Here is a 57671-nt window from a genome sequence, read left to right as displayed (position 1 = left end):
CGTCAATCATCATCAGCAATTCCATCAGGTTGTCTGAGGGTGCAAATGTTGACTGAACAAGAAAAACATAATCCCCGCGGATTGATTCGTTGAAAACGGGCTGAAATTCACCATCGCTGAATTTCTGGATGGAACATTTCCCGATTTTCTTGCCAAAAGCTTTGGCAATATTTTCGGCCAGGTAGTTAGAACCCGTACCGGAAAAGATTTTAACAGAAGGCTGCATACTGCTTTTTGCGAAATGAAGTGCAAATTTAGCTAAAGCCTTCGGTTATTACAGCGTTTTTTTACGGTTTATTGTCACATTGTTTGCTATGTAATCTGAATATTAATTTTTCTATCGATTTTATTTTCAGAAAATTTTGAAAGTACAGGAAATGTTTGCACCTTTACATCATGAAACTGGATCAAGCCAAACAGGAGTTTATACAAAGCTGGGGAATACTCGGATCACAGTGGGGGATTAACCGTACCATGGCTCAAATCCATGCGTTATTACTGGTTGCGCCCGATGCGCTGAGCGCGGATGACGTAATGGAACAATTGCAGATCAGTCGTGGTAATGCTAATATGAATATCCGGGAGCTGATCAGCTGGCAATTGGTCCAGAAAATATTAAAACCTGGTGAGCGCAAAGAATTTTTCGTAGCAGAAAAAGATATCTGGATGGTGGCTATGCGGATTATTGCACAACGCAAAAAACGTGAGTTCGATCCTTTGCTGGAAACAGTAACTTCTTTACAGGAAATAGAAGGTGACGGAAAAAATCAGGCAGATATCAAAGCATTTACCGAAACCATGAAAAACATTGAGCGGTTTGCAAAGAAGGGAGATAAAGCATTGAATGGATTATTGACTGCAAATGAAAACTGGTTTACCGGCACGCTGCTGTCGCTTTTTAAGTAAAAAACAACTCGAACATACAACCGGAGCAATCCGGTTTTTATTGGCAAATGCTCTTTCATTATTTTTTGAAAATACAAAATGTTCAATTGTTGTTGATTTGAGGAAACGAATAAATGGAAAGTTGTAAAGGGTCCTATTAATTCACAGGAATAATGACAAAGAAAATAGCAATGGTTTTAAAAGTTGTAGACGTACTGATACAAGCGGGTTTGATAGGGATGCTGAATATCGTTGGTTATGGTGCGGACGGTCTTTTTGTATTATTTGGGATAATGCTTTTGTGGCAGTTGGTGAGCAGTATTCTTCATTTGTTCATCAGACCGAATTGGAAGATGAAGGCAGGACGGAGATTTTGGATTGTCGCATTCGCTGTGTTATTTCTTATGGGGCTCGGTTACATAGTGCTGGCATTTATTCTTGCTCCGATACTCATCATCATATACCTCGCAATCAGCATTAGTGAATTAAAAGAGATCTGGAACCTGCAACACATTGACCACGTTCACTCAGTTGACGATATTAAACACACGATCAAGTAAGCACATTGGCTACACTTAAACATATTAATCACATTCAATAATGAAACCAGCATTGATCTTGAAGACCGCAGACATTCTGATACCGGCGATTTTGATCGTTTGTTTCAAAACCAAAGGCGTTTTCGCAGAAGTTTTTTTGAACGCTTGCTTTATTGCGCTTTTGTGGCAGTTGATCAGCAGCATTATTCACTTTTTTATCAAAGCAGATTGGAAGAGGAAAACCTTACGGAAATTCTGGATCGTTTTATTATTCGGCAGTACCGTATTCGCCGCAGTCATGTGGGTAACATTTGTTTTGGCATTTGTTAGCATACTCGTCGCACTTTTTTGCGCACCCATTTTAGTTATTCTATATCTGGCAATCACTATCGGTGAATTAAGAGAGATCGGTTCAGTTGATAGCTGAAAGTTTTCACATTAATCACATTCCGACACAGTACTCACATTACTCATTATCACATTCTCAAATTATTCATTAAAATGAAAGACGTAATTATAGAATACAAAGAACAACATTCCCTTCGCGAACGCATGTTGTTGTGGCTGTTGGGCCGCGTAGTGCCTGTTCATGCCCGTTTCTACGAAAAACGCGCACCCTGGGGATTCACCCGCGCTGATCTGCAAACCTATGCACCTGGAACGCTTGGACATGAGCTGGGTAATTTTCTCGAAGCAGAAAGCCTGGAGCCGATTGACCGTATTGAGCGACATGATGCCTTTCATATCTTATTAGGTTTCTCTACCAAACTTCATGACGAAGCAGCGATGCAATTTTTCCTGCTTGGGAATAAAAAAATTTCTCCGTTCACCTTAGGAACAGCAGCCTTTTGCATCGCTACCATGCCAGATTACTGGAAATATTTCAGTAAGCAGTATAAACGTGGTAAAACTGCCAATAGCGTTGCGCATTGGGATTTTAAAGAATTACTGCACGAAGATTTCAACGATATCAAACGATATATTTTTCATGAACAAGTTCAGGATAAAGCCCTGCTGACCAAGCTTCGCAATTTTGAACACTAATCTTCCATTATGAAATGGTTGCTTCCTTTTAAACGAATTGATTTTTGGGCGCAGGTACTAGCGGTGATTGTTCCGGCAATATTGGCTTTGATTCATGGTACGCCTGGCTTGATGACGCTTGCGCTGCTTGTTGTTTTAAAAGTGCAGATCGTTAGCTACATCGTAAATGGCCTGATCGTAAATAAGCGTTATTTGTCTGATGAACGGAAAAGCATTGGCCGCTGGTTTCTGTATATCATTATTCCCTGCGCCATCGCCGTGTTTTTCTTCATGATTATTTTCTGGATGACACTTTTCGTTGTAGTGCCGGTGTTGTTCTTTCTGGCATTCTATGTAGAGCTCTGGTATTTCGTGATCACTATTCGTGAAATTACGAACATCAAACGTCTCATCAAACGCGAGGAATTTCGTTGAGAAAGCATTCTGATTAACAGCATTTGGCATTCACCACATTTCCCACATTAATCACATTATCCAATGTTTACCGCAAAGAAAATTATAATAGCTGGAGGTTCAGGTTTTATCGGGCAAGCCATGGCTCAAAGATGGGTAGCAGACAATGAAATCATCATTCTGTCCAGACAGTTGCCTGGGGAAAATAATGCCTATGGCACAAAAGTAGTTGGAGACAAAATTCGTACGGTAAAATGGGATGGAATAAATATGGGTGAATGGGCAAAATACCTGAACGGCGCCGATGTATTGATTAATCTCACCGGCAAATCTGTGAATTGCCGATACAATGAAGCCAACAAAGCGGAAATTTTCAGAAGTCGTCTGGATGCAACAAAGGTATTGGGCCGTGCAGTAAACAGTGTGGAAAATCCCCCCAAACTATGGATTAATGCCGCGTCTGCTACTATTTATCGCCACGCAGAAGATCGCCCGCAGGATGAATATACCGGTGAAATTGAAAATGATTTTTCTGTGCAGGTCTGTAAACAATGGGAACAAACTTTTTATGATCAGCATACACCGCAAACCCGCAAAATTGCCCTACGAACCGCTATCACTTTGGGAAACGGAGGCGTCATGATTCCTTATTTTAATCTTGCAAAATTTGGTCTTGGCGGAAGGCAGGGCAGTGGCCGGCAAATGTATAGCTGGGTGCACATAGCGGACGTTTGTCGCGCGGTGGAATATATCTGCGAAAATGAAGCCATGGAAGGTACTTACAACGTTTCAGCCCCTAACCCTGTAACAAATCATGTGTTCATGAAAACCTTGCGAAGCACCTGCGGTCATCTCTTTGGACTACCGGCATTTGAATGGATGCTGCAGATCGGTACCCGGCTCATCGGCACGGAAGCTGAACTGATCCTGAAAAGCCGTTGGGTGCTTCCCACAAGGTTAACGGAAGCTGGTTTTGTTTTTGAATTCCCTGAACTGGGAATGGCGTTGAAGGACATAGTGCGGCAGGTGCCACGTCGCAGGTATCATTTATTCTGATGATGATATTTCCGTGAAATTTCGGGCAGACGTTTCATCATGGCATTCTTTTTATTAATTTACCGTAAATCTGAAAACAAAAAGATCATTTATGAAACGCAACGCTACTGCCGTTTGGAACGGTTCTGGTAAAGAAGGTTCTGGTAACCTGACCACTCAAAGCACTGTGCTCAATAAAACACAATATTCTTACAGCAGCCGTTTTGAAAACGGTGTGGGTACGAATCCGGAAGAACTGATGGCGGCTGCACACGCAGGTTGTTTCACTATGAAACTGACTTTCGTACTCAACGCTGCAGGTTTTACGCCTGATGAAATCACCACTAACTGTGAAATTTCTTTGGATAATGGTGTGATCACTGAAAGTGCACTGACTGTAAAAGCGAAAGTTCCGGGTCTCACTGACGAACAATTGCAGACCGCTGCTGCTGATGCTAAAGAAAATTGCCCGGTGTCAAAAGCTTACGGCGCTATCGGCAGCATCACGATGAAGGCGGAACTGGTTTAGTGGTGAATGGTCAATGGTGAATGGTCAAACGTGAATGGTCAATTTTGTGACCGTTTTACTTGCGTTTGTCACAAGGCTTCGTGAAATGCAGGACTAAGCCAACAAGGATATTTAAACGCAAAAGAAACAGCCGATCAGATTCTGATCGGCTGTTTCTTTTTATAATCTTTATTTGTCAGGCTGAGCGGAGTCGAAGCCTTTATTTCGCGGGGTGTCTCCTTCGTCGACATGACAAACGCTAGTACATTTTTTAGCATGGTTTGCTTTCTTTGTCGCAAGGACATGTGGGAAAATCATTACGCTATTGACGTTTGACTTTTCACGTTTGACAAGCATTCACCATCGTCCATTCACTATTCACCACTGGCAAGAATGTCTGCAATATGCACCGTCTTCATCGGAATATTATTCTTCTCGATGTAGCCCTGGATATGCATCAGGCAAGAAACATCCGTAGAAATCATGTATTCAGCACCGGCGTCTAATGCACTTTGTACTTTAGTTTGCGCCATGCCAATAGATATTGGTTCATACTTCACAGCGAACGTACCTCCAAAGCCGCAGCAGGTTTCACATTCTTTCATTTCCACCACTTCCAGTCCTTTTACGTTATCCAGTAATTTTCTCGGACCCGCTTTAATGCCGCATTCGCGCAGCGCACCGCAGGCATCGTGGTAGGTGGCTTTTCCTGGAAACACCGCGCCCACATCTTCTACTTTTAGTACGTCAGTCAGAAATTCTGTGAACTCGTACATATAGCCGCGTACTTTATTACTAAGGTTATGTTCGGCAGAATTGGCAAACATTTTTTCGAAGTAATTACGTACATATCCCGTGCAGGAACCACTTGGTCCTACGATATAAAAGTCTTTATCGAAATCATTGAGGAATTTAGTAGCAACCGCTTTGGCATCATCCCAGTACCCGGCGTTGAATGCAGGCTGGCCGCAACAGGTTTGCTTCGGATTGTAGTGCACATTACAGCCCAGTTTCTCCAAAACACGAACCATATTCATGCCTGTTTCAGGATAAAGCTGATCAACAAAACACGGTATAAAAAGCTGTACGTTATGCATGTTTTTCTCTTTTGTAATTTTAAAATGGCTGAAGGCTTAAAGCTGAAAGTGCAAAGCTTGCTCGTGTTTATCAGTCTGAGTGTTAAGCTCTTTTGTCATGCTGAGTAGCTCATGGTGACAATTGCCATATCTCAAATCGGTTGTTATGCTGAGCGGAGTCGAAGCATACTCAAAGCGTTTGCTGCTTTAATCTTTTGGCGTTAAGCTTTAAGTTTACGAGTATTCGCAATCATTTTCAGCGCTGTAATAGCAGCCTCTTCACCTTTGTGCCCATGTGGACCGCCGAGGCGTTCCCAGGCTTGTTCTTCGGTATCCAAAGTAAGCACACCAAAGATCACGGGAACGGGCAATGTCAGGTTGAGTTGCGTAATACCTTCCGTTACTGCTTTACAAACATATTCAAAATGTGGAGTACCACCGCGGATCACTGCGCCAAAAGCGATAATTGCCTCGGGTGCATTTTCTTTACCGGCATAGTGTTCCCACAGTTGCTTGCAGGCAAATGGAATTTCAAAACTACCGGGAACGGCAATCTCCGCTACGATTTCAGCGCCGGTCTCGTCTGTGATTTTTTTGCAGCCGTTCATTTGTGCCGCTACAATTTTATCGTTCCATTCTGTATAAACAACGGCTACGCGAGCGTTTCCGAGTTCTTTTAAAGCTGAAATATCCAGCAGTGATGTACTATGTTGTGATTGTGCCATAACAAGCGTCAAAAATAGATTTTAATGGTGAATGGTCAATGGCCCATTTTGTCAAAAGTCAAATGTCAAAATTCAAAAACAAAAACTTCAGTTGATAGTTGCTCGTGTTGCGTAAATAATAATATAGTGCGGTCATGTCGATGGCAGCGGATATCCTGCGAAATAATGGGCCAATCGCAAATCAAAAATCTTCAATCAGCAATAAAAAAACCATCGCGTTTCTGCGATGGTTTTTTTATTGCGTGCAAATAATATTAGTTCAGCACACCCAGACGAGCAAGGTTTTTGTCCATATCGCGAGCCTGCATGCTTTGAGGGAATTCATCACGAACGCGGATATAAGCTTTTTTAGCTTCTTCCGGCTGGTTGCTCATTTCATAAGCAATGCCGAGGCGTTGCAGATAAAGTGGTGTTACAGCGAAATCGTCTTTGTCGCCGGTTGCTTTCTGATAAGATTCAATACCTTTTTTAGTATTGCCTGTTTCCATGTAAGCATCACCCAGTGCGCCCCAAGCCATGTAAGCTACAATCGTGTTTTTACCGTTGAAGTCTTCCAGTTCTTTGATGGCGTTTTTCGCATCACCCATTTTCAGATAACATACACCAGCATAGTAGTGCGCCAGGTTACCAGACTTTGTACCGCTGTATTTTTTTGTCACTTTCAGGAAACCGCCGTGTTGACCGTCGCCATTGAGTGCTTTATTTACAGAGTCAGCTTCAAAATAGCGTTGCGCAAAAGACATTGCGTTTGCTGCTTTTTCTTCTTGTGGTTCCTTGTAGAGCTTATTGTAAGCAAAGAAACCTACTACCGCAATCACCACAACTGCAATCGCCGTGTTGATGCGTTTTTTGTTCATTTCGTATTTGAGCTGAAGGTTGTCTAAGGCTTTGCTTCCTTCATCAACGATTGCTGGTTCTGCACCTGGTTTTGTACGAGCAGTGTTCGCCATTTTACTTTACTTATTTATGATTTTGGATTTATGTTTTGCAGAGAAACGGGCTTTTTTAGCCACCGCTCAACTACAGGCCACAAAAAAATTAGTCGACAATATAAGGATAATTTTGATCTACGTATATGTCTTTATAAACTTCGCTCACATCTGGCCAAGGGCTTTCTTCTGCGAATTTTACACTTTCTTCTACTTCCTGACGTATTTTTTCGTTGATCGCTTCAATTTCAGCTTCTGTAGCCCATTGATTGTCAGTGATCGTTTTCAGTACATGGTTGATCGGATCTTGTTCTTTATATTCTTCTACTTCTTCTTTTGTGCGGTATTTCGCAGGATCACTCATAGAGTGGCCTTTGTAGCGGTAAGTTTTGATTTCGAGGAAAGTTGGTCCGCCTTTTTCACGGGCACGACGCGCAGCGCGGTCAATCGCTTTGTGTACTTCTTCGCAGCTCATACCGTCTACAGAGTCACCTGGCATGTCATACGCGTCTGCAAGACGGTAGATATCCAGTACTTTAGATGTACGTTCTACTGATGTACCCATCGCATAGTGGTTGTTTTCGCAGATGAAAACTACCGGCAACTGCCACAATACCGCCATGTTGAACGTTTCATGGAGCATACCCTGACGAGCAGCGCCATCACCGAAGAAACAGAACGTTACGTTGCTGGTATCCTGGTATTGTTCCGCAAACGCAATACCGGCACCCAGACCAATCTGGCCACCTACGATACCATGTCCGCCGAAGAAGCGTTTTTCCTTAGAGAAAAAGTGCATACTACCACCTTTTCCTTTGGTACAACCGGTTGCTTTACCATACAGTTCGGCCATACATTCCTTTGCAGGAATGCCTTTTGCGATAGCCAGACCGTGATCACGGTAAGCAGTAATGATATTGTCGTTGTCGTTGATAGCAGTCATCAGACCTGCTGCCACGGCTTCCTGGCCGATATAAAGGTGACAAAAGCCACGGATTTTCTGCATGCCGTAAAGCTGTCCTGCTTTTTCTTCAAAGCGACGCAATAAGAGCATCAGTTCGTACCAGTATAGATATGTTTCTTTTCCGAATGGAGTCTGCACGGTTTTTCTAAATTTGCAGCGAATTTATAAAAAGTTTTGTTCCCCCAGTATCTGCTTGACAACCATTCGTAAAATATCTGTAATCCAGTACCGGAATTATAGCACCGGGAATTTCGAGTTTTCACAGCCAGTGACTTGTATTACAGGTCCAAATGGTAGTGGAAAAACGAATCTGCTTGATGCTGTGTATTATTTATGCTATACCAAAAGTTATTTTACCGCTTATCAGCAAAATGTGGTGCAAACTGGTTTGGACGGTTTCCGGGTGGAGGGTGTTTTTGAAAAGGACGGAAAAACCGAAACAGTGAGTTGTAAATGGAAACAAGGGAAAAAAGAATTGATATGTGACGGCGTGGAATACGACCGTGTTGCGGAATACATTGGAAAATATGCAGCTGTGATGATTGCTCCGGATGATCTGGAGTTGATCAACAATGGGGGAGAGGAACGCCGGAAATGGGTGGACAGCATTCTCGGGCAAACGGATAAAGTGTATCTGGAGAGTCTGATGCAATACCAGCGCGTGTTGCAGCAGCGCAATGCCTGGCTGAAACAACAATTCCAGAATCCATCGACGGACAGTATCGCTTTAGATTTTTACAATGATCAATTGGCCATGCACGGCGAATACATTCACCAGAAAAGGAAATTATTTTTGGTTGAATTCCTGCCTTTGCTCGATGCGTATTATCACCAGCTTTGCGGCGGCAGGGAAGAGATCAAAATGATTTATGAATCAGATCTTTTACAGAAACCAATGTTGCAATGGTTGAAAGAAAGCCTGCAAAATGATCTTCGCCTGCAGCGCACTACGCGTGGTATTCATAAAGATGATTGGGCTTATGTGCTTGAAAATGCGTTGATCCGTCAATTCGGCTCACAAGGACAGAAAAAAAGCTATCTTTTTGCCTTGAAACTGGCACAATACGCTTACCTGAGTAAAGTCCTCGGACATTTACCAATTCTTTTGCTGGACGATATTTTTGAAAAACTGGATCAGAACCGTATTGAGGCTTTACTCCGGATTATCCGCGGCGAGGGTTTCGGGCAGGTTCTGCTGACAGATACACATCCGGAAAGGGTGAGGGCCGCTTTCGGTGCCGAAGCTGCGATTCATTTTGTCCAGCTATGATTTTATGGAATTAAATTAAAACTTGCATCCTGTCTGATGTATCAACAATTGAATATGAAATCCTACATAAGCATTTTTATCCTCGCTACGAGTCTGTTTGCTATTTCTGCCTCTTGTAAAACAAAAAAAGCGGCTCAAAAAACGACAGTAAAAAAAACAGAACAGGCACAATCGGTTCCTCCGACCGCTGCTGCTGCACGCAAAGACATCAAAAACAATCAGGTAAAATATTATTCCTTCGGAATTGCCGCACCAAAACCTCAGTTTGTTGCAGCGATGCAGTCTAGCTACAAAATCAGTGTGATTTCACTGGGCTGTCCGGTAAATGACGGAATAATGGGCTATAATTCGGTTGTGGACAGTTTTATGAAAGCGAAATACCACAAAAGCGTGGGGGATGTGCAGAAGGAGAGTATGTACTAAGCATTCTCATCCTTGAAGGAGCGTCTTTGCGAGGAACCTTCAAAAGGAAGAGAACTTCCGGTATGTCGAGGGGAACTTTGCGCCTTTGCGTCTTTGCGGGAAACCTAAATAAAACAGGTTTTTGACTTTTTATTTGTGAGTTTTGACTTCATGCCGGCATCAGAAATCGGCGATTTCCCCCGTTTATTAAAAGTTTCTAATTCAATAGAATAGCGAAAAGCGATCAATAGAATACATATTATGTAAAATATTAACTTTATTGCACGGGTTTCATTTTCTTTGAGTTATGACGTACTTTTTTTGAAAAAATAGCATGAAAATTTTGGTAGATTGTAAAAGTGGGTTACCTTTGCAGTCCAAATTTTAATTTACATTAACGGTAAGCAATGCCTACAATACAACAATTAGTTCGTAAAGGTCGTCAGCAAGTCCGCGCCAAGTCAAAGTCTCGTGCTTTGGATGCTTGTCCGCAACGTCGTGGTGTATGTACACGTGTGTACACAACAACACCAAAAAAACCAAACTCTGCCCTTCGTAAGGTAGCCAAAGTGCGTCTCACAAACAAGGTAGAAGTTATCGCTTATATTCCGGGTGAAGGTCACAACCTGCAGGAGCACAGTATCGTACTGATCCGCGGTGGTCGTGTTAAGGATCTTCCGGGTGTACGTTACCACATTGTGCGCGGTGCACTGGATACTGCGGGTGTAAAAGACCGCAAACAGAGCCGCTCTAAATACGGTACTAAGAAAGAAAAAGCTAAGAAAAAATAATTTTTAATTAAGTAATTAAAGCCAATCATTTAAAATGAGAAAGGCACAAGCTAAGAAACTTCCATTAGCACCAGATCCGAAATTTAACGATAAAAATGTTACCCGTTTTGTGAACTGCCTGATGTGGGGTGGTAATAAAACAGTGGTTCTGAGCGCATTTTACGATGCAATCGATAAAGTGAGCCAAATCACTAGCGAGGAAGGTTATGAAGTGTGGAAACGCGCACTTTCTAACGTAACTCCTGCGGTTGAAGTTCGTAGCCGTCGTATCGGTGGTGCTACATTCCAGATCCCGACTGAAGTTCGTCCGGATCGTAAAATCTCCCTCAGCATGAAATGGTTGATCCGTTACAGCCGCGAGCGCAACGGTAAAACAATTGCTGACAAGCTGGCTAACGAAATCGTAGCAGCAGCTAAGGGTGAAGGTGGTGCTTTCAAAAAGAAAGAAGATACTCACCGTATGGCAGAAGCCAACAAAGCATTCTCACACTTCAAAGTGTAAGTATCTGCTTCACAATATTTCAAAAGCCTTCCCGATATATCGGGAAGGCTTTTGTTGTTATCGCATAATATTCGGGTTTTCGAGAAGTTATGCAGCTACACTACTGCAAGGAAATGATAATCAAACAACCTCAAGTTGTGTGGATGTTGTTCGTTAAACGAGCATCGTCGCTTGATTTATTTGTAGTACTTTAATCAACTTTCGAATCCTTACTTTTTTGCTTGCCCAAAAAAGTAAGCAAAAAAAGGCAGTCGGAGCCCGATGACTCCAGGCCTCCGACGGTAGCTCGATTGAGCGAACTGCTACTGTGCTGCCAGTCTAAGGGCCTTGATTTTTTTAATTAATTTCGAACGTATCATTGAGAACTGTATGGTAAAACCACCGGCCAACGCCGTTACTACGGAAACTGATTTAGGTACTTACTGGTTTGATGAATCAGGTATTTTGATTTCAATCTCCAAACCTCCTAAACGTACAGTGGCAAACTGTAATGCTAACTTCGAAGCGATCCGCCAATTCTCCGGAGGTAAGAAAGTCCCGTTGATGGTTTATATCTGCAAATCGCCGGTGCCCGATAAAGAAACGCGTAAGTTGGTGGCCGAAGGCCTGCCTGGCGTCTACACAGCGATGGCCATGATCTCTAAATCGGGCCTGGGAACGGTAATCATGAATTTTCTTTTCAAGCTGAATCCGCCGAGTATTCCGATGAAAACATTTGCCAATGAAGCAGATGCCAGGAAATGGCTGCGTCAATATCTTTAGGTATCTATGGCATTGAAACATCTGGAAGAACTAGGCGAGCAGCTGATCATACGGAAATGGGCCGTTGAAGAATTGCCAGGCGATAATGATTTTTATATTTCGGCTATCTGGAAGATCGGACATGCGAATTATCCAGGCATAACGTTGGAGCTCGTTTTCGACGGAATGGGCGATGATTTGACGACTTTGCCTATTGAAGAATGTTATGGTTGCTATGTAGAAGGGCACAGCGATCAAACACTTTATTTTTTCGACAATGAGCGGCTTTGGAAAAGTAATCTGGCGCAATTTTTGGATGCATTGGACCAAATTGCGAAAGCGGCTACCGGAGCGTAAGCACGCCTATATTTTGCGTAGAATCATTATGTTTATAACAGTCTTTTGTGAATTAGGCCGATCTGCGTAAAAAGGGCTTCCCCTATCTTTAATATCTGAATAGTAATTTTTCACCTTTAACCGCTACAACCCATGAAAAAACTCCTTCTGGGCATTTCCTTTCTTTTTGTTTCTAATCAATGCACGGCGCAGGTTACTTATGGAAAAAATCCCGCGCATTCTGTTCTGAATTTTAACGGCAATACAATAACCTTTTCCGACAAAGACCCGGTAATGGTTGCCGGGAATAAAATGTATGCTAATGCAATACCTGCGCAGGTAAATGGAGAAAAAGTATATAAATCTACTTTTTTTGAATCGACATCACGGCCGGTAATGAAAGGCTATCAGGATATGACGGCCTATCTTTTTAAGCAGATGGCCTCAGATTTCTCTTCTTTGCCCGATGGTCTTTATAGTATTCATACGGCCAACCTTACTATTGATAAAAAAGGTAAACTTATTTATTTCGATTATACCCCATTGTATAAGCTGAGTGATGATGTGCAGATGGAGTCTAATGCATCGCAAATGGCGCCAATGCAGGTAAAGGTTTCGATAGCTTCGCCTCAAAGCACAGGTGATTTTGAAATTCCGCCGGCATTAAAAAAGAAAATAGAGCAAAAACTATATAACTGTCTGTTGAAATGTCCTTTATTTTCAGCCGCAACACTGCCTTCCGGAGCGAAAGTATATTGCTATCTGGGAGAGGATAAATACAATTTCAGGAGGCTGGTCAAAGTTGCCAATCATAGGGCGAAACTGGTTGATGCTTCAATGAAAGATTAATATCTGAGAATGCGTGCAGATACAGTGCAAGCATTGATTTTATCTTGCATGAAAATTACAGCAAAACCTTATCAGTCAACGCTTTCAGGCGTAATGCACAAAGGTGGAAAAAGAATTTTTCACTAACACCGCTAAGCTGTTTTTTCCAGTATATTTGGTAAAATTTTTCTTAGATATTTTATAATAAGTATTAATCATGGCAGCAGTAGAAGACAAACTGAAAGTATTAAAGCTCGCGCTCGACAAGATAGAAAAGGACTACGGTAAGGGATCGGTAATGATGTTGGGCGATAAGCAGCAAGACACAATGGACGTCATCAGTACGGGCTCGCTCGGTCTGGACGTTGCACTCGGCGTTGGCGGTTTTCCGCGCGGCCGTATTATTGAAATCTACGGTCCTGAATCTTCTGGTAAAACAACCATCGCTATTCATACAATTGCAGAAGCTCAGAAAAAAGGCGGCATTTGTGCGATCATTGATGCGGAACATGCTTTTGATTCTGGCTATGCACGTAAACTGGGTGTAGACGTAGATAATCTGATTATTTCTCAGCCTGATTATGGTGAACAAGCATTGGAAATTGCAGATCGTCTGATCTCTTCTGGTGCGGTAGATGTAGTGGTAATTGACTCTGTAGCCGCACTGGTTCCGAAAGGTGAACTGGAAGGTGAAATGGGTGACAGCAAAATGGGTCTGCAAGCTCGTTTGATGAGCCAGGCACTGCGTAAACTCACTGCGACCATCGCACGTACGGGTTGTTGCTGTATCTTCATCAACCAGCTTCGTGAGAAGATCGGTGTGATGTTTGGTAACCCTGAAACAACTACCGGTGGTAACGCGCTTAAATTCTACGCTTCTGTTCGTCTCGATATCCGTCGTATCAGCCAGATTAAAGATGGTGATGTTGCGAGCGGTAACCGTACTCGTGTGAAAGTGGTGAAAAACAAAGTGGCACCGCCTTTCCGCCAGGTAGAGTTTGATATCATCTTCGGTGAAGGTATCAGCAAAGTAGGTGAAGTTATTGATATGGGCGTGGAACTGGGGATCCTCCAGAAAAGTGGTTCATGGTTCAGTTACGGGGATGGTAAAATTGGCCAGGGCCGTGATGCGGTGAAACAATTCCTGTTCGATAATCCGGAAGTGATGGAAGAAATCGAAGGAAGAATCCGCGAAGCTTTACAACAGAAAGACTAGCTTAATTGACAATGGACAGTTGACAATGGACAGTTGACAATGGACAGTTGACAATTGACAGTTCTTATGTTGATTGATCATGTTCGGAAATATTTTATTAGAGACGTTCTCTTGTGGGAACGTCTTTTTTTGTGCGCCAATGTTGCGTAGAGACGTTCGTGCAACGTCAGCATATAACCGGAGAAATGCTTAATAGTAGCACCGTGGATGCGGTGTGCGACGCAACTCAGGCTGAACCGGAGTCATAGGCGCTGGTGACAAAAGAATTTTATACCAATTGAACTTCAAAAACGAGATTAAAAATTTTCCGCTCAATCAAATTTAAAGAAGTGTTTTCTGTCACTTTTGCCTTGAAGCAAAAGTAACCCAAAGTTCAAGGCTTAAGGAAACCACGGCTAATCCCTACACTTCGTTCAGGACGACGAAGGCATTTCGCTGTTGCGAGGAAGAATGACGTGGCAATCTAAAAGCTTACTATGCTGCTTTATACCCCTTCCTGGCCAATCTATAACTGATCTGTGCTGCTCCGTTCACCATCTGTGGGATTGGGTACTTGCGCAGTATATGCAAGGTCTGTATGAGTGCTATGTTTCTTTATTTATTAAATATTATTTATATTTAATATACAGAGCGTCTTAGACCCATGAAATTCTTTTCCATAAATCGCAGGCAGGCGGTTGCCTTTACTACATTGCTGGTAGTGCTTGCTGTCGGCATGGGTTATTTCTTTTTTTACCTGCCGGCCAATGAAAGTCATATTCAGAAGCAGAATTTTCGGGTGCTGCAGAATGTAGACAAGAACATTCATGAAAAAATAGATAATAGCGTAGCGCTGATCAATAATTTGCTGACGGCGTATTATAGCAAAGATGTAAATCGCGAGGAGCTTCAAAAATATATTGACAATTATCCCGACGATAATTTTAAGCTCGCACTACATGATCAACGCCAGATACGAGACAGTCTGAACCCGTTCCGCCAGCGCGCTGACAGTAATTACACCATTAAAGTTGATGATGATAATCAGCAATTCAGTTTGTTCTTTATCAGGAAAGACAGTACGGTGGCCACCGGACATAAAGTGATCAGCATGCGGTTCCGGTTTGATCAGTTTATAAAAATGTTGTTGCCTGAAAATGTTTTTGACGAGTATGTAGTATTTGGCAACAAGCGCGTCGTGTATGAAACATTTCCTTCCGGGCTCGCGAAATTTGAAAAAGATTCTATTCTAAATCTGAAAAACGGCATTGGTGGTTCCGGTGTAAAAAATGTAACGATTGGTGGCGTTTCTTATAAACTTTTTTTGCAGCCGGTATATTTTGATGCCAATAATCAATGGGTGATCGGCGGGTTAATGTCTAACAGTCGATATCAACAAGAACGCAGCCAGTTGCCTTTTAATATTGTCTTGTTTTTGCTGACCGTGGCACTGGGTATCACCATTTCATTCCCCTGGATCAAGTTGTTTAATATGGGCGGTCCGGATCGGGTGACGCTCCTGGACGGCGTTTGGACGATTGTTGTTTCCATTCTGCTGATGTCGCTCGTATTTCTTGCTTTCTTTAAATACAACGTGCCGGTGCGTCCTGTGTGCATTCCAGATTCAAAAGAAGTGCTGGCCAACCGGATTGAAAATTCATTTAACCGCGAAGTATCATACACCTACAACCGACTGTATGCAATAGATAGTTTGATGACGGTGCAGAAAGGCAAAGGTGATTTAGTGAATCTTCGGAAAGCAACCGTAGCGTCTGGAATGCTGAATAGCAATAGTGTGATGGATAGGGATTTTCCATTCGGGAAACTGGATACATTGATGAAAGGTGTTCGTCCCGTACAAGTGTTCTGGCTGAATAAAAATGGCTTTGAAACCTATAACTGGACAGTAGAAGATCGAAATGCGCCGCATGGGGATTATCAGAAAAGAGGCTACTATCGCGAGATTTCGGACAGCACCGGTTTTCATCTCAATGGTCATGCAGATTCGATGTTCTATCTGGATCAGGTGACTTCCTGGACGACGGGAACATTTACCAGCGTGATGTCTTTATTGTCCGGCATGACTACAGACTCGGCGAAAACAATTGCTGCCATGTCATTTGCCGTGCGCAGTCTGGATAGTGTGATTTTGCCGGCAGGCTACCTTTTTGCAGTAACCGATCAATCGGGCAAAGTGCTGTATCATTCCGATAAGACACATAACCTTAATGAAAACCTGTTTACCGAATTCTCGGAAGGAAACCGTTTGCGTAGCAACATAGAAGCCCGGACCAATGATGAATTTCTAACCAAATATTTAGGCCGGCAATACATCGTGCGTGTACAACAACTGGGCGCTTATCCCATGTACATCGTCATTATGGCGGACAAGAATTTTAAGGATACCCGTGATATAGAAGTGTACAGTTTTACGTTTGGGATGTTTGTTTGTTTCTTCCTGTTCTTCACTTTGCAGTTGCTGGTTATTTTCCTTGTTGCAGCGAAAAGATCATTTTTCAAGAAGCAATTTTTCGATACCAGCTGGGTGGGGCCGCGTATTTCTTTCCACGTGCAATACCTGGTGGCAGCGCTTTTTCATCTTTTTATGATTGCGTTGTTGTGTTGTTTTTTTATGCGCACGAGCTTTATGGAGTATGTGTTTATACTCTTGTTTGCAGTTACGTTCAGTACGCTTTTTCTTACGTTGCTTTACGCTAAAAGATATCGTGAAGAGAACAAGCACAATAATTATAAATACAAGTTGATGACCGTGCTGTCGCTGGCTGCGTTTATATTGTTGATTAATATTGGAGCGATTATTTCAAGAAATGGCCTGCCGGGAAATTGTTTTCTTTTGTTCGAAGGCTTATCGCTGATCGGCTTTTTTATTTTTTACTGGATAGAAGACGGATGGCAGAAAAGATTATCAGCAAAAGGTCCGCTGGGTATTGCCAAACAATCTGCGGGCTACACACAAAGCTTTGCGGCAATGCTGCTCACGCGGCTCATTCTCTCCAGCGGTGTGCCGGTTGCATTCTTCTATACGTTTGGTTACAATTACGAGCAAAACCTTTCGGTACGGTATAAACATTATGATTTTGCACAGCAGCTGATGCAAAAATTTACGTATCCGGAACATGCAGCATTTTCAAACGATAGTCTGAACCTTCAAAAATTTACCGGCATTTACAGTGATAGTTGCTGGATTGACACCTGCACGCTTTGTACACTTTCAGATCAGCAAATAAGAACGCTTTCAAAAGATTATCAGCAGGAAGACCTGGCTGCGATAGCAATGCTGCGGTTGTTCCGCTTTTATAAAAGTGAACTGGCAGTGGGCGAAGATGCCTTTAATCAGCCTGCTTCTGATGACCGTTCTATTCTGTTCAATAATCTGCTGACCATTTGCAATGGAAATGACAATACAGTTTCTTATATCAAAACACGTACTCCTGGTCAATACATTAAACTGAGATCGCTCGATCTGACTTATCAGATTCCGCTGTGGTATGGAAAAGGTTTTTTGTTCTGGATGCTGCTTGGGTTGACGATGGTTGTTTTTTACTATATTATTTATCGAGTCATACGCAAGCTGTTTGCGTTGAATCTGCCGGATACTTCGGCCTGGAGTAGTATTGACGAGCGGATGCTGGAAGATAATACACTGAATAATTTACTGTTTATAATTGGCGCGCCGGGTGCAGGTAAATTGAAAAAAGTACTGGAAGTAATTAAGCTCGGAAAAATGCGGTGGAAGGACAGTACGGTGATCAAATGGGTAGAAGGTAAACCGGAGGAGTCGAATATGTTTATTGCGGACATGCTGCTGATTCCCGATATAGAAGAAGGGGACGGTACTTCGCAGGAATGGAAAGAGTGGAAGGAGCATGTGGCGAAGATAATGGACAATAAAAACAAGCTGATTATCATTAATCATTTTGAATACAATATCAATTCTGCGCAGACCAACAATATAAAACTGAACCTGCTGGAGTCTTTGATGTATCAGTATAAAGCGAAGGTTATTGTTGTGTCTACGGTGCACCCGGTAAGTTTCCTGGATTCCGTGAATTCGCAAACATCTGATGAATCTACCGGCAAGCCGGGGCATGATCTGCAACGCTGGCATGTATTGCTGGGCCATTACCGTATTCTGATTATGCCGCTGCGTGTTTATAAAACCACGGCGCAAAAAGAAGGGTATGAGCTGATGGAACGCGAAACGCAGTACACGCATTTTTTACAGGAGATGCAGGCGATTGCGATACAAACTGCTGATTCTTTTCCCGGCGGACAAGACGGCACATCGGGCTATGATGTGGATTCGCTGGCGTTTAAACTGCAGGTGACCTCGCATTATTTCTACATGTACATCTGGCAATCGTTGACCAAAGAGGAGAAATTCCTGTTGTACGATTTAGCGGAAGATGGACTGGTAAATTCTTTTGATGATTATAATCTGAGTTTGCTGGTGAGTAAGGGAATTATCGTGCATGTGGATGGTTCACTGCGTTTGTTCAATAAAGGTTTCCGCAATTTTATTCTTACGGCTATTGGTAATTCGGAAGCAATGAAGATTAAAACACAAATTCGTGATAACGGCAGCTGGGCAAGTTTACGTACACCGCTGATGCTGGTGACTGTGGCGATTCTGGCATTCCTGTTGGTGTCGCAACAAGAAGTGTATGCAACACTGATTACGTATGTAACGGTGATTGGTGCAGGCGTGCCGGCTGTGTTGAAGATCTTTTCGTTTTTTGATAAGAACTCAAAGGCGAATAGCTGACTTTTAAAAGCTCAGGGCTTAAGGCCTAACGCTTAACGCTTAAAGCTTAAAGCTGCTCGCGTAGAAGCATGCCACGCAGTCTGCAAGAAAATTTTCTCGTAAGTGCACTAAGAGGCAAAAGTCTTAGTTTAATAGTAATGTTGCCGTTTGATTTTTTTGAACGGGATATTAGGCGGTATGTTTTGTTGTAATTATTTTGGTGAAAATGTATAGCCTAATGCCATGTCGATATTGTAGTCAATTGGGACACGAGAATGAAACTGTTTTTCAAGGGTCTTTTTCTTCGAAGAATGCGTGGACTATGGATACCGAAGAACAATTTGAGCGCTTTCAGCTTTTTTTTCGAGACCTGGGCTGGACCTCGGATTTAAACCGAATCTGGGATTATACGAGCAGTGAGCCCTGGGTTCAATTATCCATGGTTTCGAATGATGGCGCGGTCCAAATTTGGATGTACGCTACAGAAGACGATTGGTATCACTTGAAGATGAAACTTAGAGGGGACGAATTCCTGTATTTTTGTTGCAATGAAATGAGTGCGGTGGAGAAGCATATTCTTCACAATTTATTTTAATGCCTAATTAACGCAAAGGTGAATGGTCAATGGTGAATTTCATGTTATTTGCAAATGGTCAGACGTCTTTGAGTCGTCCGACCATTTGACCAATGTTATTTCGCCACTCACTACTCACAAGATTGGCTATTGTTTCGGCGGTTTAATATGTGAAAACATAGAAAGCAGATTGGCACGGGCAGCTGCGGAAACGGGTATTTTATGCTGGTTGTCCATCACTGCGGTGCCTGCATGTTCGTAACGGATCACACGATTAAGATTGATGATGTATGAACGGTGCGCCTGATAAAAGATATCTGACGGCAATAGTTCTTTAAACTTACCAATGTTATACGCGCTGATAATTTCCTGATCCTTGGTCACCACTTTGGTATAAGTGTTTTGCGCCTCCAGGTATATGATATCTTCTGCAGCAACATAGCTGATTGATTTATTTCCCGGAATACCGATACGATGGTCTAGCTGCGAATTATTTTTTTGTGCTCTCCGTTTTTCCTCAATTCGTTTAATGGCACGATCTACGGTATTGGCCAGTTCCACATCATTGATCGGTTTCAAAATATAACCGGTCGCAGAAAATTTAAATGCATTTACTGCATAATCAGAATAAGCAGTCACGAAAATAATCTCGCATTGCAGATCCGGTGCCGACAACAGCAAGTCCATTCCGTTTCTTCCCTGAATGGAAATGTCAAGAAACAGGATATCGCAGGAAAGGGTACGAATAGCTGCCAGGGCTTCTGCCCAGGAAGTGAAAGTATTGATAACAGTCAGGTCATTTCTCACCACATTGAGGCTGTCCACCAAAAGCTCAATGGCTTTTGGCTCATCATCGATAATGACGCAGTTGTAATTGTTGTTCATCATATGGATTTTTTATTTTGATAGTGACACGGGTGCCGGTTTCCGGCGGTTGTTTGTCATAGTATTCAATGGATAGCTTAATTGGCTCATAACGGTTGAAGATGTCAATGAGTTCTTCGATCATTTTGCTGCCGTATGATTCTTTGTTGGTTTGTTCTTCGCGGTAGAGCTGTCTGGACTTTTCACGTCCGATACCGTTGTCTTCAATCATGCAGACAATGGCCTGTTCAGAAGTTTCATAATAAAAGGAAATAATCAAATGGCCATCATGGCCTTTGGGAACAAGCCCATGATTGATTGCATTTTCAATGATCGGCTGCAAAAGCAATGTAGGAATAAAAAGCCCGTTGAGCGTCGCTTCGTCATTGACAATAATCTCATAGGTAAATGCAGGTTCAAAACGAGTTTGCTGCAATTCAATGTAGGTGCGGATGTTGGTGATTTCTTCACGTAGCGAAATATAACGGTGCCGTGACGATTCCAGATAGGAACGCAGCAGCGTTGAAAATTTGCTTACGTGCGCAGACGCTTCCTGCATTTTGTTTTTCTTGATAAAGTACAATGCCGTATTCAGCGTGTTGAAAATAAAATGGGGATTGATCTGCGCGTAGATGGAACGCAGTTCCAGCAACAATAAGTGTTGTTTCTTTCTTCCTGCTTTGATGGTCTGATAACGCGTTAGTAAAATGGTAACGACCAGCAAAGTCAATGTGGCAGTAGTTCCGAAAATCCAGAAAATGATTCGCCAGCGTAAGCTTTGCCACCAGAGCGGCACGATGTATAATGTAAGCGTAATAGGATCACTGCGCCAAACAGCATCCTGTGCCTGAATCGATAAAGTGTATGTTTTTTCTGCCTCTAATTCGGGCAATACTAGGTCAGTGCCATTCAAGTCTTGCCAGGAAGAGTCCGAGCCATTTATAATGTAGCGGTAACTCACAGCGCCGTTGCCACGTGGATTGATAATGTCGAACCCGATTTTATTGACGCCCGGCAGAATCGAAATTTTATTGTGATGTTGTAAATCATACAATGTGTCATGATAAGACACGATCATTTTATAATGTGGTGTTCTGTGCGCACTGTACAGCAGTTCGGTGTCACTTGGAATGGGCTGCATATACGTGCCATTATCGGTTTTTAGTATCACTTTGCCGGAGGCGATGCAGAAACCTTCTATGTTTTGGTACAGGCTGCTCTTGAAATTTGGGTAGAGTACAGGTGCTTCAAATTTTCCCGGGCCGGTGATTTTACTGAACAGCACGCCGAATTTTCCGCCAATGATCAGCGTCCGGTTATGCAATACAGGAAATGAATTCTCCAGATTATAATTGTTGAATAACGCCGTGATAGTACCGTTTCGCAGGTTGATATAATAAAGATGATTATTGTCCTTCAGAAATATATTGCCGGTTTGTCCGTCGGAGATGATTTTTTCTACATTCGTAAAACCAAGGCTCCGGAACAAATTTTCGCCTATAGAAGGGTTCTTTTTCGTTCGGTCGATATAATGGAGATAAACCTTGTAATTGTTGTAAAACCAGATAGCCTGCCGCACAGAATCATATTCGAGGTTGTAAAAGCGGTCTTCATTGATCAGTCGCAGTGAGGCGCTGTCCTGATTGTTGAGCCGCGCATCATAAACGCCCGCTCCCGACATGTAAAAATGACTGCTGTCGAGGTAGTAGATAGCGCGGGTATAAGGCAGTGGTATTTCAAGTTTTTTATGCTGTAGCTCGCTGTAGATTTCTTTATATCGGATCAGTTCCGGTGCACGTTGCATATTATAAAACCAGTATAACGTGCCTTTGTCCAGCAGTAGTGATCGCGATGAATCATACGGAATAATAGAAACAAGCGCAGCGATTGCATCGTATTTGGCGAAGGTTGTATTGCCTGCGGTATCTAGTCTTTGTATGGTTTGTCTGGTATAATTCCACCAATAAGAACCGCCGTCGTGTCCGTTGCCAATGTATTCGTAATCGGCCAATGCTATCTGGTGATATTTTCGAAGCAGGTGCGGCGTTTCATAACCGAAATAGAACCCGTTGGTGCGCGTGCCCAGACAAGTGCCCCAAAAATGATCTTCCGTCATGTAGGATATCAGGTTGACAGGGATATCGCCGTTTTTCATGAAGTTGTTGATATTGTCCGCGGCTGATAAATGCGCCAGGGAATCGATGCGGTAGACATGATTCCCGATATTGGCGTATACGTTTTTCTTGATCTGGCAGATCAGAAAGATTTTTTCATTGAATAGATAGTGCAGCGATATCAGTTCGCCGGTTCTCAGGTCTTCTGCATCCAGATCTTCACCATACATTTTATATCGGTACAGGTAATTGCCGATCACAAAACTTGCTTTCGTTACAAATGTGTCTTTATAAAACAGGTTTGGCAGCGAATCCTGAAACAATAGCTTATAATCGTTGGTGAGTTTGTAGCGTTTCAGGTATTGGCCATCTGCATCTATTATGGTATTGCTGTCTACGAATATTGGTCGGCGCATTCTTATGTCTGTTTCAAAAAGCGTGTCATTCTTTTCAACGTACAGACTATTGGTCGTGAAATTTTTTTGCGCCAGGTAAAAGAATTTGATGTCTGAATTAGACACCATAAAATTGTTCGGGTACAGGGCGGTATGAATGTTTTTTGTATAAACCTCGTGATAATGGGAATTGAGGATATAACCCAGCTTGTTGGAAATCGTGAGCACCCAAAGCCTGCCTTTGCCATCCTGCTGTAAGCCCCATATATCGTTGCCCGGTAAGCCATCTGTGAGCGTGTAAACTTTACAATCGTAACCATTATAGCGCACCAATCCGCGATCGGTACAAAACCACATATAGTTCAGTTTATCGATCGTGAAATCATAAACCGTATTGGATGGAAGCCCGTGGTGGATATTGACATTAAACTGATTATAGTCTTGCGACCTCACTATGAATGAGCATAGCAAAAACAGCAGCAAGCCAACCAGTCGTCGGTAAAAATGAGTCGCAGTAATGTTTGGTTTCATAGCGCGGAACCGTGCTCCGGCTCTTTTAAAATAGTCTTAAACTTAAAAAAAATGTCTTAAAACTCAAGTAGTAAGTGCCGGACATCGGGCACCGCACTTTTCGTTTAAAAAAAAAATGCCGGATCACAACATAAAAGCGTGATCCGGCATCGGTGGTATATTTTGTTTACAGGGAAGGGATTTCAGGTGTTATACCCTCAAAGTACTTAGCCGTATGAGGGGGGACAGGATACTGCAATGATAACGACGGCAGCTCTTTGTGCTGATGGTCATTTAACGAAATGGTCATTTGCCGTTGTGAAACTACCCCCTGATACAGGGAACGCAGGCTGTGGTATTTTCTTATTAATTCAATTTTCTATTTGATGTGCCGATAGTATCCGTTGCCTGTACGAAAGCTGTATTTCGCATAGGAATCAGTTGTATTCACTAAACGATCGTTTCGCCTTCAGCCTTTTTGGGTTATTTTAAAGAATACCCCTAAGGACGAAAGCCCTATCACTCAGAGGTTTTTTGTTGGTAATTTTTTAGTAAAAAGGATGAATTAGATCCCGGCCATTCCTGGCGGGATTTTTATTTGTACGATAACCCATACCAAACCATATAAAAAATTAACCCACTGCTTTTTAACCTTTCTATTCTGGTGACGTCCATAATTAACCAGGATCCATCTCCATGAAAAAACTCTTTCTACTACTGCTTTTTCTACCAATTATGTCCCTTGCCCAGAACGATCTCGATGATCACTCTGTTCCCTGGAATGAGCTGTTGAAAACGCCACTGTCCTGCCGCGTCGTATATGACGACGCTACTATAAATGGAATAGCTCAGCTGGAATATACAGCCTTTGCTACAAGGTTGCTGATAAACGATAATGCTGGCGGGAAGATAGAAATAAAACCCGGCGATCATCAGTTGAAACGATTAGTACTCTATCAGTCGGGCGACTCATTAGTGCTGGTACGTGCCACGGCCACTGCACGTCAGCTCAGCCGTATGCTTTATGAAGGCAAGCTTTCGCTCTACGATAATAATTTTTCGTTCGATCACTGTTCGGTTGGCGCCTATACATCTATCCGGCCGGTGTATCTGAAACTGCCGGAAGCGCCTATCTTTTACACACGCAGTTTCAAAGGTTATAGAAAAGAGTTAGTAAAACTGATTAACAATGTTTACGGCATTCACCTCAATGCTATAGCATTCAATAGTCTGCAGGAGATAATTGCTTATCTGAGTCAGGCAGATGGCGCAAGGTCTTAATGATTATACCGGCAGTTTCTTTATTTTTTAGGTTTACCGCCCATATAAAATACCAGCTCACCACCATTTTTGATCTGATCATACGAAAGCTGATACCCCGGTAAATCCTTGCCGTTCAAAGTTAATCGTTGCACATAGACATTCTTGTCGCTCTGATTTTTTACAGTGATTTTAAACGTCTGACCATTTTCCAGATGCAGGGTAGCGCCATCGATTGCCGGACTGCCAATCTGATAAATATTATTGCCGGGCGCCACCGGGTAAAAGCCAAGCGTGCTGAAAATATACCAGGCGCTCATTTGTCCGCAGTCGTCATTACCGCCAAGACCATCCGGTGTGGGATGGTACATTTTCTTCAGAATCATTCTCACACGTGCTTGCGTTTTCCACGGCTGATGCGTCCAATTATATAAGTAGGCGACATGGTGCGAAGGTTCATTACCGTGTACATAGTTGCCGATGATACCGTCACGGGTTATGTCTTCGGTTTCTGCGAAATATTTATCCGGCAGTTCCATGGTAAAAAGAGAATCCAGATAGCGGACAAAACGGCTTTCGCCACCCATCAGATTCATCAATGCTGCAGGATCATGTGGTACGAACAGTGTATAATTCCACGCATTTCCCTCAATGAAACCTTGATTATTGGTGCTCAGCGGATCAAAGTTTTTCCGGAAAGAACCATCGTTCAGTCGTGGACGCATAAAACCAGAAGCCGGATCATAAACATTGGCGTAATTTAAAGCGCGTTTAGAAAATTCTTTGTAAATATCATCGCGTCCCAGTTTTTGCGCCGCTTGCGCAATGCTCCAGTCGTCGTAAGCATACTCTAATGTATTGGAAACGGAGACGCCGCTTTTTTCATCCGGTACATAACCTTTGTCCATATAATCACCGATGCCTTCGTAATTGCGATGACGGGCAGTGACTACACAAGCTTCTAATGCTTTTTGCGGATCATAACCATTCAGGTGCTCTTTTGCAATAGCATCGGCAATAACTGCTACGGCGTGATACCCCGACATACACCAGTTTTCATTGGCTGAATTGGACCAGACGGGCAGCATGTGTTCCGGACTTTGTTCATAATGTGCCAACATTGATCGAACCATATCGGCATTGCGTTTTGGCTCAATAATATTGAACAACGGATGTAGCGCACGATAAGTATCCCACAGGGAAAATGTAGTGTAGTTGGTAAAGCCATCTGCCTTATGAATATTCTGATCCAGCCCTTTGTAGCGCCCGTCTACATCAGTATAAACAGTTGGATTGATCAGCGCATGATACATCGCCGTGTAGAAATTTTCTTTTTCTGCTTCGCTTTTGGAACTAATCTCAATTTTATGAAGCGCTGTTTCCCATTGCTGCTGGCCATCGGCTTTTACTTGTTCAAAATTCCAGCCCGGAATTTCAGCTTGCATGTTTTGTATCGCACCGTCCATGCTCACGGGGGAGAGCGCCATTTTTACTTTTATCTTTTCCCCTTCTGAAGTGTTGAAATTAAACCAGGCTTTAATCTGCTGCCCGCTGATTTCGGGAAAATCTTTTGATTGATTGAGTTTTCCCCAGAAACCACGGTATACTTCTTTTTTTGAGTCATTCCGGAAACCGTGACTGGTAAAGGGTTTGGAAAAAGATATAGCAAAATATAAAGTGCGGTTACGTGCCCATCCATTCGTCTGACGATAACCGGTGATCAATGTGTCATTGATGACATGTATATAGGTCCACACGTTTTTGTCGGGATAATTATAAATGCCCGATTCCATATCCAGAATGATATGCGCACTGTCTGTTTTAGGAAAACTATATTGATGAAAGCCAACGCGGGTGCTGGTCGTCAGTTCGGCAATGATATTGTAGTCGTCAAGTTTTACCTTATAATAATTGGCTTCGCTGATTTCATTGGTATGTGAAAATGCAGAACGATAACCGCTATGCGCTTGCTGTGCTGTGCCTGGATTGAGTTTCAGCGGGCCGACCGTTGGCATGATCAGAAAATCGCCCAGATCGGAATGGCCTGTGCCGCTGAAATGTGTGTGACTAAAACCAACAATCGTTTGATCATCGTATTGATAGCCAGCACAGTATTTGTAAACGTCGGGGTTGTATTTGCCATTCAGTTCATAGCTGATGGTATCCGTTTCCGGGCTGAGTTGTACCATGCCAAAAGGAGCTGTAGCACCCGGAAATGTATGCCCCATACGTTGCGTACCAATAATAGGATGAACATAAGGAATCAGTTTTTCGCTGGTTTGAGCCATCAATAAATGACCGGATAACAGAAAAGCGAGCGTTAGTTTGAGTTTCATCATTGGTGCAAATGAGCGTCTATAAATATAAGCTTGGAAGTCAAAAATCAAAAGTCGAAATCAAAAGGACGTTGTCATTGCTATTGGGATGTCTCATTAAATACCGCCTATTAAAAAATCTCGCAGCGGCAAGATGTCACTACGAGATTTTTTAATCAGATTCCAACAAGAGTGCTAGACAAACATTCCACTTACTGTTTCCAGGTATTCTTCAATTGGTAAGGACTGGCGCAAAGACATCAGATGATTTCCGGATTCACCAATTACGGTTCTGAATTTATTACTACGACGTTCGGCGAGATCAGCAATTACACATACGATATCCATCGTGTCTTCTTTGAGTTGCGTATGCACGTTCTCAAACATTTGCTTCAGTGCATTCGATTGCGGGTCGTAAGCTTTGATGTCAGAATCGGTATGGAACACCATATTGTTCACAAAATTATTTCCGCTGCTGCCACCTTGTTCAATGAGCCGAAGATCAATATTGAACGGTTTCAACTCGTAGTACAACCCTTCGGTAAGTCCTTCTAATGCAAACTTCGACATATTGTACAATGAGCCTAAAGGAACCGCCGTGGTAATACCCATAAACGAACTCACGTTGATAAACATGCCGCCATTGTTAGATCGGAAGTGCGGAAGAAAAGCGCGGATTACATTGATAGGGCCGCGCGCATTTACGGCAAACTGCCAGTCAATATCTTCTTCTTTTGCCAGTTCCAGTGCTCCGTAAACGCCCATTCCTGCATTGTTCAATACCACATCAATTTTGCCGAAATCTTTAATGGCGTCAGCAACCGCAGTTTTAACCTGGCTGATATTAGTTACGTCCAGTTTGTAGATTTTAACATTTTGATACTGCGTTAATTCTGTTTCTTTTTCCGGACTCCGCATCGTGGCCGCCACGTTCCAGCCATTTTCTGCAAAATATTTAGCCGATGCTTTACCAAGTCCTGAGCTGGTGCCGGTAATGAAAATTGTCTTGTTCATGAGATTTTTTGTTTGTGAACACAAAGCTATGGACGGAATGGTATAACTTTGTAACCAGTATCACGGAGTATACCAATGAAAGAAGAAGTAAAGGAAATACTATCACATCCCAGAAGTCAGACAGAGGAGGTGCAGGCGCTGCAGGACACGATCTATGTGATTGGCGGTAAATGGAAACTGCCGATCATTAATTCTATCTGCAATGGGAACAAACGTTTCCGTGAAATTGAGCGCAGCATTCCTGGGATTACTACGCGTATGCTTTCCCGGGAATTAAAGGATATGGAAATGAATGGGCTGATAAAACGGACTGTTTATGATTCATCGCCGGTATTGGTAGAATATGAATCCACCGAGTATTGCCATTCATTCGGAGACATTATTCTGCAAATGATTAAATGGGGAAAGGCGCATCGTAAAAAAATAAAGGCTGGTAAATAGCCATTATTCCCGCAGCCAGCGAATCATAGACGGGTAGGGAAGCGTATTGTTTGTAACGGCGTTTTTCGGGTCGTAACAAAAACCAGCCCATTGCATTAACGGTAATGAAAGATGATTACCCGATGTGTATTCAGCGATATACCATTGCGAAGCGCCTTTATAACCGTGCTCGTGAAAAACTATCTCCGGCGGAATACCAGTTGCCACGCAAGCCGCATAGCTCCACGCGATTGCCATCATTTCTTCTCCCATTGCTTCTGATGCGTCTTTAACCATACCAACATTTCCACGTAATGAATGACGCTCTGCTGCTGGCATTGCAGCAATGTGCCCAGCTTCGTGCAGGACATCGCCGGGGTATAGTAGTTGTGTAGTGTCGATAATTAATTGACCGTTGCTGATAAGGATGCCCGGCAGAAATGTTTCTTCTGCGATGGTTTCAAAAATAACTTCGATGCCGACGCTTCGTACGAAATCGGTGATGGTGGTCAGGTAGTTCATGGTAATTAAAAAGTCAAAATTAACAAGTCAAAACTTTTCATTGTGAAGGCTCAAAAACTTGTTCGCGTTTGTCACCCCGGGCGAAGTCGAAAGGTTGTATGTGAGCGGAGGCTTTACAGCGGCAAGGCTACACCCGTTAACCGATAGCATTCCGCAAGCAATTGCTCCTGCACTTCGGGATCGGCGGCAGCAGGATGATAACTTTTTTGCCGGAGGTGATAAAAGAATTTTCCGGATACCTTCGCGGCAGGGTCATCGCTAACGGCAAGCCAAGACTGAGTTTCAGAACCTTTGTTGATATCGTCTGGCGCATCAGGTCCACCCATTTTCGTTGGTACCCAACCTGGTTCCAGTGCATTGGAATAAACAGAAGGCCATTTATTGGCAATCGCCATTGCTAGAATCAGATCATGCAATTTAGAATCAGAATAAGCCTGAAATCCGTTCCAGGGGCGGTTATTCCATTCCAGGTCCCGAAGGCTGTCATCGCCTTGCATATGAAGTCCGGAGCTGAGGTAAATTAACCGCTGCGGTTTATTGATCAGGCAAGTGAGAATGTATGGTGCCAGTGTATTGATGGTAAGTAAATGTGGGAGTCCGTCAACTGTTGTGATTTTTCTTTGTTCCTGATAACCGATGGCCGCATTGTGGATAATCGCATCAAACGTGCCCAGTTCGTTGACTTGTGTGGCGACACTAATTGTTTCTTTAATGCTGGAAAGATCACCTGTTACTACAGTTGTTGTTCCCTTTACATTGTCCAGCGCTTCAATGCCTCGTTGATTATTCCGTGCATGTAATACCACTTCATGTCCTGCTGCTACCAATCGTTTTGCTGCCAATTGTCCCAGTCCGTCTGCTGATCCGGTAATGAATATTCTTCCCATAGTTTATAAAGTCAAAAGTTAAAAGGGTAAAATTCAAATGGTCTTGAATTTGAGCCAATCAAATTTACCAAATGGTTCATTGTCAAAGCGCCAAAATGCGATTATTTTAAACGCAGGAAAATGATGCCATTATTTAAGTCAAAATTCAAAAATTCGCTTGCGGTGATCACGCGAGGCAACGATGGAGTTATTATGCACATCATTGCGGAGGATGAGGCCATCTGCTTGGTTAAATGGTTAAAAAAATAGACGGGTATATCATTAAATCGTTGGCAGATTGAGTACCATGAATTCCTTCCTCAGGAATATATTTAGCCAGCTTTTTAACCTTTTAACTTTTTGACGTTTTAACCAATTACCCCACAAGCATAACCGCACTCAGTGCCAGTACCGAAATAAATATCCAAAGCAATACACCTTGTATCAGCGGACGAACGCCGACACTTTTCAGTTTTTGCACAGACAATCCGCAGCCGATCAGGAACAATGTAAGTGTCAATCCGGCTTTAGCAATAGCGACGATATATGGGGAGATAATTGCTGTTGGTGCGAAGTAGGTGTTGCAGATCATTGCCAGGATAAAATAGCCGATGAACCATGGAATTTTAATTTTCCCCGAACCACTTTTAAAAACTAATGCGGTACCCAGTGAGAGCGGAATAATCCAGAGTGCACGGGCGAGTTTTACTGTAGTAGCTACTTCCAGCGCGTGCGGACCGTATTTGCTGGCGGCGCCTACAACAGAGCTTGTATCATGAATAGCGATCGCAGCCCAGAGTCCGAATTGCTGTTCGGAAAGATGCAGCCCGTGACCGATGGCAGGAAATAAAAACAGTGCAATTGAGTTTAGAATAAATACGGTACCAAGCGCAACAGACATTTGTTTTTCGTCGGCATTAATCACCGGCGCGATCGCAGCAATGGCACTGCCGCCGCAGATGGCGGTTCCGGAAGAAATAAGCTGTGAAGTTTTACGGTCTATTTTGAGGAGTTTACCCAGTAGAAATCCAAGTGTAAGTGTTCCGAAGATAGAACAGATGGTAAACAATATACCTTCTTTACCTGCCTGTATCGCGCTGTGCACATTCATTCCAAAGCCGAGCCCGACTACGGAAACCTGCAATAGTATTTTGGTTGCTTTGCTGTTGAGCTGTGCAAAAGGGTGACCGATGGTATTCGCAAATATTATCCCGGCAAGTAAGGCGATTGGTGCAGAAACCCAAGGCGTGAGGCACAATACAGCGGCAATGATGAAAATAATCTTCCGCGTGTTGTTGCCAATTTTTAATAACCCGGGTGTTTCAGTATTGTGGGTGGAGACTTGCATATTAATTATTTTACTTATGCAAATTTCCGACTTAGTTATAACTAAAGCAAATGACAAATAGTGATGTAGGATTACTTTAGGTTATGATGCTGTATGAATTTAATAAACGATTCTGCCAGCCTTGAAGGCTTTCCCTGCAGGTGTATCAACGAAAACGGACGTTCAATTTTTAAGCCCGGAATGGTAAATACCCGGAACTCATTTTGCGCTAACTCGTGCTGTATCGCATTGCGCGAAATAAAAGCCAGACAATCAGAATGAAGCAGGTATGATTTGATGGCTTCGGTAGCATCTAGCTGCATTTCAACAGAAAGATCCTGCCATTTTATTCCCGTCTTTTTCAAAGCGTTGAGAATAACTTCTAATGTACCGGAGCCGTGCTCCCGCATGATAAGCCGTGCGGATTGCAGGTCTGCAATCTTGAGCGTTTTCTTTTTACCCAGCGGATGTTCTGTCCGGCCTACCAGCAATAATTCATCCTTCCGGAAAGGAATGTACTTGATCTGTTTATTACGGGTTTGCCCTTCAATAAAGCCCAGATCCATAATGCCGGAAAGCAATCCCTGCTCTATATATTCTGTGTTGCCGCTGATCAATTGCAGTGTTACTTCGTTGTTTCTATTCCTGAAATCAGCAAATAAAGGGGGAAGTACATACTGTGACAGAGTAGTGCTTGCGCCAATAGTCAGTGTGCCTTTGGCAATGCCGCTCAATGCATACATTTCCTGTTCCAGACTTGCGTAAGTTTGTTCCAGTGAATTGGTATAACGAAGCAGCGTTTTTCCACCTTCTGTTAGCTGGATGCTATTGCCTTTCCGCTCAAACAATTTTGTTTTGAAATGCTCTTCCAGTCCGCGGATGTGTTTGGTCACCCCCGGTTGTGTAATAAATAATTCTTCCGCAGCCTTGGTAAAACTCAGCCTCCGGGCCACTGTATGAAAAACTTGCAAACGGAAATCGAAGATCATGCCGTTAAATTAATTCAAAAGTCAAAATTTAAAAATCAAAGCTTCTTTGCGGCGTTTCAACTCGCTCGGGGTGACACACGAGAAGGGGACTCACAACTGCCGACTCACTACTCACAAATCAGAAAAATCAGCAATAAAAATTACTTGCTGACATAGGGGTGTCACTAGCCCTTTGTTGTTTTGTATCGTAATGACAAAAACGATGTGCCTTATTACTGTATGCAAAACATTTGGCAGGATAATCCGCTTCTGCTTTTCACTCACCGGCAAGATCTGCGATCTCTGGTAATCCTGAGGCCAAGATCCAAGATTCAAAATTGAAAATTCAAAACGCCTTAGGTTGATGCCCCAAACAAAAGAGTTCCTGCATTGCGCAGGAACTCTTTTTAGCTAAAACTTAAACATAAAACTTGCAATGGAGCACTTGCAACTTTTTTACCCAATTGCTTCATGAATTTTGTTTAGCTGGCGCAAATGTCTTTGTGTGTGCGACTCAATCAGATTTACCACTTCCAGTTTAGTGAGCTTGCCGATGCCCGGAAATTCAAATGAGCCACACATTTCAGATAAGTCCTGTGTTTGTACGGCGTTTTCCAGTTTCGACCATTGATGGTGTAATGTGTTGAGCAACGGTTCTTTTGCATGAAAGCCGTCTTGCGGCGTAAGGCGTTCCGGTGCCTTATACTTTGCATCGAAATTGAGAAAGATGTCTCTGATTGCCTGTACATGCTGCGCCGGGTCACGGTCTGAGGGTGTTCCCGGAACAAACAACAATTCTACGCCATTGGCTTTTACGATATGCTCTGCAACCTGCCCGCCTGTCCAGCTGCCTTCATACGGTGTTTTGTTCATATCGGCTTCGCTGAATGCGGACAGACTATCAATAAAGCGACTACCAGTATTTTTTACAGCAGTTGCCAATTCTTGAGTGCTCATAACGATGTGATTTTTTTAAGTGAAAATGCAACCTAAATGTACCGAAAGCTAAAGTCAGACCGGGGCGCAGCACACGACAATAACAGGGTTGTTTGCGACACTATATCGCTGATGTCCTGATCGCGGGACGTCTGATGTTTGTATAAAAAATCGGCGCTGATACGAGGTATCAACGCCGATGATAATTTAGGTATGTTGTTTAAATATCGGCCTCTGATTTCAGATTTCGAGATTCGAAAACTAGTGCCAGAACTGACTTGTAGTATGTCTTCTGAAACGCTGCGTAGCTTCGATATTGGCACGGAGCATTTTGTTTTGAGTCGTAGGTTTCGGTTGTGCAGCCAGGTAAGCAGGAATAGATTTGAATGCCATTACCATATCATAGTCCATTGATGTTTGTCCTGCATCGAATGCTTCATTTGGTGCAAGGTCTCTGAACCAGAGATTCCAGTTTTTACTGCCCGGAGTATACACGAAGAATGCTGTATCTGAGTTCTTAGGGAACGGCGCCGGCAGCAGGAATGATTTAAATGTATCCTGTGAAGGGCTGTGACAGCTCATACAAGAAGACAACGGCAGATTGTTATAAACAACATTCGGTGAATCGATATTCACAGCCTGCTGTGCTACTGCGCCGTCATTCGGACCACTCAAACGACCGCCCCAGCCAAGTGTTTCTTTACTGTAGAAAGGTGCTTTTGGATTGATCACTGTTTCAGATAATTTCGGATACGGTGGTTTGATCGGGCTGATCACGTTTGGATCATCGCCCCACATTGCGCCGAGCGGTACCATTTTATCCCAGAAATTACCTTTCGCATCTTTATCATAAACAAACGTAGAGTAGACCCAGCCTGTTTTTGGCGACGTTTTGCTGTCTTTCACAATAATATCCATCTGGAAGAAACTGACTTTACGCATCTGATAACCTTTCTTCGGATTTTCTTTCGTTGGAATAGTATCGTACACATCAAAAGTCAGTGCGTCTTTCAATACTGGCCATTGCGGGAAGTTAACGTTAGAGAAAGCGAGTTTTACGATTACCGAGCCTTCTTTAAACTGAGAGGCATCATTGGCAAGATTTACTTTCTGTCCTGTTTTACCCCAGATTTGTCCCACCGTATAAGCCGCTGTCGGATCATATAACACCACCGCATATCCGGCTTCGTCTTCTTTCAGCGTTTTAAACATATTGGCCGGGTTACCATTACCGAGATAAGCACCGAGAATAGCTTCACGTTGACTGCCCATCCATGGCTCATGATACCAGCCGTGCTGTGCCGCATTCCAGTTTTTATTGTCGGTAAAGAACGGCAGGAGGTTTGGCGCAACGTACGATTTTAATGAATCCATATAAGCCATGGTATTCTTATCAGAGATCGGCTGGCCATTCAGCGCCTGTTGCCAGGATGGATTATTGACCGGCGTTTCTGTAGTCGGGTAATCATGACTTAACACAAAAAGCGGTGCATCATACTGCTGTTTCGATGGTACCGAATCGCGGTGGTTTTGAAACGCTCCATTGAGGGGCATTTCCATCGCCTCGGTTTTCGTGGAATCTTCTTTTTGCTGATTGCTGTTGCCTGCGTTGTTGCAACTGTAGGTCGCTAATGCCATAGCGGCCGCCGCGGTCAGCACGACCGGCAGGTTGAATGATTTTTTCATGATGTGGATAGTTTAATAATTGTAATTCCTTGTTTAGTGCTCTTTCAGTATTACAATTGTCACATAAATGTAAGTCGCTAAAAATCTGATTGCAAGGATTTAGGCAAAAAACAGGTATTTCTACGGGTATGGATCCCCAAAAATGGCGAGTTGGGTTCAGGTTGTTGATCTTACGTTCGGAATCCAGGGATTGATGCTTTGAGGTTCAGCGTTTATATTCCGAAAGTTTCTGTTAGAAGCGCTATTGTTAGGTTTTGGGGAATTTGTAAAGGGTAAACGAGTGATAATGAAAACATAACGGAATAAATTGCTTGAAAATATTTATATATTGCACGTGAATAAGCGCAACATGGATATTAAAATCAACCTGTTAAACAGTACTGATGCAAAGCACTTCTCGCCGGAAAATCAACATGAAAATGAACTCGTACATCGTAGGGAATTTAATCGGGTCGATGAATGGATAGACGCCAGAGTTAGACTTATAAATGATGTTAACAATAGTGGAGGAACGAAAAAGTTTCTTAGAACCCATGATGCAGTTAGTGTATTGGGGGGGAGAGGTACTGGGAAAACAAGCTTTCTTCTAACAATAAAAGAATATTGTTTGAAGCAAAAACCTGAAATACAGATTTTGGATATCATTGACCCTACTCTGATTGAAGAAAAAGGACACGTTTTTCTTAACATAATTTCTTTGATTAAAGATGTTGTAGATAGCCAGCTTGATACAAATAATTGTGATCCAAGAAGTGCTGAATTTCACAGGAAAAATGTATGGATCCAAAAGGTCGAGTCTTTAGCCCATGGTTTGCCCTCGTTAGACGGCATCGGTACAGAACTTACTAATGCGGAATGGCAGGACCCTGAATACATTATGCAACGTGGTATTCGTGCGGTAACATCTGCGCGTAAATTGGAAGAAAATTTCAACGACCTTATTACATACGCCTTAGAGATCCTTAAGAAAAAAGCATTTTTGTTAATACTGGATGATATTGATGTAAGCTTCACAAAAGGATGGCCAGTACTAGAAACTATAAGAAAATATCTTACATCGCCTCATGTCTTTACAATAATAAGTGGCGATTTTAAACTCTTTTCATTATCCGTTCGAAAACAACAGTGGAAAAACTTTGGTAAGGCTCTTCTGAAAAATGAAGCTGATTTCGGTGGAAGACGTGATGAATACAATAACATTGTAACCGAATTGGAAGGACAGTATCTAAAGAAAGTTCTAAAACCTGAACGTCGAATTCATTTAACGACTCTGGGGGAAAAGCTTCTGTATAAAGGGCGTCGAGATGACCGCGAACCACCTGCAGAAATTTCTCGTGGAGATTCACCTATCCTACCAAAGCCATCTCCCAAAGCAGATGGGTATAATATTATGATTCAAATGCTTTCTAATGGTGAAGTCATTTTACGGAATATTAGGGATACTTATGAGTGTGTTTTTGTAAAGTTTGGGATAAAAAATTCTTATCAAGCCGAAGCGTATCGATCCTACTTTTTGAATTTGCCTCTGCGGTCTCAGATACGTTTTCTGTCAATTTTTATGAATTCGGATTATAGTTTATTACGAAACGATATTTCTGATGTATTTCTCAGTGAGCTATTTGATAAAAAAATACAGATAAGTACGTTTGAGGGACGAGAGCAATTTTTATCACCGACGATCTTAAATTTATTAATCCAGGAAAAGAAATTCGGTGAAACATATCAACTACAGCCGACCACAACCGACGAAGTTTTGAACGCATGCCTCGTGGCTCTGAATTTTATTTTAAGTGAAAGTATTAAGAACAGCCCCTTTTTGATTTTCGATTATTTCATCAAGATTGGTTATTTGAGGAATCTTCTTAGTACAGTTGGATATCTTGATGGTAAACAAAGTTTAAATAATAATCTTAATGCGGCGATCCCTTCCGTAGAAGGGATATGTAAGCACGCAGCTTTGTTGCAAGATCGGGTACTGCGTGATAGTGCGGCATTAATGCTCTCGTACATGGTGGGAGTAAAAGGGACTACTAGTAAAGGAGCTAATCAGCCTGAAGGTTCAGTTCAATTGAAGGGGCTTGCTTCTTTAGGGAAAAGAGGGGATTCGAACAGGATAGATTCCGTCTTTAAACAGGCTGATATTACTCAGAGTATTCTTATTAAACTTCCGGCCAGTATAGCATCTCCCGCTCATCGACAAAGTTCTATGGTCGTCTATTCTATTTATACACTTTTAGGAGCTATTGCGGAGTTGATCAGAAGAGCAACCGAGGATGATCTGGATAATGGTTTTTTAGAATTGTCACAGATACGGGAATACAGTGCGCCAAATTTTGAACGATCTCTTACTGACAATGATGATATAAATGACATAGTTTTTGACAAAGAAGACCAAACAGAAAATGCTACAGAATTGAAATCGTATGCGGAGTGCTGGATTAAACTGTTTGATGTAGATGCAATTTCTCCACATTTATTGGGTAAAATTTCGACAAGGATGTTTTATGCTTTTGGGAATAAAAAAAGCCGCCCTCAAAATGCCGGAGATGCAATGCATCGAATGGTTATAACATTTATGAATGCGATACTAGTGGAAGAAGCAAAAGAAAATCTGAAAGATGCCGCTAATATTAACATCGATAATGCAATTGATACTGATAAAATATTTTTAAATAATCTAATAAAACTCAGTTCTAAGGCTTCAGAATTGCCATTTTCGAAATGGATGATTTCGTGTCCGCTATTACTTTGCTATCTAAACGGAGAAATTACGAAAAATGGATCGTTTCAGACGTTTATATATCCAGAAATATATAACGAGAATCGGCAATTGTCGGTTTATAAATTGCTTTCAAATATAGATACCGTTTATAATGGTCAGAGTGAAACAATGAATAACGAATTATATAGCCTAGACGCAATTGTTTCGAACGAGGATCTTTATAACTACTGTCGAAATAATAACATTCCATATGATTTGATGATGGATTCAAAAAACAATGACCAGATTTACAAGATGTTTCCCCGATTTTTTAATGTCGGTAGTAAATCTAGCAAGGCTTGGAATTTCAGAAAATACATAAATGGTAATTCTTTGGAATGGTAGTTTCAGTTATGCTCCGTCATTTGCTCAACGACGACCTTTCATTAAGCGAATATGTCGAAGGCTCTAAGGTGTCGTTCACAGACGTTAAACGACGATTATTTCTTAAAACGAGAGAAGCCGCGCGAGATATACCGGACCACTACTATAGGCTGCTGCAGGAAAATGTATTTAATGACAAGAAGACTATAGAGGATCTTCTATGTCTGGGTATATATGATATTGCCAAGGAATATCTGGAGATACGGGCAGATATTGTGTATGTTCAGCAAAATAATCAAAATGAATGGCAGGAATTATTAACATATATCCCACCCTTAATATTACAAGCCGCTTTTTTGCATGGACAAAAAACTTTACGTGATTTAAGAGCGGAAACCATTAATGAATATTATAGCCATTACATTGTGCCTAACTGTAGATATACGGCGTTGCCGCGGCCGTTTATTCCACATCTCCAGGGCTTTTCGGCATTACACGGCGGATTTCATGATTTACATGTTCATCTTAACGGAACTACAGAGACGGATCACGTTTGGCAAGATCATTTAAGTTATCCGGAGGTTGTCTATAAGGAGTTGTCCAAAGGGTTTTCGAAACCAAAAGTTAAAGAGCAATTAGAGCAGGAATCTCATTTGCTCAAACCTCTAAAATATTTAAACCTATTACATATAGCAAGGCGAATTAGGCAAAAACTATTTGAATTTATTTTTAAACAACGCGCGGAATCAGGTAAACAAAATCCCGAGCTATTATTATACAAAATAGTAGATACTACTAATGACGTAGGTTTTAATAAAAGCCCTTTTTGTAGACTTCTATATTCTGATGACGATAATGCGATGAGAGTTGAAATGCTGATGTATATTTTGGTATTCCGGCATATGCAAGCGCAACCAGGTTCGATTGTTGCATCTCTTTTTCATTTCTATCTGTTGATATGTGGATTGTGTAATCGTTTGCTGGTTCAGCAAACCCATCAACATGGTTTCGAACAATTTCAAAAACATACTTTGAATGGGTTAAGGGAGTTTAGCGAAAAAACATATGCCAAGCGTTTTTTTCAAATGCAAGGAAATGAAATGAACAATTTAGCATTTTTGGAAGGTAGGTTCTCTCCGCAAAAAGATAGAGGGAAAAATATATCTATGATGCAGGCAATTGAACGTGGTTGGCAAAAGCTGAATGCAAATTTAGCAGTAGGTCCTGGGTTTAGTTTAGTTGGGCATTTTATTAAGGGGCCTGACAATAATTCTTCGAAACTTATCCGATACAAATCCTTAAGAATTGATTTATGGCAAAGAGCTCTTGAACTTAGATCCTTTATAGACCACGGAGGTCATTACTCACAAAGTATTGTAGGAATTGATGCCGCATCAAGTGAATTTGATACGCCGCCTGAAGTATTTGGACCGGTATTTAGATATATGCGCAGGACCGGTGTTCTGCATTTTACTTACCATGCAGGAGAAGATTTCTTTCATATTTTATCGGGGTTACGATCTGTTTATGAGGCAATTGTCTTTACAGAGCTCAGTAAGGGAGATCGTATTGGGCATTGTACGGCAAGCGGGTTGTCGGTAAAAAGATGGCTGTCGATAATTGGCGAGCAAATGTTGATTCGTAGAGGTGAGTGGATGGATACTTTGGTTTTTGTTAGACATTTAATTAAAAAAATGAATGTTGAAGAATTGGCAAATGTTGTACCGGCTTTGGAAAGTTATATATTGAAATATTTTAAAGAAATATTTGGTCTGCAAAGGGATGTGCAGGATATTGAAGAAGCTTGGCTCTGTCGAAAATATTGTCCTATGATTTTATTCAATAGGAATGACAAGGCTCGGGCTCGCTTGTTGGATGTGTACGACGATGGCGAATGGGATCAAATCGCAAACGCAAATATTAGAGTAGAAACGGTGGAAATATTACAACTTTACCATTCCGCTTTTTTCAGAGGAAAATATAATGAACCAATTTTAATTAACTCTCAAGAAGTAATAAATGAAAATCATATTGAAAAACTTCAATTGATTTTGCTTCATTTTATGCATAAGAATGAGATTATAATAGAGACATTGCCAACAAGCAATGTTAGGATTGGACACCATAGAAATTTTGAAACCTATCATCTCTGGAATTGGTTTAAATGGGAAGAGGACGGTTGGTGTATACCACCTATTGTTGTCGGAACAGATGACACTGGGATATTTGCAACTAATATCTATAACGAGTATGCAAATGTTTATTGCGACTTGATTAAAAAAGTGGGACGGGACAAGGCGATGACATTTATTGGACGCTTACAGCAAAATAGTGTTTTATATAGGTTTCAAAGAAGATAGCTCTTTGTGAATATTTGTAATCGAATTAAACAGCAATTCCGAATCGTAAGTCTAGCAGAAGAGCCTACATGGAGGCTTTCTACTAGACTTACACAGAGTCTTAGATTGGCTTTGACTGTCCCAACGCGCTAGTTCAAGCTATGCCCTTTAGGGCAAGGCTTTAGCTTCTACAAATCTGGCTTAAATTAGCAATATGTCAGAAGTTAGGAAAGGAAGTCACAGTGTACATCAGTTGCATGTCCACATAGTGTGGAGTACGAAATATCGTTATCACGTGTTGCATGGCGAGGTGCTAGCGTGCTTTTCTTCCGCATTAGCTTCTTTAGAAGCCGGTTACAAGCATCTGATCGTTCCGCCATCCACTCTGATTACTGCACCGCTGATATAGTCGGCATAGTTGCTGCAGAGATAAGACACGGCACCCGCAATTTCTTCGGGCTTGCCGAATCTTCCGGTATCATTTGGAATAAGATCCTGTACCGCTTTGTATTTTATTTCCTCTAAATCCGTTCCCCAGCCAAATTTCGGAGCTGCGTTGACCAGCCACTCTTCTACCATCGGGTTAATAATGGCGCCCGGAGAAACAACATTCGATGTAATGCCTGTTTCTTTAAGTTGGCGCGCCAGAGACGCAGACATATTATGTCGGGCGGCGAGGGTAGCGTTGTAATGCGGCTGTTCTTTGATTGGTTGAATGCCGAGTCCGCCGCCAATGTGGACCAGTCTTCCCCAACCGAGCAATTTCATTTGCGGCACGATACGGCGGATCATCCGTACATAAGAGACAACGTTATTGTTGTAAATATCCAACCAGTCATCGGCACTGGCTTCTCCCCAGGATTTATGTGAAGTAGCACCCGCATTATTCACTAGAATATCTATAGCACCGCCTTGCAATGCTGCCGCAGCAACCGCATCTGCGCCTTCATCGGTTGTAAGATCACCAATTGCAGTTCGCGCGTTGCCACCGGATGCGTTGATTTCATTCGCTACTCGTTCGGCTCTTTCCTGATTACGTCCGTGTACGATTACTGCGGCACCTTCCGCTGCCAGCATTTTTACGATTGCTTCACCTAGTCCTGAGCTGGAACCTGTTACCAGCGCTGTTTTTCCTTTTAATTTCAAATCCATTTTTTGTGTTTGAATAGTTATTGATGGTTTTTAATTCTGTTTTTTTGCGGGCGCATAACCAAATGCTTTTTTATAAGCATAGGAGAAATGAGAAAGATCTTCGAACCCCAGATCCAGATATATTTCGGAAGGTCTCTGCGCTTTTTCTTCGATCAGAAAACGTGCGTCCTCCAGTCTTCGCTGCACCAGCCAACGTCCGGGGCTCATATTATAATGGTGGGTAAAATCCCGTTTGAATGCAGAGAGGCTACGGCCAGTGAGGAAAGCAAACTTGTCGAGGCTTACATTGTATCTGTAATGGCTGTTCATAAAGGCTTTCAGGTCAATTTTTCCCGGTTCGCTAAAGTCAAATAGTACTTCCTTTAATGCCGGATGATTATGGAGTAGCAACAATACAAGCTCTTTCGTTTTGAGCGATACGATCCGGGGATCCGTTTGTCCCGTGTTGAGGTAAGGCATTAATGAATCCGTAAAGCCTTGCAGTAAGGTATCCGGGCGGAGCAGTAGCGGCCCGTCGATAGTGCTGCGTTTGGTTGCCTTCAGAGAATAGTTATTGCTCATTTCCATCAAAGTGTATTGATCGATGTGAACGGCAACAGAACGGAAACCGTCGCTAGATGGGCTTTTGACGTATCGCGACAGCTGATTCTTTTTGAAGAAACGGAAGTCGCCCGCTTTAAAAGAATACATTTTGTTCCCCAGCCAGATATCGTGTGCGCCCGAAATGATATAGCTGAAAATGTGGTCGGCCACAAACGCTTCACCTTCTATTTTTCCGCCCGTGTAATTGTTTAGTATCAGCTTAGGTGCCGTAATCGGTGCGATTAATTCGGTGTCTGAAATCTTTACGTCACAGTTCATGTTGAATCCTTATTTCAGATACAAAGATCCATCAAAGCTGCGCCGGGCATTTTGCTGAAAAGCTCAGATTTCTTTGTTGAAAAGGCCATTTTATAACGCAGCTTTTGTCTACGGTAGACGTTTGATTTTCGATCCGGGAAACTATTGCACGCACCGAAATCCTCGGGGGGCACTTGAGATACCGTGATCTCACCAGGTTTTTTCAAAAAAATATTTTCTGTGGAAAAACGCTATGGCGGCGATCAATGATCATTTTGTGATTTGCTAATGCTATGAAAATGAATAGATAATGAAATAAGTGGCACAATTGTTGATAACGTATTATTAACGGCTCGTTAGTCGTTTTGAAAGAAAGAACAAGCATCATAACGCTAAAATTCCATCATAATGGCTTGAAAGATTTACTTAAGATACACTCTGCCGGACGTAACTCTGAATCCGTCGGGGGGCTGATAGGGGTCTCTGGCAGAGTTTTTAAAAGCAACGATCATCGTGCGAAAAGCACAGTGTTTGGATATTTTTTGGTTTGAGGGATGTTTTCATCCCGGGTTATTACACATAATGGAAGCACCTAGTCTTGGGTGCTTTTTTGTTTCTTGAAAAATCAAATGGTGTCAAAGAATAGGAACTGATCGAATGATCTGCAGAAGAGCACTCACATAAAAATTCGCGGAAAACACGAACAAAAAAATCCTCCGCACAATACCGTGAGGAGGATTTAATATTTTAAGTCGCTTGTCTTATACTTCGTCTATGCTCAGTATGACAATACGGGCAGCTTTAAGCTTTTTCCTGTTCCCACTTAGATCTTCCGTAACCAGGAATTACGTGGCGTTCGCTGTGGTAAGAAGAACGAACCAGCGGACCACTTTCAACGTAGTCGAGGCCCATTTTATAACCTTCTTCACGATAGAAAGCAAACTCATCAGGATGCACGAAACGTACTACTGGTAAGTGTTTCTGCGTTGGCTGCAGGTATTGGCCGAGTGTCAGTACATCCAGACCATTATCTGCGAGATCTTGCATGGATTGCAGCACTTCTTCTTTCGTTTCACCCAGGCCCAGCATGATACCGCTTTTCGTGCGCATACCGCCATCTTTCAAGCGACGGATCACTTCCAGACTGCGATGGTATTTTGCCTGGATACGTACTTTGCGCGTCATGCGTTCTACCGTTTCCAGATTGTGCGAAACAACTTCCGGTGCCACTTCAATGATGCGTTCCAGATTTTCCCACTGGCCTTTAAAGTCAGGGATCAGCGTTTCTAAAGTTGTATCAGGATTGAGTGCGCGAACAGCTTTGATGGTATTGGCCCAAATGATAGAACCACCATCTTTCAGCTCATCACGATCTACAGAAGTCAGTACGGCATGCTTCACCTTCATCAGGTGAATTGCTTCTGCAACACGCTGCGGCTCGTCCCAATCCACAGGATCCGGGCGGCCGGTTGCAACCGCGCAGAAACCGCAGGAGCGGGTACAGATATTACCGAGGATCATGAACGTTGCGGTGCCTTCGCCCCAGCATTCGCCCATATTCGGACAGTTGCCGCTTTCGCAGATGGTATGAAGCTTGTGCGTATCTACCAGCGATCGTACATGTTTGTAGTTTTCGCCAATAGGCAGCTTTACACGCAGCCAGTCCGGCTTTTTCACGCGTGTTTCCGTATTATTTACAGTTGCGTTAATTACAGGTAACTCTTGCATAAATCTCGGTGCAAATTACGTCTATTTACGACGATCACCAACGTTTGCCAAATTGAAAGGCGGCAAAGATATTAGCGCTATATGGATATGCCTTCTGATTCGCCATAATTTCGATCTTCGAAGAATAGAGATCAGCGCTTACGCCAGTCTCAATTGCCAGCACTGTTTTTTTGTTGGCAGCAAAGTCGAAATGCAGGCCAGTCTTGAGATGCAGGCCCGGAACAATCTTGGTTTCACCGATGCCCTGAGTAAAACCTGCCGAGCTTATGATCAAACGGTCGTCCAGGAAAGATTGTTTATCGTCCTCGTACTTAATGGTTTTACGCACTAGCGTACCCGTTCCGCCATTGTCCTGAGGCACATTGGCATTTACATAATAAGGTTTCAGCAAGCCCAGGGAAAGGCCGCCCAGATAGAACCAGTGAATAGAAACAGAGCCTGGTTCCGGCTTTCCGGCGATCATTCTGCGGAACCCGTAACCAAGGTTGAACTGATAAAAATTATTGATTTTGCCATAGATATAAGGTTTCGCACTCTCATTAGAATACGAACCTAAATATTGGTTGGTCGTCTTGGTTTCTTTGGGATTTTTTACTTCGTTGAATTCCAATTCTACATAACGGAGGTTGTAAAACTGGTCGCTGTGTTTGGTGTCATTGCTTCTTACCCAGCCTTTATTAATGTATGCGCCCCAGCCGTTGGTGTTCATTTTGGCGCCCAGGCTCATCTCTGTATGGATCGGTTTTGGCTTTTTTACGATAACTTTTGGCACAGGCTTTTTTGCAGTACTATCGCTTTTAATTACAGTAGTACTCGTAGTTTGCGCGTTTGAAGCGACAGATGCCAACATCATCAAAACCAGCCCAATCCCTGTCCTATAAGTTAAGCCAGCCATACCGACATGAATTTCCATTAAGTTACAATAATAATACCAATCAGCAATATTAAATCAGTTCCATTATATATTTACTCTAGGATGACTTTATTACAAAATCATTAGCAAATCTAGTTTGAATAATATTTTTTTTAAAATATAATCATTAACTATTCAAAAACATATCTCGCGACTTAAAACTACAGGTAAGATCATACCTTTACAAAAAGAAACTCAGTGACTTCTCAAGTTATATATCAAGGTGAATTACGCACTATTGCCACTCATTTACAGTCGGGAACTGTAATTGAAACGGATGCGCCAGTGGATAATCACGGAAAAGGCGAGCGTTTTTCTCCTACAGACCTGGTTGCGACCGCTTTAGCTTCTTGTATGGCTACTGTAATGGGTATTTTGGCACGTACACACGAATTCAGTATTGATGGTACCCGTTTTGATGTTGAGAAAGTAATGGTAGCTAATCCGCGCCGTATCGGCGAAATCAAAATCAATATCACTTTCCCGAAAGAGCAGAAATACGATGAAAAACAGCGCTCTATGCTTCAAAAAACAGCGATGACCTGTCCGGTGCTGGAGAGTCTGCATCCTGACTGTCAGAAAACAATTTTATTTATCTGGCCTTGAACGAATAATATTAAGTCCGATGCTGCATTCAAGACATCGTTTAGAAGAGCAGTACCCGTTATATAATTGAAGAAGCGCCTGCGAATGCATGGCGTTTTTTATTTGCCAGCCATGTTGCTGCCAGAGTTCGGTCAGGTGATTTTTCTCCGGTGTTATGCTTTCCAATAGTTGCAGCGCATTTTCTTTCAATTCTTCCTGCCCCTGCTCGCTGGCGTACAAAAACTGAATTGGTGCAATGGTATTGATAATGAGATTCTCAACAGAGCTTGTTCCTAAATGTTTAATCTTTTTCTTTTCATGATGCTCACCAAAGCGGTAATGATGATCCCAATATTCACTCGCCTGCACTGAAAATAATTCGTGCAACAAGGGAATGTCTGTTGCGGCCACAATTTGGGAGAACAGATGAACGGAACGATGGATTAACGCCGCAAACTGAGCGATGCGGACTGTCGGAAAATTCGCCGGGCGCAAGCGTAAAAATTTCCAAAGATGATTGGGCATTGCCTGCAATTGATATTTCTGCCGCAGGTAGCAGTATTCTTTTCTGAGCATTTCAAAATAATCATCTGATGTTTCACTTTCCAGAAAGCCAGCCTGTCCGAATAGAATAGCTTCGGTCTGCATCAGATTTTCGCGGTGTTTTGCAAGTACATTGATTGGGGTGTATTGCGCCAGCATCAGAAAGGGATCGGCATTTATTTTAAATCCGAAATTAGCTGCAATCCGCCAATAAAGTAGTGTCCGCCAATCGCCGGCAGATTTTGTCAGTAATTGTTTCCATTCCAGTAGCTTTTGTTCCCACCGTTCTGCCAACAAGCGGTTGATCCATGCTTCCCGTACCAGCTCATTGACATTTTGCAGCGCATTAGCGCAGGGTAGCGTGAGATTTGTTTGTACCAGCTCGGTGTATTGTTTGATGATATAAGATGGGATGTGCGGCTCCATTACGAGCATTGGCACATTTTCCGGAATAGCTGCAATTGTGCTGTTGTAATAGACGACATGCAGGATAATATTCTGGTAAGCGGGATTTTTATGGTGGCTGTGTCGCGTCCATTCGCCGGGATGAATGTGTAATTCGATATTGCCGACTAATATTACATTGCCGATGCGGACTTTCGCTTCAAAAAAATCAGGACCGGCGTTGGTGTTTCTTTTTCCCGGGTTGATGATGGTGACCGCTTCGCCATCGGTGGTAAATAATTGTTGCGGCCGGTACAGGCTAAACTGCCAGATGGATTGGAATAAGGATTCATTCATGAAGGGAAAAATTTACCGGGAGTGATCTGCCCCCGGTATAATATCCCTACAAATATGCTGCCATTTGTTGTTGGTATTCTTTTGCCGCAACTGCCGCTTTTTCTGCAAAGTCAGTTCCAGAGCCTGCGTAGATAATTCCACGAGATACATTAATCAGCACGCCGCCATCCTTGTTCAGCGCATTGTCACACACGGTTGCTACATCGCCGCCTTGTGCGCCTACACCTGGTATCAGAAAAAAGTGTTCCGGAAGCAGGGAACGTACATGTTGCAATTGTTCTTTGCGCGTAGCGCCGATTACAAACATGATATTTTCAGGCGTACCCCAGCTTGCCACCGTGCGCAGTACTTTTTCATATAGTTTCTCATTGCTGCAATCCTGCAACTGAAAATCCGCACTGCCTGCATTCGAAGTGAGACCGAGTACAATTGCCCATTTGTCTTCAAACTGAAGGAACGGCTGCACGCTGTCGGCACCCATGTAAGGTGCTACTGTAACGCTGTCATATGGATAGGTGTAGAAAAACGTACGGGCATATTGTTCGGATGTGTTGCCGATATCGCCGCGTTTTGCGTCTGCAATGGTGAAAATGTTTTTCGGAATATAGTTGAGCGTTTTCTCCATGCTGATCCAGCCTTTCAGTCCTTGCGCTTCATAAAATGCAGTATTGATTTTATAAGCAACCGCTACATCCCTGGTGGCATCAATAATTGCTTTATTGAAAGCGAATGCCGGATCTTCCTCTTCCAGAAGGTGTTTCGGGATTTTGTTGAGATCAGTGTCCAGACCTACGCAAAGCACAGATTTTTTTTCACGGATAATTTTGACTAGTTCAGCTCTATTCATTGCAGACAATTTTTCGACTCGCGAAGTTAATAGCTATTCTTTGTACTTGCCTATTTTGTCATCGATCTTCATGTCTTCTGCTGCAGCGCGGTGTAATTTCATGTTGATGATGAACTCATCTGCGCCGGCTTCAGTACACGCGTTCTGAATATTTTCCAGCAATTGCATTACCTCGTTATAAGGGCCTTCTACCACGGTTTCAAACGGGCAAACAACGTATTTCAGTCCGGATTTGTTTATTTCAGCGATGGCGACATCCACGATGCGGTAGGTTTCTTCTTTTGGAAGGCGCAAGGGCAACATTTGTATCGCCAGATTAACGGTATGGTTCATGATTTTTTCTTTTGGAACGCAAATGTCTCAAGAAAAGCTGATGATTTTTGGACGTTTTTTCAAAAAAAGTCTAAAAATGAGACCCTTGCAATTTGTTGAATATCAGTTGTTATTTTGCAATGGGAAAATATTTGCCCGGAAATTCATCAAAATATAGAGACTGGAATAGGGGTAACTATTCGTTTTCGCGTCTTTTTAGAAACGTATGTTATGGTGAACAGCCTGGATACATATTCAAACATTGATACGGTAAAGCATTTATACGATTTGTTTAATCAACGTAAATGGCAGGAAATTGCGGAATTGCACGACGATAAAGTGTATCTCCTCGATTCCAAAATAGGGGATCAATTTGTAGAAAGAAAACAAGCAGACCTCGCTACTCGTTATGCGGCGGTCGAAAGAAAATATCCTGGTATTAAAGATAAAATCATCTTTATCCAGGAAAGTGGAAATCTGGTTTATGTGCAGTATCTCTCTAAAGGCCGTACACGTGACGGCGCCAATTGGGAGCAGCTGGCCTGGAACATCTTCACGATTGATGATGGAAAAATCACCAGAGTAGCAACGTACTTTAGTCAGCCTGAATAATAATTTGAGTTAGTATCCCGTGTTCTCACGGGATATTTTTTTTCTGGCGATCTCCGGTATGTCGCTTCGAAGTCTCTTTTCGTAAATGGAGATGCGCTCACGGTCCCTGACGTCTCAGCACCGGAGGTAATGCGTGTTTCACCATTGATTAATCACCACGGACCTCCATCATTCACCTCGCATCGGTCATTCACAGGTCAAATCGAAAAATCTGGTACTAGTCATCAGAAATTTATATTATCTTAGGAATAACACGAATCTGCTATGGAGCCTTACGAACACAAAATACTGATCCACCAGCCTGAAGTAGTTACAAGCAGTTTTATGGCAGAAGATGAAGAAGACGCAGAAGACTTGTTTGTGACGGCGAAGGAACGCCTGCTGCATGTCAGCCAATGGGCCTCTTATTTTCCAAACGAATCCATCGGATTCCAGCTTATAGATCATCATAATCATCCGGTAGAACGATCGGTGCGTAAGGGCGATTTTCTGAAAGTAACCAATAAAGGCATTGTTTGCTGGCTGAAAGTAACTGCAGTGATTTATGACGATTTCCCAGACCAGAATATGGAAAGCTTTTCGGTGGAAGCATGGGTATCTGCTCCAATCACTGAACAAGATGATTCCTCTTATATGCATTCGCCGAGTCTGTTCCGTATAGCGCGGGATGGGCGAGAGCTCCTTGCCATTTTTCACGGAGACAAATATTCTGACAGCATAGACAGCGCTGCATTGGGCAATATTTGCTGGAAGGAATGGGGGAAAGCCATGCTGGATTTTTCTATGGTGAAATAAAGCTGCCTTTGTATATTTAATGCATGGCGCAGACGCTGGAAAATCCTTTCCTTAGAAGACTTATTGTAACGGCTGTTAAGCAGGAAACTGATGATGTAAAAACATTTCAGCTGATTCCTGAGGATGGTAAACCACTGCCGTATAAGTCTGGCCAGTTTCTTACTTTTTTATTTAGTGAACATGGCAGGGAAGACCGGCGTTCTTATTCCATTTCTTCCGCATCAGGGCATAATGAAGCACTCACAGTTACCGTAAAGCGTGTGCCGAACGGTAGTTTTTCACGTTGGTTTTTCGACCGTGTGAAACGAAATGATGTGCTGCAAACCATTGGTGCCTCTGGTTTTTTTACGTTACCGGAAAACATAGAAGCACATCGTCAGTTATTTTTCTTTGCGGCCGGTGTGGGTATTACACCCGTTATTTCAATTATCAAAACTGCACTTTGTGATCATATACATTTGCAGATCGTATTAGTGTATAGCAATCGCAGCATTGCCGAAACTGTTTTTTACGGAGAACTGGAACAACTGAAAGCTTCCTTTCCGGAGCGCTTCAAAATCGAATATATATTCAGTACTGCAAAGGATCTGGAGCGGGCACATTTGAATAAATGGCTGCTGCCAGCATTGTACCAGGAACATTCTGACGGGGAATTAGACAAACAATTGTTTTATATCTGCGGACCTTTTGCCTACCGGCGAATGGTAATAATGTCTTTGGAGGAATTGAATATTCCTGCTGCAAAAATTAAGAAAGAGGATTTTGATGTCAGCAAGCCAAAGCTCAGACTAATGCCGCAAGATACCGGCTCACATCAGGTGCGGGTGCAGGTGCGTGGAAAACAATATTCTTTTGAGGTCAATTATCCGGATTCTATTTTGCAGGCTTCGCGGAAAGCGCAGGTTGCCATCCTGCCTTTCAGTTGCGAGACCGGGCAATGCGGTACCTGTGTCGCTCAATGCCTTTCGGGAAATGTCTGGATGTCGTACAACGAAGTCCTTACCGACGATGAGATCGCCAGCGGTAAGGTTTTGACTTGTGTAGGGCACCCTCAAAAGGGCGATGTGGTACTAAGTTTTGATGCGGATGGCCAGCTTGTTTCAAGATAGGAGTATCTGTGCCTTAATTTCTATCAGAATTTCTAATATTATTTCTTCCTGTTCTGAAGTTGGCAATACCGACGGCGCTTCTTTTATTTTTGCAACCATCATATTAAAAAATTATATCATAAAAATACATTTATATTTGATACCTAGTACAGGTATTTTCCACGGGTCATGGAGGGCATTTAATGCAGTCAGAACTCATGAAAATAAGAAACGCCGTCCTCGAAAGAACGGCGTTTCATTTAAAAAAGTATTTCTGATTAGAAGTAAGCCTCGTGTTCAAGATAATTGGTTACATAATCACGAACGCCTTCTTCAAGGCTTGTAAATGGCTGATTATAACCTGCTTTCATGATTTTACTCATATCGGCTTCTGTAAAATACTGGTATTTGTCGCGAATATCCTCCGGTGTATCGATGAACTCGATATTTGGTTCCAGATTCAATGTTGTAAAGATCGCAGTTGCTAAATCCTTGAAACTGCGTGCTTTGCCGCTTCCTACGTTGTAAAGTCCGCTTTTTGGTTGATTTTGCATCAGCCAGATACACATGCTTGCCACGTCTTTTACGTACACAAAATCACGCATTTGCTCACCGTCCTTGTAGTTTGGATTATGTGAGCGGAAAAGCTTTACCGAACCATTCTTTTTGATCTGGTGGTAGGCGTGAAAAATAACAGAAGCCATGCGGCCTTTATGATATTCGTTTGGCCCGTACACGTTGAAAAACTTCACGCCGGCCCAGAAAGGAGGCATGTGTTTTTGCTCCATGACCCAGATGTCAAAGTCGTTTTTGGACTTGCCATATGGATTGAGCGGGTGCAGCTGACTTACAATATCATTGTCATCTTTATAGCCATGCTCGCCGTTGCCGTAAGTGGCAGCAGACGATGCATACACCAGCGGAATATTATTCGCTGTGCAGAGTTCCCAGATTTGTTTGGAGTAATCAACGTTCCATTTTTTGTGGACGTTGTAATCCATTTCAGTAGTGTCAGTACGTGCGCCTAAATGGAAAACATACTGCACACTGCCGGGATGATGCTCACACCATTCGAAGAACTGCTCGCGGTGTACTTTATGCAGATATTTTTTTCCGGTGTAGTTGTGTACTTTCTTTTCGGCTGAAAAGTCGTCAACAAGTATCAGGTTTTCATAACCCAGCGAATTAAGATATCCGACGAGGTAACTGCCTATAAAGCCGGCAGCTCCGGTAATGACAATATTTTCATTTTTTTGCATGGACATGTAAAAGCTGGTTTGCCAATATTAGTGAGAAGCAGCGTGTGCAGTATCAGCAGTCTGATGTGCCGCTTCAGTAGTTGCCGCGCCTTCTGCAGGGGCTGCGTGTTCTTCTGTAGCGTGTTCTGCAGCTGGAGTTTCACTGGTTGCGCCGTGAACTTCTTCCGTTTTTACACCTTCGCCTTCTTCTTTTGTGTTACTTTCTACGTTCACAAAGTTTACAGCAGCGATGAAGAGTCCTGCAAGAATGAGTACAAACCAGAAAGAGGCGCTCATTGCTGTTTTTGACTTGATTTCTGTACCGTGCGATGATTCGTGATGCGTTTCGTGTGCCATGTATAGATTTTGATTTAAATGACCTGCGCAAAAGTAATTGTTTGCGGCCATTTTACTAAGTCTTAAGATTAAAAGAGAAAATAAAAATTGGTTGACCCGTTTATTTCTTAGGAGCAGGTGGTTCCATTACAGTGCCGCAATGCTTGCAGGTACGCTTGTCTACGTCGTCGTAAAAACGTTGCATTACTGGTGGTAACTGTGTAACGATATCGGTCAGCTTCATGTATTCTTCGTACAGTTTCTCGTCGCAGTTTTCGCAAAACCACAGGAAACCGTCGATTTCATCACCCTGACGTACTTTTTCAATAACCAGACCTACTGTGTTTTCGCCGCGTTGCGGAGAGTGGGGCGTTTTGCCCGGCAGCAGAAAAATTTCACCTTGTTTGATCGGAATATCTACAATTTTGCCGTCTTCCTGGATACGCACGACGATATCACCTTCCAACTGATAGAACAGTTCTTCGCTTTCATTGTAGTGGAAATCCTTACGGCTGTTTGGTCCACCAACTACCATTACAATGAAGTCGCCGGTGTTTTTATAAAGCGTTGCGTTGCCAACAGGCGGTTTCAGCAAGCTGCGATTTTCTTCAATCCATTGATGTATGTTAAAAGGACGCGTTACTGGCATAGTATGTTTTGTTTTTCTTTTATCAAATTAAGGCCTCCTCCAGTTCCTCCGAAGGAGGAGAACTTCCGGCGGGAGTAAATATTCATTTTATTGTGGGATGTCTCCTTGCGTCGACATGACATTTGGTTAATTACCCGTGGTATCTACAGTTTGACGTTTGACTTTTCACCGGCATTTACGATTGACTACCCATGCTTCAGCACCTTCATTTTCACGGTTTCAATTCTAGTATCTGTCACCAGCAAAACATCAAATTCGTAGTGATCGATGATGATGCGGTCTTTGATTTTCGGAATTGTTTCGTGGTTGGAAATGATATAACCAGAAAGTGTTTCTGATTCATCGAGCGGGAAATTGAAATGATATTTCTCATTGAGATAGTCCAGTTCCAGACGCCCGGAGAAGATAAATTCATTTTCGGAAATCTGCTTCTCTACGTGTTCCTGAACGTCGTATTCGTCATTAATATCACCAAATATTTCCTCCAGTACATCCTCCATTGTTACAATACCGGCGGTACCACCAAATTCATCAATTACCCAGGCGATGCTTTTACGTTCCTTAGTAAAACGGTTCATCAGATCTACTGCGCTCATGGCTTCAGGAACGGCTGTGATCGTATGCAGCACTTGTTTGATCGTTTCCGGGCGACGGTTCAGATCGAGATGGTGCAGATAGCCTACGATATTGTCGATCGAACCTTCGTAAACAATGATCTTCGATAATTTTGTATCAATAAATTTTTGACGGACATCACGTACTGCTGTGTTTACTTCTACAGCTTCCACTTCATTACGCGGTACCATACATTTCCGGATTTTCACATTTACGAGGTACAGCGCATTCTCAAAAAGTTCGGTATTGAGTTCATTGCTTTCACTTTCGTGGCCATGCAGGCTTTGTTTCACGAAGTGTTCCAAATCTACCCGGTTGAAGACCGCGTGATTCTCTTTGATGCGTACATTAAACAGATATTTCAGGATAAACTCAGAGATCGATACAAAAACTTTCGCCAGCGGATACAGCAGATAGTACATGCACAAGATCGGCAGACTGAAGAACGAAAGCACGGTTTCTGCTTTACTCCTAAAGATTGCTTTTGGCAAAAATTCGGCAAAAAATAGGATGATGACTGTTGCGATTAATGTATCAAACAGCAGTTTGGCATATTCAAAAAGATTTGGGCTGAGGTCGCGGATCGGACCAAGCAGTATTTCCAGCGAATGCTCGGTAAACCGTGTCATCAGCGAGCCATAGATAACCAGCAAAATATTGACGCCGATGAGACTGGTGCCAATAAATTCTGCAGGATTCTCCATAAACCGGGAAAGAATACGGCCGGAGAATGTTCCTTGTTTTTTCTTGAGTTCAATATTGAGTTTGTTGGCCGAAACAAAGGCAATTTCAATGCCTGCAAAAAAGCCAATCAGGAGAATACAGATTATAATATATAGTACAAGGTGCGAGCCCATATCAACCAAAGATAGTTTTTTTGTGTTTTCAACCTAGTTTTTTTGTTCTGACGGAATTATCGTTACGTCCAGGGCTAAAAAAATCCAGCCAAAGACCCTCGATCAGAGCCTTTGGCTGGTATATTTTTATTAGTTGATAGTTGGAAAGTTGTTCGTTATGAGTAAATAACCTCTTTGGATATGTCTACTGATACCGCGGTATATTACGTTTTAGAGCGCCGGTACGCCAAGGAAGTCTTCCACCACTTTTACTAGTTCCCGGGTTGCTTCTTCGAGGTCGTCATTAATAATAATGCGGTCGAACTGCGGCGCGTACGTAAGTTCGTCTTTTGCTTTTTCGATGCGTTCTTCGAGCGTCTGAGCGGTTTCCGTGCCACGGGCAATCAGTCGCTGACGCAAAACTTCCAATGATGGAGCTTCGATAAACAACGATAACGACGAATCCGGATATTTGCGCTGAATAGCTAATGCGCCCTGCACATCGATATCAACCAGCGGGAACTGGTCGTTTTGCCAGATGCGCTGCACTTCAGATTTCAACGTGCCATAATATTTGCCCGTATATACCATTTCCCATTCTACGAATGCGTCTTCGTCGATCAGGTTTTTAAAATCATTTTCAGCATAGAAATAATAATCCTTGCCATGTTGTTCGCCCGGGCGCGGATTGCGGGTACAGGCGGAAATTGAAAAAGCAAGTTTTGGATAAGCCGCAAGCAGACGTCTCACCAGCGTCGTTTTTCCCGAGCCGGAAGGTGCGGTAATGATAATGAACTTTTCAGGAGCCACTGGAAAATGGAATAAATTGGCTGCGAAGATAACATTTTTCCAATGTGGGAATGTGGTTTAATGTGGTAAATGTGCCCGACAGATGCCTGAATGCCGGCAATTTGACAAATATGTTTTCTCTATACAGAGTCATCATATTTATCAGATTAAATCACATTTGCCAAATTAAAGGTTCCAGTCTATCGGCGTTTCTCCATGTGCTTTTAGCCATTCGTTTGCCCTGCTAAATGGTTTGCTGCCGAAAAAGCCGTGGCGGGCGGAAAGAGGGGAAGGGTGCGCGGAGCTTATGATTAAGTGTTTGGAGGTATCGATGAGGTCTGTTTTGCCTTGGGCAAATTTTCCCCAGAGTATAAATACAACGTGTTTTTTACGGTCGGAAATCAAACGGATGACATCGTCAGTGAAATGATGCCAGCCGATTTTGCTGTGCGACATCGGTGCGTTTGCTTCTACCGTTAGTGCGGCGTTGAGCAGCATTACGCCTTCTTTTGCCCAGTGGTCCAGGTTGCCGTGGTTGGGTATCGGCAACCCGAGATCGGAATGCAATTCTTTAAAAATATTGACGAGCGACGGTGGCGGTTTAATGCCTTTCGGAACAGAAAAGCTCAGACCATGTGCCTGGCCTGGATTGTGGTAAGGGTCCTGACCAAGTATCACTACTTTCACTGCGTCCAGAGGCGTACTCCAGAATGCATTAAAAATGAGCGAGCCGGAAGGGTATACAACTTTTCCCTGTTCTTTTTCTGCCTGCAGTACAGAAACAATCTTGGCGAAATAGGGTTGCTCAAATTCTTTGCGCAGTATTTCTTTCCAACCTGGTTCTATATTTAGCGTCATGCTTATTTATTTTGCTGGTTCACCCTGATAAGGTGTTACGGTAGCATTCTTCTTATCACTTTTCAGTTGGAGAATCGTAAAGCTGCCACACATGTCTTTGTTCTTAAGTTTTTGCATCAGCAGAAACATGTAGGTATCGGACTGCTCTGGTGTAAAAGAGTAGGAAATATAGTTTGGTTGCTCGCGGTTGCGCTCTGCTGTTTTTTCATCCAGCTTATTGTCGTGACCGTCCAGCAGTTCCATTTTGAGTTTAGAGTCTAATGCATTGCCCACAAAGATGACCTGATAAAACATGCCCTTCTGCAGTTGCACAATTACTGGATATGGTTCCTGGGAAGACATGCTGATCATGGCATCGCGGAATACTTCAAATCCTTGTTTCAGATAATGATCTTTCATTTCCTGTGCCTGCTGGCGGATCGCTCCATCAATACAGCCAATGCTGGCTTTCTGCTGTGCGTGTACTTCTGGTGAAACGGCTATGAATGAACAACTCAGCGCAAGGCAATACAATAATGACTTCATTAAGATTGTAAAATTGACGAACGAAGATAGGGAAAATCGAAATCGCCGATGTCTGATTTTTTCAAGGCTGATTTTCGGTGAATGGTCAATGGTGAACGGTGAAACGTCAAACGTGAAAAGTCAATGGCGCGGACTTCGGGACAGACTATTGACAACTCACTACCCACAAACGAGAAATCCGAAAATCAGACATCAGCGCTCAGCAAATCAGCGATTATTGAATGTCCACGTCCAGCAATTTCTCGCCTTGCAAAAATCCTTCGAGATGATCGTACACAATCACCGGGCCAACGCCTGCAGGAGTGCCGGTGAAGATGAGATCACCGATATTGAGTGTAAAGAAATGAGAAGCGTAAGAAATAACTCTGTTGATGGAAAAGATCATTTCCCTGGTGTTTGCTTTTTGAACCGTCTTATCATTTAGCCTGAGTTCAAAATCCAGATCCTGTACATTCATATCAGGCAGGATCGGTAAAAAATTACCTACGGCGGCAGAGTTATCAAAAGCCTTGGCAATTTCCCAGGGCAACCCTTTTTGTTTCATTTTTTGTTGCAAATCGCGGGCAGTAAAATCGAGACCTACAGAAATTTCGTTGTAATATTTGGGAGCAGCTTTTTCATGAATGTATTTACCGTTTTTGCAGATTTTCACTACCACTTCGCATTCAAACTGGAGGTCGTCGGTAAATTCAGGGTAAAACACGGGCTTCCCCGCTACAAGTAGCGCGTTTTTAGGCTTCATGAAAAGAACAGGCTCTTTCGGAACCTCATTATTTAGTTCTTTTGCATGTTCTGCATAATTTCGTCCTACGCAAATAATTTTCATAAAATAAAGATTCGTAACAATATGGCTCGTGTAAAATTAAAGTTTCCTAATGAGAATCCATTACACATAATAAATATCCCTGTGCGTATTAGCGATATAAACTATGGCGGTCATCTCGGAAACGATGCAGTCTTATCTGTGATTCACGAAGCAAGAATGCAGCTTTTGGCACAATGGGGTTTTGATGAATTGAACGTGGGTGGTGCCGGGCTTATTATGGCCGATGTAATGATTGCTTACAAAGGCGAAGGTTTCTATGGTGATACGCTTGATGTAAAAATTTTTGCGGAGGAATTTACCGACCGCACTTTCGATCTTTTGTATCATATCTCTACCACGCGAAACGGCGCCAAAACTGACATAGCGCATGCTAAGACCGGTATGGCAACCTTTGATTATCAGACCAGAAAAATCGTGCCGATTCCGGAAATTTTAGAAAAACATTTGAAAGGGCTTGCTTTTTAGAAAAAAGTTGACTTATCTTTGCAATCCCAAAAACGGCGAGGTAGCTCAGATGGTTAGAGCGCAGGATTCATAACCCTGAGGTCACGGGTTCAACTCCCGTTCTCGCTACAGAGATCTAAAAAGCCTTTCAGATAACATCTGGAAGGCTTTTTTCTTTTACCCCCATCCCCTAAAGGGGGAGTTTCAGCGCGAGGAGTTTTCAGATTTTACTTGTCACCCTGAGCGCAGTCGAAGGTTCTCGCGACGGTACAACGG

The 57671-nt window shown here is 42.6% G+C and carries 55 protein-coding genes, 1 tRNA gene and 1 pseudogene (1 of these 57 running past the window's edge); 27 read left to right on the top strand and 30 right to left on the bottom strand.

Translation table 11 applies throughout. The features are described 5' to 3' along the window. Nucleotides 1-226, bottom strand: the 5' end (the start) of a protein-coding gene (locus DN068_RS03855; protein WP_110997575.1) for a ribose-phosphate pyrophosphokinase. 722 nt of this gene lie to the left of the window's left edge; the window shows 226 of its 948 coding nt (coding positions 1-226); the start codon lies at nt 224-226; its stop codon lies beyond the left edge, outside the window. Between the two features lie 170 nt (nt 227-396). Between DN068_RS03855 and DN068_RS03850 the strand changes: the two genes are divergently transcribed. The 6 genes from DN068_RS03850 (at nt 397) to DN068_RS03825 (ending at nt 4425) form a co-directional block, all read left to right on the top strand. After that, complete coding sequence (locus tag DN068_RS03850; protein ID WP_110997574.1) at nt 397-906, top strand: GbsR/MarR family transcriptional regulator; 510 nt, start codon at nt 397-399, stop codon at nt 904-906. A 152-nt stretch (nt 907-1058) separates the two neighbouring features. Continuing rightward, entirely contained in the window at nt 1059-1445 is a 387-nt protein-coding gene (locus DN068_RS03845; protein WP_110997573.1) for a hypothetical protein, read from the top strand. A gap of 480 nt (nt 1446-1925) precedes the next feature. Then, complete coding sequence (locus DN068_RS03840; protein ID WP_110997572.1) at nt 1926-2468, top strand: hypothetical protein; 543 nt, start codon at nt 1926-1928, stop codon at nt 2466-2468. A 9-nt stretch (nt 2469-2477) separates the two neighbouring features. After that, nucleotides 2478-2882, top strand: a complete 405-nt coding sequence (locus DN068_RS03835) for a hypothetical protein (RefSeq protein WP_110997571.1) — start codon at nt 2478-2480, stop codon at nt 2880-2882. A 63-nt stretch (nt 2883-2945) separates the two neighbouring features. Next, nucleotides 2946-3917 carry a TIGR01777 family oxidoreductase gene (locus tag DN068_RS03830; RefSeq protein WP_110997570.1) on the top strand — a complete coding sequence of 324 codons (972 nt, stop codon included), beginning with the start codon at nt 2946-2948 and terminating at the stop codon, nt 3915-3917. 91 nt (nt 3918-4008) lie between these two features. Further along, nucleotides 4009-4425 (top strand): OsmC family protein, encoded by a 417-nt coding sequence (locus DN068_RS03825; RefSeq protein WP_110997569.1) that lies wholly within the window; start codon nt 4009-4011, stop codon nt 4423-4425. A 353-nt stretch (nt 4426-4778) separates the two neighbouring features. Here the strand turns inward: DN068_RS03825 and DN068_RS03820 are convergent, their stop codons facing one another. The 4 genes from DN068_RS03820 to pdhA all read right to left on the bottom strand — a co-directional run bounded on the left by DN068_RS03820 (nt 4779) and on the right by pdhA (nt 8236). Next, on the bottom strand, nt 4779-5501 hold the full coding sequence (locus DN068_RS03820; protein WP_110997568.1) for a (Fe-S)-binding protein: 723 nt from the start codon (nt 5499-5501) through the stop codon (nt 4779-4781). Nucleotides 5502-5701: 200 nt separating this feature from the next. Next, entirely contained in the window at nt 5702-6205 is a 504-nt protein-coding gene (gene ribH / locus DN068_RS03815; RefSeq protein WP_110997567.1) for a 6,7-dimethyl-8-ribityllumazine synthase, read from the bottom strand. A 254-nt stretch (nt 6206-6459) separates the two neighbouring features. Next, nucleotides 6460-7155: a tetratricopeptide repeat protein gene (locus DN068_RS03810; RefSeq protein WP_110997566.1), complete on the bottom strand. Its 696-nt coding sequence runs from the start codon at nt 7153-7155 to the stop codon at nt 6460-6462. A gap of 88 nt (nt 7156-7243) precedes the next feature. Further along, nucleotides 7244-8236 (bottom strand): pyruvate dehydrogenase (acetyl-transferring) E1 component subunit alpha, encoded by a 993-nt coding sequence (gene pdhA, locus DN068_RS03805; RefSeq protein WP_110997565.1) that lies wholly within the window; start codon nt 8234-8236, stop codon nt 7244-7246. Between the two features lie 55 nt (nt 8237-8291). Here pdhA and recF point away from each other — a divergent pair, with 55 nt between their 5' ends. The 10 genes from recF to DN068_RS03755 all read left to right on the top strand — a co-directional run bounded on the left by recF (nt 8292) and on the right by DN068_RS03755 (nt 19523). Then, nucleotides 8292-9368 carry a DNA replication/repair protein RecF gene (gene recF / locus DN068_RS03800; RefSeq protein WP_165836270.1) on the top strand — a complete coding sequence of 359 codons (1077 nt, stop codon included), beginning with the start codon at nt 8292-8294 and terminating at the stop codon, nt 9366-9368. Nucleotides 9369-9422: 54 nt separating this feature from the next. Then, entirely contained in the window at nt 9423-9791 is a 369-nt protein-coding gene (locus DN068_RS03795; RefSeq protein ID WP_123985227.1) for an FEKKY domain-containing protein, read from the top strand. Nucleotides 9792-10177: 386 nt separating this feature from the next. Beyond that, on the top strand, nt 10178-10561 hold the full coding sequence (gene rpsL / locus DN068_RS03790) for a 30S ribosomal protein S12 (RefSeq protein WP_110997562.1): 384 nt from the start codon (nt 10178-10180) through the stop codon (nt 10559-10561). Between the two features lie 34 nt (nt 10562-10595). Continuing rightward, complete coding sequence (rpsG, locus tag DN068_RS03785) at nt 10596-11063, top strand: 30S ribosomal protein S7 (protein ID WP_110997561.1); 468 nt, start codon at nt 10596-10598, stop codon at nt 11061-11063. A 369-nt stretch (nt 11064-11432) separates the two neighbouring features. Continuing rightward, nucleotides 11433-11825, top strand: coding sequence for a DUF7793 family protein (locus DN068_RS03780; protein WP_110997560.1), 393 nt, complete (start codon nt 11433-11435; stop codon nt 11823-11825). 6 nt (nt 11826-11831) lie between these two features. Then, nucleotides 11832-12161, top strand: a complete 330-nt coding sequence (locus tag DN068_RS03775; RefSeq protein ID WP_110997559.1) for a hypothetical protein — start codon at nt 11832-11834, stop codon at nt 12159-12161. A 132-nt stretch (nt 12162-12293) separates the two neighbouring features. Beyond that, nucleotides 12294-12989 (top strand): hypothetical protein, encoded by a 696-nt coding sequence (locus tag DN068_RS03770; RefSeq protein WP_110997558.1) that lies wholly within the window; start codon nt 12294-12296, stop codon nt 12987-12989. Nucleotides 12990-13185: 196 nt separating this feature from the next. Then, nucleotides 13186-14184 carry a recombinase RecA gene (recA, locus tag DN068_RS03765; protein ID WP_110997557.1) on the top strand — a complete coding sequence of 333 codons (999 nt, stop codon included), beginning with the start codon at nt 13186-13188 and terminating at the stop codon, nt 14182-14184. Between the two features lie 643 nt (nt 14185-14827). After that, nucleotides 14828-18949: a PDC sensor domain-containing protein gene (locus tag DN068_RS03760; protein WP_110997556.1), complete on the top strand. Its 4122-nt coding sequence runs from the start codon at nt 14828-14830 to the stop codon at nt 18947-18949. A gap of 301 nt (nt 18950-19250) precedes the next feature. Next, entirely contained in the window at nt 19251-19523 is a 273-nt protein-coding gene (locus DN068_RS03755) for a hypothetical protein (protein ID WP_110997555.1), read from the top strand. 126 nt (nt 19524-19649) lie between these two features. Here DN068_RS03755 and DN068_RS03750 read toward each other — a convergent pair whose 3' ends face one another. Together DN068_RS03750 and DN068_RS03745 are read right to left on the bottom strand one after the other, a co-directional pair. Then, nucleotides 19650-20390, bottom strand: a complete 741-nt coding sequence (locus DN068_RS03750; RefSeq protein WP_110997554.1) for a LytR/AlgR family response regulator transcription factor — start codon at nt 20388-20390, stop codon at nt 19650-19652. Then, nucleotides 20353-23406, bottom strand: a complete 3054-nt coding sequence (locus DN068_RS03745; RefSeq protein WP_110997553.1) for a sensor histidine kinase — start codon at nt 23404-23406, stop codon at nt 20353-20355. Before DN068_RS03745 ends, DN068_RS03750 begins: the two co-directional genes overlap by 38 nt. A 675-nt stretch (nt 23407-24081) precedes the next feature. On the opposite strand from DN068_RS03745, the gene DN068_RS03740 reads away from it, so the two are divergent. Beyond that, on the top strand, nt 24082-24666 hold the full coding sequence (locus tag DN068_RS03740) for a hypothetical protein (RefSeq protein WP_123985226.1): 585 nt from the start codon (nt 24082-24084) through the stop codon (nt 24664-24666). Between the two features lie 20 nt (nt 24667-24686). Here the strand turns inward: DN068_RS03740 and DN068_RS03735 are convergent, their stop codons facing one another. Together DN068_RS03735 and DN068_RS03730 are read right to left on the bottom strand one after the other, a co-directional pair. Beyond that, nucleotides 24687-26984 (bottom strand): GH92 family glycosyl hydrolase, encoded by a 2298-nt coding sequence (locus DN068_RS03735; protein ID WP_243630083.1) that lies wholly within the window; start codon nt 26982-26984, stop codon nt 24687-24689. A gap of 171 nt (nt 26985-27155) precedes the next feature. Next, on the bottom strand, nt 27156-27974 hold the full coding sequence (locus DN068_RS03730; RefSeq protein WP_110997551.1) for an SDR family oxidoreductase: 819 nt from the start codon (nt 27972-27974) through the stop codon (nt 27156-27158). Nucleotides 27975-28049: 75 nt separating this feature from the next. On the opposite strand from DN068_RS03730, the gene DN068_RS03725 reads away from it, so the two are divergent. Continuing rightward, a complete protein-coding gene (locus DN068_RS03725; RefSeq protein ID WP_110997550.1) occupies nt 28050-28415 on the top strand; it encodes a winged helix-turn-helix transcriptional regulator in 366 nt (121 codons plus the stop codon). Nucleotides 28416-28418: 3 nt separating this feature from the next. Here the strand turns inward: DN068_RS03725 and DN068_RS03720 are convergent, their stop codons facing one another. The 6 genes from DN068_RS03720 to DN068_RS03695 form a co-directional block, all read right to left on the bottom strand. Beyond that, entirely contained in the window at nt 28419-28916 is a 498-nt protein-coding gene (locus DN068_RS03720; RefSeq protein WP_110997549.1) for a hypothetical protein, read from the bottom strand. A 113-nt stretch (nt 28917-29029) separates the two neighbouring features. Next, complete coding sequence (locus DN068_RS03715; protein WP_110997548.1) at nt 29030-29803, bottom strand: SDR family NAD(P)-dependent oxidoreductase; 774 nt, start codon at nt 29801-29803, stop codon at nt 29030-29032. Nucleotides 29804-30158: 355 nt separating this feature from the next. Further along, entirely contained in the window at nt 30159-31130 is a 972-nt protein-coding gene (locus tag DN068_RS03710; RefSeq protein WP_110997547.1) for a YeiH family protein, read from the bottom strand. Between the two features lie 71 nt (nt 31131-31201). Then, on the bottom strand, nt 31202-32098 hold the full coding sequence (locus DN068_RS03705; protein ID WP_110997546.1) for a LysR family transcriptional regulator: 897 nt from the start codon (nt 32096-32098) through the stop codon (nt 31202-31204). A gap of 435 nt (nt 32099-32533) precedes the next feature. Then, nucleotides 32534-33034 (bottom strand): DinB family protein, encoded by a 501-nt coding sequence (locus DN068_RS03700; RefSeq protein ID WP_110997545.1) that lies wholly within the window; start codon nt 33032-33034, stop codon nt 32534-32536. 240 nt (nt 33035-33274) lie between these two features. Then, nucleotides 33275-34699, bottom strand: a complete 1425-nt coding sequence (locus DN068_RS03695; protein ID WP_110997544.1) for a hypothetical protein — start codon at nt 34697-34699, stop codon at nt 33275-33277. Between the two features lie 349 nt (nt 34700-35048). Between DN068_RS03695 and DN068_RS03690 the strand changes: the two genes are divergently transcribed. The 3 genes and pseudogenes from DN068_RS03690 to DN068_RS22345 all read left to right on the top strand — a co-directional run. Further along, nucleotides 35049-37805: a hypothetical protein gene (locus DN068_RS03690; RefSeq protein ID WP_110997543.1), complete on the top strand. Its 2757-nt coding sequence runs from the start codon at nt 35049-35051 to the stop codon at nt 37803-37805. Further along, a complete protein-coding gene (locus DN068_RS03685) occupies nt 37799-40144 on the top strand; it encodes an amidohydrolase family protein (RefSeq protein ID WP_110997542.1) in 2346 nt (781 codons plus the stop codon). Before DN068_RS03690 ends, DN068_RS03685 begins: the two co-directional genes overlap by 7 nt. A gap of 193 nt (nt 40145-40337) precedes the next feature. After that, a pseudogene (locus DN068_RS22345) lies at nt 40338-40436 on the top strand (IS200/IS605 family transposase); the annotation flags it as partial. Nucleotides 40437-40477: 41 nt separating this feature from the next. On the opposite strand, the gene DN068_RS03675 reads toward DN068_RS22345, so the two are convergent. The 4 genes from DN068_RS03675 to DN068_RS03660 all read right to left on the bottom strand — a co-directional run bounded on the left by DN068_RS03675 (nt 40478) and on the right by DN068_RS03660 (nt 44738). Further along, nucleotides 40478-41275, bottom strand: coding sequence for an SDR family NAD(P)-dependent oxidoreductase (locus DN068_RS03675; protein WP_110997541.1), 798 nt, complete (start codon nt 41273-41275; stop codon nt 40478-40480). Between the two features lie 30 nt (nt 41276-41305). Then, nucleotides 41306-42136, bottom strand: coding sequence for a helix-turn-helix domain-containing protein (locus DN068_RS03670; RefSeq protein WP_110997540.1), 831 nt, complete (start codon nt 42134-42136; stop codon nt 41306-41308). 780 nt (nt 42137-42916) lie between these two features. Then, nucleotides 42917-43843, bottom strand: a complete 927-nt coding sequence (lipA, locus tag DN068_RS03665; protein WP_110997539.1) for a lipoyl synthase — start codon at nt 43841-43843, stop codon at nt 42917-42919. Nucleotides 43844-43877: 34 nt separating this feature from the next. Continuing rightward, nucleotides 43878-44738 carry a hypothetical protein gene (locus DN068_RS03660; protein ID WP_123985225.1) on the bottom strand — a complete coding sequence of 287 codons (861 nt, stop codon included), beginning with the start codon at nt 44736-44738 and terminating at the stop codon, nt 43878-43880. Nucleotides 44739-44954: 216 nt separating this feature from the next. Here DN068_RS03660 and DN068_RS03655 point away from each other — a divergent pair, with 216 nt between their 5' ends. After that, on the top strand, nt 44955-45362 hold the full coding sequence (locus tag DN068_RS03655) for an OsmC family protein (protein WP_110997537.1): 408 nt from the start codon (nt 44955-44957) through the stop codon (nt 45360-45362). Here DN068_RS03655 and DN068_RS03650 read toward each other — a convergent pair. The 3 genes from DN068_RS03650 to DN068_RS03640 are packed head-to-tail and all read right to left on the bottom strand — an operon-like array spanning nt 45345 to nt 47805. Continuing rightward, a complete protein-coding gene (locus tag DN068_RS03650) occupies nt 45345-46625 on the bottom strand; it encodes a DUF2851 family protein (RefSeq protein WP_110997536.1) in 1281 nt (426 codons plus the stop codon). The genes DN068_RS03655 and DN068_RS03650 overlap by 18 nt on opposite strands. A gap of 46 nt (nt 46626-46671) precedes the next feature. Next, nucleotides 46672-47472, bottom strand: a complete 801-nt coding sequence (gene pyrF, locus DN068_RS03645) for an orotidine-5'-phosphate decarboxylase (protein WP_110997535.1) — start codon at nt 47470-47472, stop codon at nt 46672-46674. A 33-nt stretch (nt 47473-47505) separates the two neighbouring features. Then, a complete protein-coding gene (locus tag DN068_RS03640) occupies nt 47506-47805 on the bottom strand; it encodes a thiamine-binding protein (RefSeq protein WP_110997534.1) in 300 nt (99 codons plus the stop codon). 210 nt (nt 47806-48015) lie between these two features. On the opposite strand from DN068_RS03640, the gene DN068_RS03635 reads away from it, so the two are divergent. The 3 genes from DN068_RS03635 to DN068_RS03625 all read left to right on the top strand — a co-directional run bounded on the left by DN068_RS03635 (nt 48016) and on the right by DN068_RS03625 (nt 50300). Then, entirely contained in the window at nt 48016-48396 is a 381-nt protein-coding gene (locus tag DN068_RS03635; RefSeq protein WP_110997533.1) for a nuclear transport factor 2 family protein, read from the top strand. 264 nt (nt 48397-48660) lie between these two features. Next, nucleotides 48661-49191 (top strand): hypothetical protein, encoded by a 531-nt coding sequence (locus DN068_RS03630; RefSeq protein ID WP_110997532.1) that lies wholly within the window; start codon nt 48661-48663, stop codon nt 49189-49191. Between the two features lie 23 nt (nt 49192-49214). Further along, complete coding sequence (locus tag DN068_RS03625) at nt 49215-50300, top strand: ferredoxin--NADP reductase (RefSeq protein WP_110997531.1); 1086 nt, start codon at nt 49215-49217, stop codon at nt 50298-50300. A 257-nt stretch (nt 50301-50557) separates the two neighbouring features. On the opposite strand, the gene rfaD is transcribed toward DN068_RS03625, so the two are convergent. The 8 genes from rfaD to DN068_RS03585 all read right to left on the bottom strand — a co-directional run bounded on the left by rfaD (nt 50558) and on the right by DN068_RS03585 (nt 56951). Next, nucleotides 50558-51544: an ADP-glyceromanno-heptose 6-epimerase gene (rfaD, locus tag DN068_RS03620; RefSeq protein ID WP_243630081.1), complete on the bottom strand. Its 987-nt coding sequence runs from the start codon at nt 51542-51544 to the stop codon at nt 50558-50560. 21 nt (nt 51545-51565) lie between these two features. Beyond that, nucleotides 51566-51874 carry a hypothetical protein gene (locus DN068_RS03615; protein WP_123985224.1) on the bottom strand — a complete coding sequence of 103 codons (309 nt, stop codon included), beginning with the start codon at nt 51872-51874 and terminating at the stop codon, nt 51566-51568. A gap of 100 nt (nt 51875-51974) precedes the next feature. Next, nucleotides 51975-52502, bottom strand: a complete 528-nt coding sequence (locus tag DN068_RS03610) for a 3-hydroxyanthranilate 3,4-dioxygenase (RefSeq protein WP_110997529.1) — start codon at nt 52500-52502, stop codon at nt 51975-51977. A gap of 185 nt (nt 52503-52687) precedes the next feature. Next, nucleotides 52688-53974 (bottom strand): hemolysin family protein, encoded by a 1287-nt coding sequence (locus tag DN068_RS03605; protein WP_110997528.1) that lies wholly within the window; start codon nt 53972-53974, stop codon nt 52688-52690. 210 nt (nt 53975-54184) lie between these two features. Further along, nucleotides 54185-54763 carry a guanylate kinase gene (gmk, locus tag DN068_RS03600; RefSeq protein ID WP_110997527.1) on the bottom strand — a complete coding sequence of 193 codons (579 nt, stop codon included), beginning with the start codon at nt 54761-54763 and terminating at the stop codon, nt 54185-54187. 165 nt (nt 54764-54928) lie between these two features. Further along, the gene (gene ung / locus DN068_RS03595; protein ID WP_110997526.1) at nt 54929-55600 is read right to left on the bottom strand and encodes a uracil-DNA glycosylase; all 672 of its coding nucleotides are present in this window, start codon (nt 55598-55600) and stop codon (nt 54929-54931) included. A 6-nt stretch (nt 55601-55606) separates the two neighbouring features. Then, nucleotides 55607-56125, bottom strand: coding sequence for a hypothetical protein (locus DN068_RS03590; protein WP_110997525.1), 519 nt, complete (start codon nt 56123-56125; stop codon nt 55607-55609). A 214-nt stretch (nt 56126-56339) separates the two neighbouring features. Continuing rightward, nucleotides 56340-56951 (bottom strand): fumarylacetoacetate hydrolase family protein, encoded by a 612-nt coding sequence (locus DN068_RS03585; protein WP_110997524.1) that lies wholly within the window; start codon nt 56949-56951, stop codon nt 56340-56342. A 21-nt stretch (nt 56952-56972) separates the two neighbouring features. Between DN068_RS03585 and DN068_RS03580 the strand changes: the two genes are divergently transcribed. After that, on the top strand, nt 56973-57416 hold the full coding sequence (locus DN068_RS03580; protein ID WP_110997523.1) for an acyl-CoA thioesterase: 444 nt from the start codon (nt 56973-56975) through the stop codon (nt 57414-57416). A 34-nt stretch (nt 57417-57450) separates the two neighbouring features. Next, a tRNA-Met gene (locus DN068_RS03575) sits at nt 57451-57524 on the top strand. Nucleotides 57525-57671 lie beyond the last annotated feature (147 nt).

Source organism: Taibaiella soli (genome assembly GCF_003236175.1).
Lineage (GTDB): Bacteria > Bacteroidota > Bacteroidia > Chitinophagales > Chitinophagaceae > QKTW01.
Note: the sequence above shows the minus strand (reverse complement) of the source record. Positions and strands in the feature narration are given on the sequence as shown.

What these genes read in the sequence shown, in the direction of transcription:
- DN068_RS03850 (WP_110997574.1), top strand. Translation starts at nt 397, where the DNA reads ATGAAACTGGATCAAGCCAAACAGGAGTTTATACAAAGCTGGGGAATA.
- DN068_RS03845 (WP_110997573.1), top strand. Translation starts at nt 1,059, where the DNA reads ATGACAAAGAAAATAGCAATGGTTTTAAAAGTTGTAGACGTACTGATA.
- DN068_RS03840 (WP_110997572.1), top strand. Translation starts at nt 1,926, where the DNA reads ATGAAAGACGTAATTATAGAATACAAAGAACAACATTCCCTTCGCGAA.
- DN068_RS03835 (WP_110997571.1), top strand. Translation starts at nt 2,478, where the DNA reads ATGAAATGGTTGCTTCCTTTTAAACGAATTGATTTTTGGGCGCAGGTA.
- DN068_RS03830 (WP_110997570.1), top strand. Translation starts at nt 2,946, where the DNA reads ATGTTTACCGCAAAGAAAATTATAATAGCTGGAGGTTCAGGTTTTATC.
- DN068_RS03825 (WP_110997569.1), top strand. Translation starts at nt 4,009, where the DNA reads ATGAAACGCAACGCTACTGCCGTTTGGAACGGTTCTGGTAAAGAAGGT.
- DN068_RS03820 (WP_110997568.1), bottom strand. Translation starts at nt 5,501, where the DNA reads ATGCATAACGTACAGCTTTTTATACCGTGTTTTGTTGATCAGCTTTAT.
- ribH (WP_110997567.1), bottom strand. Translation starts at nt 6,205, where the DNA reads ATGGCACAATCACAACATAGTACATCACTGCTGGATATTTCAGCTTTA.
- DN068_RS03810 (WP_110997566.1), bottom strand. Translation starts at nt 7,155, where the DNA reads ATGGCGAACACTGCTCGTACAAAACCAGGTGCAGAACCAGCAATCGTT.
- DN068_RS03795 (WP_123985227.1), top strand. Translation starts at nt 9,423, where the DNA reads ATGAAATCCTACATAAGCATTTTTATCCTCGCTACGAGTCTGTTTGCT.
- rpsL (WP_110997562.1), top strand. Translation starts at nt 10,178, where the DNA reads ATGCCTACAATACAACAATTAGTTCGTAAAGGTCGTCAGCAAGTCCGC.
- rpsG (WP_110997561.1), top strand. Translation starts at nt 10,596, where the DNA reads ATGAGAAAGGCACAAGCTAAGAAACTTCCATTAGCACCAGATCCGAAA.
- DN068_RS03780 (WP_110997560.1), top strand. Translation starts at nt 11,433, where the DNA reads ATGGTAAAACCACCGGCCAACGCCGTTACTACGGAAACTGATTTAGGT.
- DN068_RS03775 (WP_110997559.1), top strand. Translation starts at nt 11,832, where the DNA reads ATGGCATTGAAACATCTGGAAGAACTAGGCGAGCAGCTGATCATACGG.
- DN068_RS03770 (WP_110997558.1), top strand. Translation starts at nt 12,294, where the DNA reads ATGAAAAAACTCCTTCTGGGCATTTCCTTTCTTTTTGTTTCTAATCAA.
- recA (WP_110997557.1), top strand. Translation starts at nt 13,186, where the DNA reads ATGGCAGCAGTAGAAGACAAACTGAAAGTATTAAAGCTCGCGCTCGAC.
- DN068_RS03760 (WP_110997556.1), top strand. Translation starts at nt 14,828, where the DNA reads ATGAAATTCTTTTCCATAAATCGCAGGCAGGCGGTTGCCTTTACTACA.
- DN068_RS03755 (WP_110997555.1), top strand. Translation starts at nt 19,251, where the DNA reads ATGGATACCGAAGAACAATTTGAGCGCTTTCAGCTTTTTTTTCGAGAC.
- DN068_RS03750 (WP_110997554.1), bottom strand. Translation starts at nt 20,390, where the DNA reads ATGATGAACAACAATTACAACTGCGTCATTATCGATGATGAGCCAAAA.
- DN068_RS03745 (WP_110997553.1), bottom strand. Translation starts at nt 23,406, where the DNA reads ATGAAACCAAACATTACTGCGACTCATTTTTACCGACGACTGGTTGGC.
- DN068_RS03740 (WP_123985226.1), top strand. Translation starts at nt 24,082, where the DNA reads ATGAAAAAACTCTTTCTACTACTGCTTTTTCTACCAATTATGTCCCTT.
- DN068_RS03735 (WP_243630083.1), bottom strand. Translation starts at nt 26,984, where the DNA reads ATGATGAAACTCAAACTAACGCTCGCTTTTCTGTTATCCGGTCATTTA.
- DN068_RS03730 (WP_110997551.1), bottom strand. Translation starts at nt 27,974, where the DNA reads ATGAACAAGACAATTTTCATTACCGGCACCAGCTCAGGACTTGGTAAA.
- DN068_RS03725 (WP_110997550.1), top strand. Translation starts at nt 28,050, where the DNA reads ATGAAAGAAGAAGTAAAGGAAATACTATCACATCCCAGAAGTCAGACA.
- DN068_RS03720 (WP_110997549.1), bottom strand. Translation starts at nt 28,916, where the DNA reads ATGAACTACCTGACCACCATCACCGATTTCGTACGAAGCGTCGGCATC.
- DN068_RS03715 (WP_110997548.1), bottom strand. Translation starts at nt 29,803, where the DNA reads ATGGGAAGAATATTCATTACCGGATCAGCAGACGGACTGGGACAATTG.
- DN068_RS03710 (WP_110997547.1), bottom strand. Translation starts at nt 31,130, where the DNA reads ATGCAAGTCTCCACCCACAATACTGAAACACCCGGGTTATTAAAAATT.
- DN068_RS03705 (WP_110997546.1), bottom strand. Translation starts at nt 32,098, where the DNA reads ATGATCTTCGATTTCCGTTTGCAAGTTTTTCATACAGTGGCCCGGAGG.
- DN068_RS03700 (WP_110997545.1), bottom strand. Translation starts at nt 33,034, where the DNA reads ATGAGCACTCAAGAATTGGCAACTGCTGTAAAAAATACTGGTAGTCGC.
- DN068_RS03695 (WP_110997544.1), bottom strand. Translation starts at nt 34,699, where the DNA reads ATGAAAAAATCATTCAACCTGCCGGTCGTGCTGACCGCGGCGGCCGCT.
- DN068_RS03690 (WP_110997543.1), top strand. Translation starts at nt 35,049, where the DNA reads ATGGATATTAAAATCAACCTGTTAAACAGTACTGATGCAAAGCACTTC.
- DN068_RS03685 (WP_110997542.1), top strand. Translation starts at nt 37,799, where the DNA reads ATGGTAGTTTCAGTTATGCTCCGTCATTTGCTCAACGACGACCTTTCA.
- DN068_RS03675 (WP_110997541.1), bottom strand. Translation starts at nt 41,275, where the DNA reads ATGGATTTGAAATTAAAAGGAAAAACAGCGCTGGTAACAGGTTCCAGC.
- DN068_RS03670 (WP_110997540.1), bottom strand. Translation starts at nt 42,136, where the DNA reads ATGAACTGTGACGTAAAGATTTCAGACACCGAATTAATCGCACCGATT.
- lipA (WP_110997539.1), bottom strand. Translation starts at nt 43,843, where the DNA reads ATGCAAGAGTTACCTGTAATTAACGCAACTGTAAATAATACGGAAACA.
- DN068_RS03660 (WP_123985225.1), bottom strand. Translation starts at nt 44,738, where the DNA reads ATGGCTGGCTTAACTTATAGGACAGGGATTGGGCTGGTTTTGATGATG.
- DN068_RS03650 (WP_110997536.1), bottom strand. Translation starts at nt 46,625, where the DNA reads ATGAATGAATCCTTATTCCAATCCATCTGGCAGTTTAGCCTGTACCGG.
- pyrF (WP_110997535.1), bottom strand. Translation starts at nt 47,472, where the DNA reads ATGAATAGAGCTGAACTAGTCAAAATTATCCGTGAAAAAAAATCTGTG.
- DN068_RS03640 (WP_110997534.1), bottom strand. Translation starts at nt 47,805, where the DNA reads ATGAACCATACCGTTAATCTGGCGATACAAATGTTGCCCTTGCGCCTT.
- DN068_RS03635 (WP_110997533.1), top strand. Translation starts at nt 48,016, where the DNA reads ATGGTGAACAGCCTGGATACATATTCAAACATTGATACGGTAAAGCAT.
- DN068_RS03630 (WP_110997532.1), top strand. Translation starts at nt 48,661, where the DNA reads ATGGAGCCTTACGAACACAAAATACTGATCCACCAGCCTGAAGTAGTT.
- DN068_RS03625 (WP_110997531.1), top strand. Translation starts at nt 49,215, where the DNA reads ATGGCGCAGACGCTGGAAAATCCTTTCCTTAGAAGACTTATTGTAACG.
- rfaD (WP_243630081.1), bottom strand. Translation starts at nt 51,544, where the DNA reads ATGTCCATGCAAAAAAATGAAAATATTGTCATTACCGGAGCTGCCGGC.
- DN068_RS03615 (WP_123985224.1), bottom strand. Translation starts at nt 51,874, where the DNA reads ATGGCACACGAAACGCATCACGAATCATCGCACGGTACAGAAATCAAG.
- DN068_RS03610 (WP_110997529.1), bottom strand. Translation starts at nt 52,502, where the DNA reads ATGCCAGTAACGCGTCCTTTTAACATACATCAATGGATTGAAGAAAAT.
- DN068_RS03605 (WP_110997528.1), bottom strand. Translation starts at nt 53,974, where the DNA reads ATGGGCTCGCACCTTGTACTATATATTATAATCTGTATTCTCCTGATT.
- ung (WP_110997526.1), bottom strand. Translation starts at nt 55,600, where the DNA reads ATGACGCTAAATATAGAACCAGGTTGGAAAGAAATACTGCGCAAAGAA.
- DN068_RS03590 (WP_110997525.1), bottom strand. Translation starts at nt 56,125, where the DNA reads ATGAAGTCATTATTGTATTGCCTTGCGCTGAGTTGTTCATTCATAGCC.
- DN068_RS03585 (WP_110997524.1), bottom strand. Translation starts at nt 56,951, where the DNA reads ATGAAAATTATTTGCGTAGGACGAAATTATGCAGAACATGCAAAAGAA.
- DN068_RS03580 (WP_110997523.1), top strand. Translation starts at nt 56,973, where the DNA reads ATGGCTCGTGTAAAATTAAAGTTTCCTAATGAGAATCCATTACACATA.